The sequence below is a fragment of the Actinoplanes sp. NPDC051537 genome, assembly GCF_055586105.1.
Genome location: NZ_JBVJIU010000019.1, coordinates 1 through 57,671, shown reverse-complemented (window position 1 = coordinate 57,671; position 57,671 = coordinate 1). Strand labels below are relative to the sequence as shown.

Genomic DNA, 57,671 nt, shown 5'->3' with positions numbered 1-57,671 from the left:
CTGCCGGAACGCCTCGGCCTCGCGCAGCCACTGCGGGCGGCCGCCGACCACCTTGCGGCCGAGCCGGCGCAGCGCCTTCATCGTGTGCGGGCCGCACGAGCCGTCGGGGGTGAGACCGACCTCGCGCTGGAACTGGGCGACCGCGCGGGCCGTGCGCGGTCCGTAGATCGAGTCGGCGCGGCCCGTGTCGTACCCCATCTCGAGAAGACGCTCCTGCAGCGCCCGCACGTCCTCGCCGACCAGCGCGTCGGGCACCGAGTGATACAGGGTGCGCGCGCCGAGCCGCCAGCGGGCCGCGTCGAGCGCGCCCCACGTCTCGTCGCCGACCAGGCCGTCGACGCCGATGCCGCGGCTCTGCTGGAAGGCACGCACCGCGGTGTCGGTCGCCTCGTCGAAGACGTCCGACCCCGCCTCCGAGAGCAGATCCAGGCCGACCAGGATCGATCGGATCTCGGCAACGGCGGGGCCGTTGTCTCCACGTCGGATGGAACGCACGCAGGACTCCCTTGAATAAGGTCGAGGGAAAGGAAGAACGACTTCGGAGCGTACTCCCCGAGTGCCGCACCCACCGGACGGCGACGCCCCGCACCCGACGAGCGGATGCGGGGCGTGCGGAGGGTCTTACAGGGCGGACTCGATGAAGTTGACCAGGGCGCTCTTGGGCCGGGCACCGGTGACCGAGTTGACCGGCTCGCCGCCCTTGAAGATCGTCAGGGTGGGCACCGACATCACCCGATAGGCGCGGGTGGTCTCCGGGTTCTCGTCGATGTTGACGCTGACGATCTGCACCTTGTCGCCCATCTCGTTGGCGATCTCGCCGAGCAGCGGGTCGACCTTCTTGCAGGGCATGCACCACTCCGCCCAGAAGTCCACCAGCACCGGCTTGTCCGACTGCAGCACATCGGTCACGAACGTGGCATCGGTGACGGGCTTGCCTGCTCCCACTGGAACCTCCCGGGGTCCTTCTACAGCTCTACGAATGAGGCGATGAAACGCTCGGCGTCGAGCGCCGCGGCACAACCCGTGCCGGAGGCCGTGATGGCCTGACGATAGGTGTGGTCGACGAGGTCGCCGGCCGCGAAGACGCCCGGGATGTTGGTGCGGGTCGAGGGCGAGTCGACCTTCACGTAGCCCTCGTCGTCGAGCTCGATCTGGCCCTTGAACAGCTCGCTGCGCGGGTCGTGGCCGATCGCCACGAACACGCCGGTCACGTCCTGGACCTTGGTCTCGCCGGTCTTGACGTTCTTCAGCCGTACGCCGATGACCTTGCCGTCGTCGCCGAGGATCTCCTCGACGATCGAGTCCCACTCGACCCTGATCTTCGGGTTGTTCAGCGCGCGCAGCTGCATGACCTTGCTGGCCCGGAACGAGTCCCGCCGGTGCACGATCGTCACCGTCTCGGCGAACCGGGTGAGGAAGGTGGCCTCCTCCATCGCGGAGTCGCCACCGCCGACCACGACGATGTGCTGGTTGCGGAAGAAGAAGCCGTCACAGGTCGCACAGGACGAGACGCCGTGGCCGAGCAGCTCCTGCTCACCGGGCACGCCGATCGGGCGCCACGCGGAACCGGTGGCGAGGATCACGGCGCGAGCGAAGTACTCCTTGTCGCCGACCCAGACCGTCTTGAGGCCCTCGGTGCCGGCCTCGGTGGGCTTGTCGCCCAGCTCGACGCGGGTGACGTCGTCGGTGAGGAACTCGGCGCCGAACTTCTCGGCCTGGGCGCGCATGTTGTCCATGAGGTCGGGACCCATGATCCCGTCACGGTGACCGGGGAAGTTCTCCACCTCGGTGGTGGTCATCAGCGCGCCACCGGACTGGACGCCCTCGATCACGAGCGGCTTCAGGTTCGCCCGGGCCGCGTACAACGCCGCGGTGTATCCGGACGGTCCCGAACCGATGATGATCAGATTGCGGACCTCGTCCACTGCCGACTCCTGTCGTCGAACCCGCCGGGCAGATAACCCGGCGACACTGCACGCTTAAACGTCATGCTAGGCACACGCCATTCCCGCCCGTACGCGGCCGTGGTGTGCCTCACGGGGGTGTCGCTCAGCGTACCGGCACCTTCGCCAGGGTGTCCGCGCCGCCGCTCAGTGTCCCGCATGCGGGGCCGCTCGCCACCGCCCACGACTTGCCGTTCGACGTGAACCGCACCACGATCGCCGGCTTGCCGTTGTAGCGCGCGAAGTCGACGCTCTGCGCCTCGAGGTGCCCGCCGCCGTTCGCCGCCGCGATCATGTCGAGGCAGTCCTGCAGGGCGCTGCCGACGCGCAGCCGGGCGAGCGAGTCGTCGAACTTCTTCGTGCTCGACGCCATCGTGCTGGACGACGCCTCGCCGAGCGTCTTCTTCGAGTAGTTCAGCCCGCTCGACAGCAGCTCGGGCCCCTGCGGAACCTCGAGTTTCCGGGTGGGCGCCGGCGCCGCGCCGGACGAGCGCTCGGGCCCGGCGAGCGCGGGCGCCTTCGCGCTGTCGGCGGCGCCGCTGTCGGACTGCGCCTCGCCGCCGGCGCTGTAACTGGAAGCGCTGTCGGTGGACGCGCCGTCGCGGCCGGCGAGATAGTCGAGGCCGAATCCGACAAATGCCACGGCGCCGGCGGCGACGGCGATCGGGGTGACCCAGCGCAACTTACGCGAGCGTCGGGGCTGGTCTTCCTTTTCCCGTACGGCCGGAGCACCGTCATCCTCGGCGTCGGTGCTCCGGACGACGGCCAGTGGGGGCGGCGCCGCAGCGAGCGCCGCGTCCAGCCGGGCCGCCACGTCGTCGGGCATCGGCTCGGCCTCGAAGCGGCCCAGCTCGGCGGTCACGGCCGCCATGCCGCCGCTCAAGGTCTCATAGGCGGCGCGCCAGGCGGGATCGTCGGTGATCAGGGTGGTGACCACGGACTCGTCCGGCTTGCCGTCCAGGACGCCGCCGATGTAGTCGGCCAGCAGGTTGACGTCGACGCCGCGGAACTCGGACCCGGTCACTTCCCCTCCCTCCGATCGTTCGTGCCTGGTCCGGATGGGACGGTCTGGCCGGCCGCCTGGTTCCCGGCGGCGGGGTGAGGCGCGTCTCCCCCGCGCCGCAGGTGGCTCAGCGCCAGGGCCATCCGGGCCCGGCCGCGGGCGCAGCGGCTCTTGATCGTGCCTTCGGCGACGCCGAGCATCTCGGCCGCCTCGGCCACCGGGTAGCCCTGCACGTCGACCAGCACGATCGCGGCCCGCTGCTCGGCCGGCAGGTCGGCCAGCGCCTGCCGCACCAGCAGCGCGGTCTCGTGATCCTGAACCGGCGCGGCGGGCTCGGGCGCCGACGGCCGGTCGCCGTCGCGGCTGCCGTCCGGCAACGGGACGGTGGGGTGCGCCTGCCGGCGGCGGATGCGGTCGAGGCAGGCGTTCACCACGATGCGGTGCAGCCACGTGGTGACGGCCGCGTCGCCACGGAACCGGGACGCGTTGCGATGGGCCGACAGCAGTGCGTCCTGCACCGCGTCGGCCGCCTCCTCGCGGTCGCCGATGGTGCGCAGGGCGACCGCCCACAACCGGTCGCGATGGCGGCGGACCAGCACGGCGAAGGCCTGCGAGTCACCGTCGAGGTGGGCGCGCAGCAGGTCGGCATCGCTCGGAGCGGACCCGTCCGCGCCGGGCTGGGAAGTCACCCGAGCAATCTAACCGAGGCGCGCTCAGTAGCCGTAGACCGAGATCTCGTTGACGCTCACCTGATACCGGTCGCCGTCGTCGGCCTTCGGCAACTCGGTGACCCAGACCAGCACGTACTGGTACTGGGTGTTGGCGTCGAACACCGAGAAGATCCGGTTGGTGCCGTCGGCCTTCGAGTCGGCGTCGGGCTCGCCCAGCTTCTTGAACGACTCGACGATCTTCTGGTCGCCGGAGCCGCTGTTGCCCGGGTCGGTGTTGCCCGTACGGATCTCCATGCCCACGCCGGTCGAGGAGGTCTCGACCCGGACGTCGGCGAGGTTGCGCGGCTTGCCCAGGTTGATCAGAACGCCCATGCCCGGCTTCAGGTTGCCGAACTTCGCCGTGTTGAAGCGGTGGGTCTCCCACGCCGTGTCCGGATTGCCGTCCACGACGTTCTTCGCCTCGTCGGCGTCGGTGCGGTCACCCGGCGGCGGGTCGACGATGCGCACCATGTCGGGCGTCAGCTTGATCTTTTCGGGCGTCGGCGCCGGGGCCTGGGTGTCGCCGTCGGCCGGGTTGCCGTTGGCGTTCGCCTGGGTGGTCGAGCTCGTGTCGGGCTTGTCGGAGCCGGTGATCGCGCGGATGCCGAAGACCAGGCCGATGATCGCGATGACGACCAGCGCCGCGACCCCGACAATGATCTTCGAGTTGTTGCGCGGCGGCTCGGACGTGGCGTTGCCCTGGGTGAACCGCAACGGGCCGACGTCGTCGTAGTCGTCGTCGGCGGCCGCGTCGAGGCGGCCGAGCTCGGCGGCGAGCGCGTCGGCCTCGGGGGTCGCGACCCGGCGGTCGAGCAGGTCCATCGTGAGGTCGTCGAGGTAGGCCGGCACGCCGGCGCGGATCTGCCGCGGCGCGGCCGGGTTGCCCGAGGTGTCGCGGTTGGCGTCGGGCAGGGCCGACGGGCTCACCTCGTCGTGCGGCCAGCGCGCGGTGAGCGCGTAGTAAAGAAGGCCACCGACGGCGCGGATGTCCTTCTCGGTGGAGTCGGAGGAGTCGGCGCGCGCGTCGGCGAGCACGACCCGGCCGTCGTCGGCGATCAGCGTGGTGCCGGGGTGCACGTTGCCGTGGACCATGCCGGTGGCGTGCACGGCGGCCAGCGCGTCGGCGATGGAGTGAGCGATCGCGGTCGCGCGGGCCGGGTCGAGCGGACCCTCGGCCGACACCATCTCGCGCATCGACTCGCCGTCGACCCACTCACGGACGACATAGGACCGGGTGCCCTCGTCGATCGCGTCGTAGACGCCGACGAGGTTAGGGTGGATCACGCGGCTCGCGTCGACCGAGGCCTGCAGCATCTCGGCGGCTTCCGTGCCGCCCGGGTAGCGCAGCACCACCGCGACGGGGCGCCGCAGGATCACGTCGATACCGCGCCAGACCTGCCGCCCGGCGCTGTCGTCGTTGACGTGTTCCTCGAGCTGGTAACGCTCTGCCAGGACCTCGCCGACGGTGGGGGCACCGAAGGTCATGACCGGCCCGTCCGCATCGGCCGCGGTCTCGTGGCCTTCGCCGACCTGGGTCACCCGTCCTCCCTTGGTGCTCCGCGCACAGTTACCCGTGCTGGTGCAAATGGCGTGCTTGCTCAGCAGCAACGTGCGAAGAGCACATGCCGACACCGACCATACCCGCCCCCGACCACCGGGCGGCAGGTCGTCCCCCCGGCGCGGCACTCCGACATGCCCGTCCGAACGGACTTTTCTCCCGCCGGAACGGCGGAGAAATGCCTGATCAGGGGCGCTCGTATGGGAGTTTCGCTCCGGTCACGAGTCGTTTCGCCTCATCGCCCGACTTTGCGGCGGACCATCCCGATCACCTGGTTTACCTCCGGCACCTTGACCACCATGGCCGCGACCAGGAACGCGCCGAAGCCGAGCACACACTGCGCGGCCAGCAGGAGCGCGGAGAGCATGAAGCTGTCGTCGACGTGCGGGCCGACGACGAGGTGGCCGATCTCGGCGACGGCGAGCGCGGCCAGGCTGCAGATCGCGGCCTTCAGGAACAAGGTGACGATCTCGCGGCCGCCGAGCCGTCCGACGCGCTTGCGCAACAGCACGATCGAGATCAGGCAGCCGACGGTCCAGGAGACGCCCTGCGCGCCGGCGATGCCGAGCACGACGTGCTCGGTGGCCAGCACCCGGGACATCACCACGGCGGTGATCGCGCCGGCGCCGGTCGAGAAGATCGCGATGAGGGCCGGCGTGCGGGTGTCCTGCTGCGCGTAGAAGCCGCGCTGGAGGAGCTGGAGGACGGTGAACGGGGTCAGCGCGATGGCGAAGACCCGCAGCACCTCGGCCATCACGGCGGCGTCGGCGGAGGTGGCGTTGCCGTGCGCGAACAGCACGTAACAGATCTCGCTGGCCGCGCCGAACAGCAGCGCGACCGCGGGAAGCATCAGCGACAGGGACAGCCGCAGGCCCTCGCGCAGGTCGGCGGCCAGCCGGTCGAGGCGGCCCTCGGCGGCGCTCTGCGTCATGCGGGGCAGGATCGCGGTGATGATCGAGATGGCCACCACCGCGAACGGGAGCTGGAAGAACGCGTACGCGTTGGTCCAGGGGGTCAGTCCGACGCCGGTCTTGCTGCCGGTCTCCTCGGCGTAACGCGCGCCCGCCGCGTTGGCCAGGTTGGTGTAGACGATCAGGGCGAGCTGCTGGGCCACCACGTAGAGCAGCGTCCAGCTGGCCATCCCCCACATCTGGGTGAGCTCGGCCCGGCGGAAGTCGAACCGGGGCCGGAAGTTGAAGCCGAGCGCCCGCATCGAGGGAATCAGGCCGAGCGCCTGCGCGGCCACGCCGGCCGTCACGCCGATGCCGAGGAAGTTGATCTCGCTGGACGTGATCGACTCGGGGGTGAGATCGCCCTTACCGTGCGTCATCACCATGAAGGCGCCGAGGATGGCGATCACGACGATGTTGTTGAGGACCGGTGTCCACATCGGCGCGCCGAACCGGCCGCGCGAGTTCAGTGAGGCGCCGGCCACCGCCGCGAAGCCGTAGAAGAAGATCTGCGGCAGGAAGAACAGCAGGAACAGGACCGCGAGGTGGTGCTGCGCCTCGGTGAACTTGCTGCCGTACAGGTTGATCAGCACGGGCGCCGCGCTCATCGCGATCGCGGTGATGAAGCCGAGCATGATCAGCAGGATCGTGAACAGCCGCTGCTCGAACTCTTCGCCGTACTTCTCCGACCTGTTGCGGGCCCGGATCAGCAGCGGGACGTGGGCCGCCGTCAGCACGCCGCCGAGCAGGATGTCGTACACGATGTTGGGGATCGTGTTCGCGGTGTTGAAGGGGTCGGCCAGGGCGCCGGTGCCCAGCGCCGCGACGAGCAGCGCCGAGCGGAAGAAGCCGGTGACCCGGGACGCGAGCGTGCCGACCGCCATGATCGCGCTGGACCGCAGCAGGCCACCGCCCGGTTTCTGGGTCTCGGCCGGCACCTCCTGCGGCGGCAGCCCCTCCTCCTCGAGCAGGGGCACGCCCGGGATGGAGGCGGTGACCGGGCCGGCTACCGCACGCTCGTGGGCCGGCCGGCCGTACACGCCCGGGGGATTTTGCCGTGTTTGCTCGAAGCCGGCCGGGTCGCCGGTCGGAACGTCCTTCGCCGACGGCGGCAGGCCCCTCGAGTTGGCACTGTCATAAAGGCCGCCACTCACGCCGACTCTCCCGGGGATAGGAACACAGAGTCACCATAAAGGGGTACGTCACACATTGCGTCGCAGGAGGGTGCCCGGTTCCGCGCCGGCCAGGGTCTCCACCATCCAGTACGCCTCGACGGGGACCAGGGGCTCGCTCAGGGCGTCGAGCACCGTCGGATGATCGCAGCCGGCCTCGGTGAGCGCACCCAGCAGCGCGGGAATGGGTGCCAGGTCACCGCCCTCCAGGATCTGCCGGGCGAGCGGTCGGGTCTCGGCGTACCAGGACTCGCGGGGCAGGCGATCCAGGCGCGCGGCCGCCCGGCGTACGAGATCGGCCAGCTCCTCCCGCGGAAAGCGCGACTTGCTCCGGACGTCGGTGAACGGTGACGCCGGAGTGCTCAGCGCCGCGATCGCCGCCTCGTCGAGCACCTGCGGTGACGGCGCCGGCGGGGCGGGCCACCAGTCGTCGCTCGCGAAAAGCGGAAGCGGAACCTGCTCGGGGCCGTGCGGCTCGGCCGGCGGCACCTCGCGGCGCAGCGACCGGTACGCGGCCTCGCGCATCGCGGCGATCGCGGGCTCGTCGTCGTCGGGCATGGCCGGCGCGAACGGGGCCAGCAGCGCGACGACCAGGCCGGGATGGGGCAGCAACGGGTCCTCGAGGGCGATCACCCGGGCGCACAGGTCGAGCTCCCACCAGCGCAAGGCGGCCGGGTAGGGGCCCGCGGCGGGCGCCCAGCCGAGCGCGACCGGCTCGGACGAGGCGGGACCGCGCAGGCCGAGGGAGCGCTCGCCGGTCACCGGATTGAGGTCGAGCACGAGCGCATAGCCGCCGGTGACCGGGAACGTCACGCGCAGCTCACGGGGGTCGGGGTCGCCGGGGTCTTTGCTGGTCGCGCCGTCGCCCGTCCAGAACCGGGGGTCCTCGCTCAGGCGACGCAGCGCCTCGGAAACGGGCACGCGTCCATCCTGCACGCCGCCGGCCGCTCCTGCCACGACCGCCGCCGACCGCCCTGGTTATCCTGGTCATCCCATGTCTTTGTTGAATGACGCCCAGCAGAACGCGGTTGCCGAGCTGCTCCGCGTGTCCCCCGTCGCGGACGAGCTCGGGCGCCGGTTCGACCGGGCCGGCCACGAGTTGCACCTGGTCGGCGGGTCGGTGCGGGACGCGCTGCTCGGAAATCTCGGTGACGATCTCGACTTCTGCACCGACGCGACGCCGGAACAGACCCTCGCCGTCGTGCAGGGGTGGGCCGACGCCATCTGGGAGACCGGGCGGGAGTTCGGCACGATCGGCCTGCAGAAGAACGGCCTCCGGCTGGAGATCACGACATTTCGGGCGGAGGCCTACGACGGGGTCACCCGTAACCCGATCGTGCGGTACGGGACGTCGCTGCTCGAAGATCTGGAACGGCGCGACTTCACGATCAATGCGATGGCCGTGTCGTTGCCGGGGCACACCTTCACCGATCCCTTCGGTGGCCTGGCCGACCTGGGTGCGCGGGTGATCCGTACGCCCGCTGCTCCCGCTCTTTCGTTCGGCGATGATCCACTTCGGATGTTGCGCGCGGCCCGGTTCGCGGCCAAGCTGCAATTCACTGTGGACAAATCGGTCATCTCGGCCATGCACGACATGGCCCCCGATCTCGACCGCATTACCGCCGAGCGGGTCCGGGACGAGTTCACCAAGCTGATGTGCGCCGCCGATCCGATAACCGGGCTGCGGTTGCTCGTCGACACCGGGCTGGCCGACCGGTTCCTGCCGGAGATCTCCGGGCTGAAGCTCGAGATCGACGAGCACGCCCAGCACAAGGACGTGTACGAGCACACGCTGATCGTGGTGGCCAACGCGATGCGGCTCGAGGGGCCGGAGGGTCCCGACTTCGTGCTGCGGATGGCGGCGCTGATGCACGACGTCGGCAAGCCGGCCACCAAGGCGGTAGGCCGCGACGGGCGGGTCAGCTTCCACCACCACGAGATCGTCGGCGCGCGGCTGACCAAGCAGCGGATGAAGGCGCTGAAATACCCCAAGGACGTCACCTCCGAGGTGGTCGAGCTGGTCGCGCTGCACCTGCGCTTCTACGGGTACGGCCGCGGGGAGTGGACCGATTCGGCGGTGCGCCGCTACGTGACCGACGCCGGTCCCCTGCTCTCGCGCCTGCACAAGCTCACCCGCTCGGACGTGACGACGCGCAACAAGCGCAAGGCGGCCAACCTCGCGGCCGACTACAACGCGCTCGAAGACCGGATCACCCGGCTCCAGGCCGAGGAAGACCTGGCCCGGGTCCGTCCCGACCTCGACGGCAACGCGATCATGGAGCTGCTCGGGGTGCCGCCGGGCCCGATCGTCGGCCAGGCGTGGCGGTACCTGAAGGAGATGCGCCTCGACCGGGGGCCGCTCAGCCGGGACGAGGCCGAGGCCGAGCTCTACAAGTGGGCCCGCGACCAAGGGCACATCTCTTAGGTTGTCGTACCCCCGGGGCACAATCGGGGGCATGTTCGTGGTCGACTCGCCCATCGGTCCGCTCGGCGTCTCCGTCGAGGAAGACACCGTGGTCGGCGTGCGCTTCGGGGCGCGGCCCGGCCCGTCCGCGTCACATCCGGCGGCCGCCCAGCTGGCGGCCTACTTCGAGGGCGACCTCACCGACTTCACCGTGCCGATCGAGATGCGCGGCGGCTCCGAGTTCGAGCGAGCGGTCTGGCAGCAGATCGCCAAAATCCCTTACGGCGAGATGATCACGTACGGCGCGATCGCCACCGCCCTCGGCGACCCGTCCGCGGCCCGCGCCGTCGGCACCGCCTGCAACCACAACCCGATTCCCGTCATCGTCCCGTGCCACCGAGTGGTCGGCGCCGGCGGCAAGATGGTCGGCTTCGGCGGCGGTCTCGACCGCAAGCGCCGCTTGCTGGAGCTGGAGGCAAGGGTCGCCTTGGCCCGCGCCTGGGGTTGACCAGTGCCTATAGGCAAGCGTACACATGTCCTATGACTACGCAAGATTTCCGCCCCGAGGTCGAGGAGCGCTTGCGCCATCTCGACCCGGCGGTGCACCAGCCCGAGGCCGAGCCCATCGAAAACCTGATCGCGGCCTATTTGGCGGCGGCCCGCACCGACGAGACGCGCGACATCGCCCGCCAGGTGCTCGCCGATCACCGTGAGTTCTTCGATCAGATCGGCGACCGGTAAGCGACCACCGCTGGCCCGACGCGCCCGACCTGCTGCAACTCATGGGCTTCGCGACGGGACCTGGCGGCAGTGTCCGCGACGCCGGCATCCTCGTGGTCGCTGCCGCCCACTGGACCGGGCACCCGGGTACGCGACGTGGGCATCCTGACCGGCGAGATCCAGGACGGGCGGGTGGACGACGTCCCCGAGATCGCGAACGGATTGGTCCCTTCGTGCGGGCCGAATGAAGGCACGCAAAAGGCCGGACCGCCAAGCGGCCCGGCCTTTAACTGCGCTTGCGGGTCTCAGCTCTCGATCTCGCCGCGGATGAAGGCCTCGACGGCCTCCTTCGCGTCGTGGTCGTTGTACTGGACCGGCGGGGACTTCATGAAGTAGGACGACGCCGAGAGGATCGGGCCGCCGATGCCGCGGTCCTTGGCGATCTTCGCGGCGCGGACCGCGTCGATGATGACGCCGGCCGAGTTCGGGGAGTCCCACACCTCGAGCTTGAGCTCGGCGTTCAGCGGGGTGTCGCCGAACGAGCGGCCCTCGAGGCGGATGTAGGCCCACTTGCGGTCGTCGAGCCACGGCACGTGGTCGGACGGGCCGATGTGCACGTCGCTCTTGACCATCTCGTGCGGGATCTGGCTGGTGACCGACTGGGTCTTCGAGATCTTCTTCGAGACCAGGCGGTTGCGCTCCAGCATGTTCATGAAGTCCATGTTGCCGCCGAAGTTGAGCTGGTACGTGCGCAGCAGCTCGACGCCGCGGTCCTCGAACAGCTTCGCGAGCGCGCGGTGCACGATCGTGGCGCCGACCTGGCTCTTGATGTCGTCGCCGACGATCGGGAGGCCCGCATCGGCGAACTTCTGCGCCCACTCGGGGTTCGAGGCGATGAAGACCGGCAGCGCGTTGACGAAGGCACAGCCGGCGTCGATCGCGGCCTGGGCGTAGAACTTGTCGGCCTGCTCGGAACCCACCGGGAGGTAGGACACGACGACGTCGACCTGAGCGTCCCGCAGCGCCTGCACCACGTCGACGGCCTCGGCCGAGGACTCCTCGATGATCTCGCGGTAGTACGTGCCGAGACCGTCGAAGGTCGGTCCACGCTGGACGGTGACGCCGGTCGGCGCCACGTCGGTCAGCTTGATCGTGTTGTTCTCGCTGGCGACGATCGCTTCGGCGAGGTCCATGCCGACCTTCTTGGCGTCCACATCGAACGCCGCGACGAACTGCACGTCCGAGACGTGGTACTCGCCGAAGGTCACGTGCATGAGACCCGGAACGCGGTCGTTCGGGTCGGCGTCTTTGTAGTACTCCACGCCCTGCACGAGGGACGAGGCGCAGTTACCCACACCGACGATGGCGACGCGTACGGAGCCCATCGCGTTTGCCTCCTTGTTGTTCATCACGACCGGTCCGTGTGCGGACGCGGGGATTCGGGGGGTGCGTCCCCAGCCGGGTCGGCCGGGAAGTCGAGAGTCTTGCCGGAGCGCTCGTTGGTGATGAGCTCCTCCAGCCAGCGGACCTCGCGCTCACACGCGTCGAGGCCGTGTCGTTGCAGTTCCAGCGTGTAGGCGTCGAGCCGCTCGCCGGCTCGGGAGAGCACGTCGCGCAGGCCCTCGCGGCGCTCCTCGATCCGCCGGCGGCGGCCCTCGAGGATGCGCAACCGGGTGGCCCGGTCGGTGCGGGAGAAGAAGGCGAAGTGCACACCGAAACCGGCGTCGTCGTACGTCTCGGGTCCGGCCTGGGCGAGCAGGTCGGCGAACCGCTCCTTGCCCTCCGCAGTGATCTTGTAGACAACCCGGCCGCGTTTGCTGGTCATCGGGGGGATCATCGAGGGATCCGAGTCCGACTCGGTGATCCAACCGGCCGTCTGCAGCCGCTTGAGAGTCGGATAGAGGGTGCCGTAGCTGATGGCCGCGCGAATCGTGCCCAGCTTGGTGGCGAGCTCCTTGCGCAGCTCGTAACCGTGCATCGGCGTCTCCTGAAGGAGACCGAGGATCGCCAACTCCAACACTGGCCATCCCCTCCTCGTACCTCGATGTATCGAACCGATACATCGCAACCGTAGATCGCGTCGCAAGCAAGCGCAAGAAAAACCCGCCACCGCGACCACCGCGCCACGCTGAGTGATGACTGTCGCCGCGCGGGGAAGGACCGCGTACTCTCTTCGCCATGCGCACGCAGCGGCAGGTCGTCGACTACTCGCTACAGAAGCGGGCAGTGCTGCGTGACGTGCACAACGGCCGGGTCGGAACGCTCGAGGTCTGCGATGCGTCTCCGTACCTGAAAAACGCAGCTCGGTTCCACGGCGAGCCGACCGACGAACGCTGTCCGGTCTGCCGCCGCGACAATCTCACCCTCGTGCATTACATCTACGGCGATGAACTCAAGCAGTCCGCGGGGCAGGCCCGGAAGCTCGCCGAGCTTCCCGTCCTGGCGATGACTCTGCGTGAGTTCCAGGTGTTCGTCGTGGAGGTGTGCCGCTCCTGCGCGTGGAATCACCTGGCCGAGCAGTACGTGCTCGGCCGGGACGCGCTGAACGCCGACGAGCTTGATCAGGGCGAGGCACTAGCCTTGTCCGCCGCGGGCCGCCACCGCGAGCCAGGGTCGTCGTCACAACGCCGGGAGGGCCGCCGATGAGGTGGTCCCCTCTCGCTAACGTGTGCACGACCCCGACCGACTCGGGCATCCAGCGCCGCAATCGGTCATCGAAGACATCCGACAGGGCGGCTGCCGGTATGCAGCCCAAATCGTCCGCGCGTGGCGTCGTCGGCGGGGGCCCCTCCAGGGCTCTCTCGACGCGCTTCACCGTGACCGAGGTGTGACCGCATGAACTCGTACGGCGAATCGCAGTCTCCGCGTGCCCGGGCCAGCGTGCCCGGGTCCGGTGCCGCCGCGCCTGCCGACGACCAGTCCGCCGGTCGAAGTATCGGCGGAGCCCGTCCAGCACCCGACGCGTACCGCCGTGGGGCCGGTGGACGCGCCAGCGTAGGCGCCGCCTCGGTCGGCACGGCCGGCCGCGCGTCGGTCGGGACCGCCGCCCCCAAGGGCAGCGCCTCCGTCGGCGGCGTCACCGGTTCGGCCCGGGTCGGCGCGCGCGCGTCGGTCGGCGCCACGACCGGCTCGGCCTCCGTCGGCGGCCGGGCCTCGGTGGCCCGCGCCGCGGTCCGTCCCGGCCTCGACGCGCCCGAGACCCCCGGCGCCCCCGGCGCCGGTCCCGGCCGCAAGGGCAAGGACAAGTCGAAGGCGGCCAAGCGGCGCCGGCGCACCAACATCCTCACCGCCGCGGCCGCGGTCGTGGTCATCCTCCTGGGCGCCGGCGTCGTCGGCGGCACCTACTTCTTCGACGACGTCGCCCTGCCCCCGCCGGTCACCGAGGACCAGTCCAACGTCATCCTCGACTCCAAGGGCACGGTGCTCGCCAAGCTCGGCGAGGCGAACCGGACCGTGGTGCCGGAAGAGAAGATCAACAAGGTCGTCGAGCACGCCGTCGCCGCGGCCGAGGACAAGAACTTCTACACCCACCACGGCATCGACATGAAGGGCATCGTCCGGGCCGCGTGGAACAACTTCACCGGCGGGGCGACGCAGGGCGCGTCGACGATCACGCAGCAGTACGCGCGGCACGCCGCCGATCTGAAGGCGATCAGCATCAACCGCAAGCTTCGTGAGGCGGTCATCGCCCGCAAGCTGGAGTCGCAGTACAACAAAGACCAGATCATGGGCATGTACCTGAACTACGTCGACCTCGGTGAGGGCCGGTACGGCATCGAGGCCGCGGCGCAGGGCTACTTCGGCAAGTCGGTGACCACCCCGGCCGGTCAGAAGAACGCCATCACGCCGAGCGAGGCGGCGGTACTTGCTTCCATCATCAAACAGCCCTACCCGAACTCGGCCCACCGCGGCTACGACCCGAACTACAACCTCCCGGATGCGAAGCAGCGCTGGGAGTACACGATGAAGAACATGCTGGAGATGAACTGGATCACTCCGGCGGAGTACGCGGCGCGGAAGTACCCGGCGGTGCGGAAGCCGAGCGCGAGCTCCTGCAAGACCTGTGCGGCCAACAAGCCGGTCGGCATGATCTTCCGCCACGTGAAGGCCGAGCTGGCCCAGATGGGCATCTCGGACGCGGAGTTCGACAAGGGTGGCATGACGATCACCACCACGATCGACCCCGACGTGCAGAAGGCGGCCGAGGACGCGGGCTCCCGCAAGAGCGAGGACTCGCCGATGAACGGCCGGCCCGCGACCTATCAGGCGTCGGTCATCGGCATCGATCCCAACACCGGGCGCGTGCTCGGCTACTACGCCGGTGACGATCCCAACGGCACCGACTACGGCGGCTACCTCTCCGGCGACGGCACCAAGATCCTCGGTGGCCAGTCCCCCGGCTCGAGCTTCAAGATCTACACGCTCGCGGCCGGTCTCCAGGAGGACCTGTCCTTCAAGAGCATCTGGGACAGCACGCTGAAGCGCCCCAACGGCACTCCGATCAACAACGCGGGCGCCGACCCGGGCAAGATCTGCGCGAGCAAGATCAAGAACTGTGATCTCGAGACCGCGACGATCAAGTCGTACAACTTCCCGTTCTACTGGATCGCCGACAAGATCGGCCGCTCCAAGGTCATCCAGGCGGCCAAGCTCGCCGGCATCGACCACATGTGGACCGACGGCAACAAGCAGTTCCCGAACGGCAAGCTGGTCGACCTGACCAAGACCGACAAGTCGACGTGGGAGAAGTCCGGCTACTTCGACAACGAGGTGGCGTTCGGTCAGTACCGCGTGCTGCCGCTCGAGCACGCCGAGGGCGTCGCGACGATCGTCGCCGGCGGCGTGCACCACGCGGCGCACTTCGTCCGCCAGGTGAAGCGGGTCGACCCCGACACGGGCAAGGTCTCGTACCTGAACCCGGAGAAGGTCGGCGGCAACCGGGTGTTCCCGGCCGACCAGATGTCCAACCTCGACGGCGTCCTCCAGAAGATCGTCATCGCCGACAACCGCGACCTGCGCAACGGCCGCGAGAGCGTCGCGAAGTCGGGCACCTGGGAGTACGACGACGGCAAGGACGACCACACCGGTTCCGGCGACTGCTGGTTCGTCGGCGGCATCCCGCAGTTGGCGGCGACCGTCTGGGTCGGCGGCAAGGACAAGAAGGTCGAGCTGCACGACCCCAACAGCAGCAGCCGCTACAAGGACATGTTCGGCGCCGGCATCCCGTCGAAGATCTGGAAGCAGTTCATCGACACCGTCACCGCCAAGCTGGACATGAAGAAGGACGACTTCCCGCAGCGCCAGGACACCGGCAACCCGGAGGCCCTCGGCAACGGCGTGAAGCCCGTCGTCCCCGAGACGCCCGCCAACGACTGCGCGCTGACGCTGATCGGCCTCAGCTGCGACAACAACGGCGGCAACAACAACGGTGGGAACAACGGCGGCGGCAACAACGGCGGCGGCAACAACGGCGGCGGCAACAACGGCGGGAACGGTGGCAACACCGGTGGTGGCACCGGGATCATCCCGAACGGCGTCACCACAACACAGGGCGCAACCAATACCGGCGGCGGTTAGCGCCCGAGGCTGCTTCGATGGCCGGCGTGTGCCCTGCGGGGGCGCGCGCCGGCCATCGGCGTTTCATCAGGCTTTCTCACGTACGCCGGAGTTGAGTCCGACGTTTGCTGCCGGATGCGGCATGATGCGTTGTCATGAGCACGCATCCGTCCGAGGACGTCGATCGCCCCGAAGCACCGCCGACCGCTCAGGCGACCGGCGACGGTTTCGTGCGAGGCCTCTCCGAGGCGATCGGTGGGCCGCTGGGCAGTCACGCCGTGCGGCCGGACGCGAAGCCCGGGCGGTTCTGGACCGCGGCGCGGATCATCCTCGCGCTCACCTGCATCACGCTGGCGTTCTCCTGGGTGCAGAAGTCGCCCTGCCAGACCGGCGACTGGCAGAAGAACGTCCAGTACACGCGGTTCTGCTACACCGACGTGCTGGCGCTCTACTACGCCGAGGGCCTCAACGAGGGACAGGTCCCGTACAAGGATCACGCCGTGGAGTACCCGGTCGTCACCGGCTACTTCATGGGCGCGCTGGGACTGCCGGTCCACGCGTACGGGGTCAAGCACCCCGACATCAACCAGGGTCAGTGGTTCTACAACACCAACGCGCTGGTGCTCTCCGCGCTGGCGGTCATCACCGCGGCCGTGATTCTCGCGCTGCGACGACGAAGGCCCTGGGACGCGGCGATCTTCGCGCTCTCCCCGATCATCTTCTTCACGGCCACGGTGAACTGGGACTTCCTGGCGATCGGGCTGGCCGCGGTCGGCCTCTACCTCTGGGCCAAACGCCATCCACTCTGGGCCGGCGTGTTCCTCGGCCTGGGCGCGGCGGCGAAGCTCTGGCCGCTGTTCATCCTCGGCCCGCTGCTGGTGCTGGCGGTGCGCTCGAAGACGGTCGACAAGTGGTTCTGGGCGTTCCTCGGGACGGTCGGCTCGTGGGTCGTGGTCAACTTCCCGGTGTGGTTGCTCTACCACGACAGCTGGCTGCGCTTCTTCCAGCTCAACAGCGAGCGCCCGATCGACTGGGGCACGTTCTGGTACGTCGGCCGCTACCTGGACGGCAAGTGGCACAACGGCGCGACCGGTGATCAGGGCCCTTTCCAATGGCTCAGCAACCACATCCCGACGCTGAACATCATCACGTACGGTCTCTTCGGTCTCGCTTGTGTCGGCATCGCCGCGCTCGCGCTGCTCGCCCCGAAGCGCCCGCGCCTCGCCCAGCTCGCCTTCCTGGTGGTCGCGGCGTTCCTGATCTTCAGCAAGGTCTGGTCCCAGCAGTACGTCCTCTGGCTGCTCCCGCTGATCGTCCTGGCCCGCCCCCGCTGGGGCGCGATCGTCGCCTGGACGGTGGCCGAGTTCGGCTACTTCACCGCCTTCTACGCCGAGCTGCTCGGCGCGGGCGGCAAGCCGGTGATCCCCGAGGGCACGTTCGTCCTGGCCTCGACCCTGCGCATCATCACCGTGGCGGTCCTCTGCGGCCTGGTGATCCGCGAGATCTGGCGCCCCGAGCTCGACGTGGTCCGCCAGACCTACCAGGACGAGGACCCGGACGGCGGCTACCTCAACGGCCCCGACCAGCGCTTCGTAAGCCACTTCCGCCAGGTGTTCCGCGTCGACAAGACGGTGTCTCCGGCGGCCGACCCACCCTCGGCGCCGGAGCCGGCAAACACCTAAATCGCCTATCCCGTACGCGGAAGCGCGGCACCAGAGGCACAAACGGCGCGCAACGCCGCCGCGGACTCGGACCGTAGCCACTCACGCCCTAGACGCGCCGCCGGGCATAGCTGCCCACGAGGGCGCCCGCTACGCGGCCGCCTGGATCGGTCCGCCCCGAGTCCGGCGGCGCCCCTGGCTTGCGGTGGGCTCGCTGGCTTGCGGTGGGCTCGCTGCTGGCTTGCCGTGAGCTAGCTGGCGTGCGGTGGGCTCGCTGCTGGCTTGTTCGTGGGCTCGCTGGCGTGCGGTGAGCTCGCTGCTGGCTTGTTCGTGGGCTCGCTGGTTTGCGGTGGGCTCGCTGGCTTGTGCTGTGTGCCCGCCATGCGCGTGGAGGTAAGCAGAGCGGGACGACGTCCGGCCGATCGTCAGCGGGCCGGCTGTGCCACCAAAGTCGGGACCTCGCGTTGCTGGCCCGGGACGACCGGCTGGTTGCCCTCGCCCGGAATGGTGCCGCCGTCGGTGCCCGTGCCCGGTTGGATGCCCGCCCCCGGCTGCGTGCCCGTGCCGGGGAGCGTGCCCGTGCCCGGCTGTGTGCCCGTGCCGGGGAGGGTGCCGGTTCCGGGGTCGGTGCCCGTTCCCGGGAGGGTGCCGGGCTGGGTGGGCGTGACCCCGCCGCCGGGTTGGGTGGGCTGGCCGGGCTGGGTCGGCTGGGTCAGGCGGAACAGGACCGCGTCGTCCAGGTCTTCGCGTGAGATGCCCAGCGAGTCGACCGGGATGTCGCCCGCGCGCTCCCATGGGGTGCCGGCCACGTAGGCGCGCAGCAGCAGCACCGTGGTCACGCCCTGGGAGCGCAGGTATTCGATGCTCGTGCTGTCGGGGAACGTCTCGACGTTGCGCCGCATCGTGGCCTGGTGGGCCGCGGCGAAGCCGCCCGAGCCGTTCGCGATCTGCTGGAAGCGCGTGGTCGACCAGAGCATCACCATCTGGTCGGTGTTGTCGGCGGTCGGCAGCACCAGCATCGGGCCGGTCACCGTGCGCATCGCGCTGGGCTGGGGCGGCACCACCGGGTGGGCGGTCGCGTTCCAACCCTCGAGGAGCACCAGCACCAGGGGTACGAGCGTGGCCGACCGCAGCCATGGACCGGGCCACGGCGGGATGCGCAGCTCGGCCCAGTGATCGGCACGCCGCACGAACTCGGCGACCGCCCCGGCGGCCAGGATCGCCAGCAGCAACGTCACCCAGATCATGAGGCGGCCGGGGATGCGGGCGTTCAGCGAGGCGGGCAGGTGGCCGAAGAGCGGCAGGTACGTCCAGCGGCCGTCGAAGAAGTTGGCGCCCAGGGCCAGGATCGTCGTGGCGGCCAGCCCGGCGAGCAGGAACAGGCGCTGCCAGAGGGTCCAGATCGAGAAGGCCAGGCCGGCCAGCGCGAGCGCGTAGAGCACGAAGCCCGGCAGCAGCGACATCTCGGCCGGCCAGGGCAGTGACGAGCGCGGCACCTGGTGCGGGCCGCCCCAGAGCCGGGACTCGGCCGGGCCGATCAGCAGGCTGCGCAGCGGCGGCGAGAAGAACTTGATCTCGGCCGTGGCCGTGGCCGTGTTGCCGGTCTTGAGGTAGGGCAGGGCGACCACCGCGGCGGTCCCGGCCACGATCAGCGGGCCGACGATGTCGGTGACCATCAGGCGCCAGCCCAGCACCGGGCGCTCGGCCGGGCGGCGCCACCAGCGGATCGGCACCCGGACCAGCAGCACCAGCAGGATCAGCCCGAGCACGCCGAGGAACGGCAGGCCGAGCGAGAAGCCGAGGCTGACCTGCCAGGCCGCGACGATCCAGCCGGCGGCGGCCCACCCGGCGTGGCGTTTGCCGCGCCGGAAGCCACGCCGCATCGACCAGCCGTGCCCGTGCGCGATCATGGCCAGGGCCAGCGGGATGCCCCCGGCCGAGATGATGTCGAGGTGGCCCTCCTGGGCGAGCCGCCACGGCGCGTAGGCGAAGGCGACGGCGGCCACCGCGGCGCCGGTGCGGCCCGCGCCGAGCTGCCGGACCAGGGCGTAGGCGCCGATCAACAACAGCGCGTGGGCGAGCACGAAGAGAATGTTGTAGCGCAGGACGGCGGCGAGCGGGCCGGTGCCGATCATGCCGGCCGGCGCGTAACCGAGCAGGCTGTCGCCGTACGCGAAACTGTTCGGTTGTGGGAAGTAAGCGTTGGATTGCCACAGCTTGACCGGATCGGTGAGCAGAATGTGGCCGCTCCAGGCGATCTGCCAGGCCTGCCGTGCCGGGTCGGCGAGATCTTGCGGGAGCGTGTGCAGCGGATATTGCAGGGTCGGCCAGGTCATGCCGACGGCAAGAGCGATGGCGATGTACGTGACCAGGGCGTACTCGTGGATCAGACCCCGCCCGAAGGCCCGGCTCGCCCGGCGGATCCGCCCCGGGCCGCGTTCCTGGGTGGTGGCGAAGGCGGTCCACGGGTCGGGCGGCGCGTCGGCGGGCCGCGAGCTGGGCAGCGGCTCCTTGAGCTTGACGGTCGCCGCGTTCTCCTGTGGAGCATTTTCGACATCAGGCGCTGAACCGGACACATCGGACGCCTGTCCGACGGTCGACGCGGCCGCGGCGGGCGCTCCGACCATGGCGAGTTCCCGGGCCGGCGCCTTCTTCCTGATGCGGAAAAGCCGCCGCCACCCGGACGCGGGTGCGGCGGCCGCCGGCTCTTCGGCCAGGGCGGGCTGAATCATGGTCGGCGGGCTCGCCATCGCGGCGGCCCGCTGAACCTCGGTGGGCGGCGCCGAGGCGGCGGGTTGGACCCGGGTGGGCGGCTCCGAGGCGCCGGGCTGGACCTGGGTGGGCGGCGCCGAGGCGGCGGGCTGGACCCGGGTGGGCGGCTCCGAGACGCCGGGCTGAATCTGGGTGGGCGTGCTGGAGGCGGTGGGCTGGACCGGGGTGGGCGCGCTGGAGGAGGGCGCACCGGCCGAGGCCGAAGAGTCGGCGGCCTGGGGATCGGTCGAGGGCCGGACCACCGTGGCCGCGTCCTGACCAGGGGAGCTGCCCGCGCCGGGCGGGGCCGCACCGGCCGAGCCATCGCCGCCGTTGCCGGCCGTGGTCGGCGTACCTCCCGAGCCCGCGGAAGCCCCACCCGGCCCGCCCGCCTGCGCCGGGATCGCGGGACGCAAGGTCTCCGCATCCGGCGGCGGGGCCTGGGCCGTGGACTGCTTCGGCTGGTCGGTGGTCATGGTCCTCCCCAAGTACCGGCTGGCTCGGCCCGGCCCGTCAGCGGCCCGTCCCCTCCCGCAGGAGGGCGATGTCGGCGGTCTGGCCCTCGGCGCCGCCCGGTGTCTCGACGACGGCCGGCGCGCCGGCGGCCCGGATCGCGGCCACCACCAATTCCGGGTCGATCTTGCCACTACCGAGGTTGTCGTGCCGGTCCTGCCCGGAGTCGAAGCCGCCCTTCGAGTCGTTCGCATGAATCAGGTCGATCCGGCCGGTGATCGCCTTCACCCGGTCGACGATGCCGACCAGATCTTCGCCGCCCGCGAACGCGTGACAGGTGTCGAGGCAGAACCCGGCGCCGAAGCCACCCACCGCGTCCCACAACCGGGCAAGGTCGTCGAAACGGCGGGCGCAGGCGTTGTCACCACCGGCCGTGTTCTCGATCAGGATCGGCAGCGGCAGGCCACCGTCGGACTCCGCGTACTCGAAGGCCTTGCGCCAGTTCTCGAAGCCGGCCTCGAGATCGGCGTCCTTGCCGACGTGGCCGCCGTGCACGATCAGCCCTTTCGCCCCCAGCTCGGCCGCGGCCTTGGCATGGGCCATGAGCAGCTTGCGGCTCGGGATGCGGATGCGGTTGTTGGGCGACGCCACATTCACGATGTAGGGCGCGTGGATGTAGACGTCCACCTCGGACTCACGCAGGGCCGCGGCATCCTCACGCGGTTTGGGCGATTTGTAACCCTGCGGGTCGGTCAGGAAGAACTGCACGGCGTCGGCACCGCGTTCACGGGCTGCGTCGAGGGGATCGGCGGGATCGACATGGGCTCCGATGCGCATGGGACGAGCCTACGACGCGGGTACGACGGTTCTTCCGCGCGTCACCGCGTCACGCCGGGCCTCGTTAGCCCCAATCGAGGCCATTTACGCATGTGACGACCGGCATGCCGGACGTATGCCGATGCGCGCCTCGAACAAAACGATCACGTGGAAACGAAGACGGACACCGGCACGGCCGGTCCGAACTGGGAGATGGTGCATGTCGCGGCAGTTCCGATACCGGGTCACGGCGTTCGTGCTGGGCGGACTGATATTTGGGGCGCCGCTGCTCACGAACGGGACGGCCAGCGCCGAACAGGCGAACCTGCTGGACGAGGGCGGCCGTCAGGTGACGTTCGAGGGCGGGGGCATGCTCGGCCTCTCCTGCCGGTCGCACCCCGACATCGAGAGCATGGTGGTGCCGGCGGAGAGCACGATCCGGGTGGTCAACCGCACCGGATACAGCGCCCGCCTGATGCTGAGCGGCGAGAGCAAGGGCACGCTCGCCGACGACTCGGCGACCCAGGTCGTGTTCCGCCGGGGCACCACGTCGGTGCTGCTCAAGCCGAACTGCCCGCTCGGCGAGGACGCGGTGCCGGCGACGGTCACGGCATCCCCGTCGGCCGCGGCGGCGATGCCGGACCCGATTCCGGTGCCCTCGGGCGGCGACACGGCGACGGCCACGCCGTCGGGCTCGGCGGCCGGGCCGTCCGATTCCACGACGGTCTCGACGCTGTCCGGCGCGGCGCCGGTGACGCATTCCGCCCGGCTGACGCCGGCGGCGGGCCATGCGGGGGTGCGGGCTCCGGGGTCGACCTTGCGCACGGCGACGGTCACCCAGGCGGCGACCACGGCGGCGCAGGCGATGCCGCAAGGTGGCGGGGCCGGAAAGATCAAAGGCAGGAGCAGCGCCGGTACGCCGGGGAGCACCGTCCCCGCGTTCGCGGGCATGCCGCCTGGTGATCGCAAGGCGCTGATTCCCGGCGTACCTCCGCTGGATCTGTCCTCGGCCACGCAGGACGCCGCGCCGGCGGCAGCCACCCCGCCGCCCACCGAGATCGCCGCGGCCGAGCCGGTGGCCGCGATGACCCGGATGCCCGAGACCGCGCCGGTCGGGTTGCTGGCGCTGATCGCCGCGGTGTGCGTGATGGGCGTCGGCGCCGGAGCGATTCGGGCAATCGTGTCGCAACGTGCAAATCGTACAAAAGTGGCGTAAGCTGGTCGTCAACAAGCTCCGCGGGGCGGCCGCGTCCAACCTCATCGGTGTGGTCGTTCCTCCCCAGGTCCCACCCAGCGAAAGCGGAACGGACGCCCCGCGGCTCCCGAAAGAAAGAGGACCCCGTTCGACGACGGGGTCCTCTTTCTTCGTCCACAACCCGTCACGACCGGATTTGGGCAGGTCGACCCGCCTGGGTATGCTTGCTCGGTTCGCAGTGTGAGGGCCGTGGGCATTCCTACCCACGGCTTTTCGATGCGATCGACACAAGACCTCCTGCCACGGAGAGACCGTGGCCGCTAAGCCCACAGGAGGTGAGAACGTCTTGCGTCATTACGAACTCATGGTGATCCTCGATCCTTCGCTCGAGGAGCGCACCGTCGCCCCGTCGCTCGATCAGTACCTGAACGTGATCAGGACCGCGGGTGGCTCGGTGGAGAAGCTCGACGTCTGGGGCCGTCGCCGGCTCTCGTTCGAGATCAACAAGAAGGCCGAGGGCATCTACGCCGTCGTCGACCTTCAGGCGACCCCCGAGGCCGTCGCCGAGCTGGACCGTCAGCTGCGGCTCAACGAGTCCATCCTGCGTACCAAGGTCATCCGGCCCGAGACCCGCTGATCGCTCGTTTTTGTCAGGGGGTTCTGAGAACCTCCTACGAACGAGAACAGCGGCGAGGAGTAGATCATGGCAGGAGAAACCGTTATCACGGTCGTCGGTAACCTCACCGACGATCCCGAGTTGCGCTTCACCCCTTCGGGTGCGGCGGTTGCCAAGTTCCGCATCGCGTCCACGCCGCGCACTCTGGACCGGCAGTCGGGCGAGTGGAAAGACGGCGAGCCACTGTTCCTTGCGTGCAACATCTGGCGTGACGCCGCCGAGCACGTCGCCGAGTCGCTGCAGCGTGGCGCTCGGGTGATCGTGCAGGGCCGGCTGCGCCAGCGGTCTTACGAGACCCGCGAGGGAGAGAAGCGCACCGTCTACGAGCTCGAGGTCGACGAGATCGGCCCGTCGTTGCGGTATGCCACGGCCAAGGTGCAGCGGATGAGCCGCTCCGGTGGCGGTGGCGGTGGTGGCGGCGGTTTCGGCGCCTCCAACGGCGGCGCCAGTGGCGGCAGCGGTGGTGGCGGCAACCGGCAGCAGTCCGGCGGTGGCGGCGGAGGCAACTTCGACGACCCGTGGGCTACGGCCGCTCCGGCCTCCGGCGGCACCCGCTCCGGCGGTAGTGGCGGCGGAAACTCCTCGTTCGACGACGAGCCTCCCTTCTAGCCCGTTCGGGCTGCAACGAGTTCAGGAGTAAGAGCAATGGCTAAGGCTGCGGCACTGCGCAAGCCGAAGAAGAAGGTGAACCCGCTCGACAAGGACGGGATCACCTACATCGACTACAAGGACACCGCCCTGCTGCGGAAGTTCATCTCCGACCGGGGCAAGATCCGTGCCCGCCGGGTCACCGGGGTGACGTCTCAGCAGCAGCGGCAGATCGCCCGCGCGGTCAAGAACGCCCGCGAGATGGCGCTCCTGCCGTACACGGCGACGGCGCGCTGAGGGGGGTCTGCGACATGAAGATCATCCTCACCCAGGAAGTGTCCGGTCTCGGCACGCCCGGCGACGTCATCGAGGTCAAGAACGGCTACGGCCGTAACTACCTCCTGCCGCAGGGTTTCGCGATCCGGTGGACCCAGGGCGCCGAGAAGCAGGTCGCCGTCATCAAGCGGGCCCGCGAGGCTCGTGAGATCCGTGACCTGGGCCAGGCCAACGAGGTCAAGGGCCAGCTGGCCGGCCTCAAGGTCACGCTGTCGGCGCGTTCCGGCAACGGTGGCCGCCTGTTCGGCTCGATCACCCCGGCCGAGATCGTCGACGCGGTCAAGGCCGCCGGCGGTCCGTCGCTCGACCGGCGTCGCCTCGAGATGCCCGGCCACATCAAGACCACGGGCGCGTACAACGTCCAGGTCAAGCTCCACCCCGAGGTGACCGCGACGTTCCCGGTGAACGTGGTGGCCGCCAAGTAAGTGCGTTTCTGACGCGTCGAAACGGCGCGCTGGGCTTCGGCCTGGCGCGCCGTTTTGCTTTGCTTGCCCCGGGCTCGCCTTGCTCAGCCTCGCGTTGCCGGGCCTCGCCTCGCTTTGCTCAGCCCCGCGTTGCCGGGCCTCGCCTCGCTCAGCTGAGGCTGTTGCCGGTGATGGCCGAACTGAGCACAGTGGCCAGTCCGCCGCCCACCACGGCCGCGGCCAGGCCGATGCTGATGGCCTTCCACGAGCTGCTGAACTTTCGCAGGCCCAGGGCGACGATCACGCTGAGCACGAGCGAGATGAGGAACTGCGGCGCCGCCTTGGCGAGGGTGTCGAGCGCGTGGGACTGGGAGCCGGTGTTGACCACGAGCATGTACACGACAAAAAGGACAATGGGCACCCCGTACCAGATGACGGTGTAGCCGACCGCGGCGAGAGGACCGCTGGCGTCCTGATCATCCTCCTCGTCGTCCGGATCGAGCAGGTCGCTCCTCCGGCTCGTCGGGAAGCCGCCGGTGACCGGTCGGCGCTCGTAGGAGCCGGTCGCGCCCTGCTGGAATCCGCCCCCGGTGCGCTGCGGGCGCACCATCGGCTCGCGCTGCTCGCGGGGAACGGGCGAGATCAGCGACGTGGAGGTCATCGATAGGTTCGACGCTCGCGGGACCGATGCGGCCCCGCTGGGCCGAAAGGGCACGTAATCCGAGGTGCCAAATCGTCGGGACTCGCCCTCGGCGAGACCGCCGTTGTCGGAAAGATCTCGGCGCCAGTCGTCGCCGCGGCCGTCACGATAGGAGGCCGAGCCCTGGCCGTCGCCCTCGGGCTGTTCGGCGAACTCGAGCCGCCAGTCGGCGGGCAGGCGCGCTTCGGCCGGCGCGGCGCCGCCGGACCAGGGCGCCGCCCCGGTGCCACGCGCCGGCCGGCCCGGGCCCGCGTCGAGCTCGCGGCGCCAGCCATCGGCGTTCGGCACATCGCCGTAACCGAGTTCCGGGGCGGAGCGGCGCCGGCCGGTCGGGTCCGCGGGCTCGTCGGCGCGACGGCGGCCACCACCGCGGTAGTCGGCCGGTCCGTCGCTGTAGGGCATCCCGCTGCGCGGCGCGGGGCCGCCGCCGTAGGGCACGCCGCTCCGCTGCCCCGGGCCGTCGCCGTATGGCACGCCGCTGCGCTGGGCCGGGCCGTCGCCGCGTCGTCCGCCGCCGGGACCATCACCGTAGGGATCGCCGCCGCGTCGCGGGCCGCCCGGGGCGTTGCCGTAGGGGTCGTCGCCGCCGGGGCCGTCACCGTAGGGATCGCCGCCGCGTCGCGGGGCGCCCGGGCCATCGCCGTAGCCGCCGCCGTCGCGGTAGTCGGTCTGCTCGTCGGGGCGGGCGGGACCGCTCGGGAGCGCGCGACGGGCCGATCCGTAGGCGGGACCGGCCGGGGCGCCGCCGTAGCCCTCCGCGCCGCCGTAGCCCTCCGCGCCGCCGTAGCTCTCCGCGCCGCCATAGGCCGAACCGTTGGCCGAGCCGCCGTAGCCCTCCGCGCCGCCATAGGCAGCGCCATTGGCCGAGCCGCCGTAGGACGGGCCACCGGGGCCGTAGGTCGGTCCGCTCGTGGGCGCGGCGCCGAAGGCGGTCTCGTCGGCACGGGCGCGGCCGCTGGGCAGCTCGCGGCGGCCGGAGCCATACGTGGGACCGCCCGGCTGGCCGCCGTACGCCGGTGGCGCGGTCTCGTCGGGGCGGGCGCGGCCGCTGGGCAGCTCGCGGCGCGGAGTGCCGAACGGGGTGCCGCTGCGGGGCGCGCTCGGGTAGGAATCGTCGGCGCCGTACGGGGTGGCGCTCCGCGGTGAGGCGGGCATCGCGCTGCGGGGCGACGCCGGCATTGCGCTGCGCGGTGACGCGGGCATCGCGCTGCGGGGCGACGCCGGCATCGCGCTGCGGGGCGAGGCGGGCATCGCGCTGCGCGGGGCGCCGGGCGGGGTGCGCCAGTCGTCCTCGGGCTCGGGGCTGGCCGCCGGCTCGGGCTTGGCCGGGCCGGCCGGAAGCTCGCGGCGCGTGCCGGGGGTGTGGTTCGCCGATTCGCGGCGGGCCGCCTCCTCGCGCCAGGCCTGCACGCGCGGGTCGTCGTCGGAGCGGCTCCACTGGCCGGTGTCGGGGTCGCGCACCCAGCTGCTGGTGTCGGGCTCGGCCGCCCAGGAGCCGGTGTGCTCGCGCCAGTCGTCGTCGACGTCGTTGTAGCGGGCCTTGCCCCGTCCGGACTGGCGGGGAGGCTCCTCGGGCCGGGCCCGACGGCCGCCACCGGGCGCGCTGCGGGCGCCGGACTCCACGCCGCCGCGGCCGTCCTCGGCGAAGCGCTCGGGCTCGGGGCCGCGGGTCGGCTCCTCCTCGGCGCGGCTGCGCCGGCGGCCGGCGCCCGGCTGGTCGGTGGGATAGGCCGGTGCCGCGCCACGGCCGAAGCCGGTCGTCGGCGCCGAGGCCGGCGGCTCCGCGCCACGGCCTGGGCCGCGCGGTTCGCCACCACGGTCGAAGCCTGGTCCGCGCTGTTCACCATCGCGGCCGAAGCCGGGGCCGGGCTGCTCGGCACCGCGGCCGAAACCGGGGGCGGCCTGCTCCCCGCCGCGGCCGAAACCGGGGGCGGCCTGCTCCCCGCCGCGGCCGAAACCGGGGGCGGGTTGCGAGGCACCGCGGTCGAAGCCCGGGCCGGGCTGCTCGGCACCGCGGTCGAAGCCCGGGCCGGGTTGCGCAGCACCGCGGTCGAAGCCGGGGCCGGGTTGCGCAGCACCGCGGCCGAAACCGGGGGCGGCTTGCTCCACGCCGCGACCAAACCCGGTGGTCGGCGATGCGGCCGGCGGCTCGGCGATGCGGCCATAGCCGGTGGTCGGCGATGCGGCCGGCGGTTCGGCGATGCGGCCGTAACCGGTGGCCGGCGGCTCGGCGACGCCCGCGCCGCGGCCGAAACCGGAAGCGGGCTGCGGGTCGGTGTAGCCCGTGCCCCGGCCGAAGCCGGATGCCGACGACGGCGAATCGGGGTAAGCGGGTGCCGCGCCACGGCCGAACCCGGTGGTCGGCGCGACGGGAGGTGGCTCGAAGGGCGGCGTCGTGCCGCGGCCGAAGCCGGAGGACGGCGGCGTCTCCTGGTAAGGCGGCGGCTCGGTGCCGTACGCCGGGCCGCGGCCGAACGCGCCGGACCCGCGTGGGGTCTCGGCCGCCGGCGCCTCGTCGGCGTAGCGGCCGCGGCGCGGGGTGGCCGGCGGCTCGGCGGCGTGACCGCCGGGGCGGGTGTCGTAGCTCAGCGGCATCGCGGCCGACGCGCTGCGGGCGATGCCCTCGTCGTGGCGGGAACGCCGGGACGACTCGTCGTAGCCGCCGGACGGGAGCGCCCGGCGGCCCGTGGAGCCGTCGTGGCGGCCGGAGCCGGGGTCACCGCCCGCCGCCCACGTGGGCGTGGCCGGGGCGGCCGGATCGGCGAACAGCGGGATGTTGCCGGTGTCGGTGTGGCCGGCCCAGTGGTCCGGGTCGGAGCGCGTGGCCCAGCCCGTGCCCCCCTCGGGAGCCCGGCGGCGGCCGACCGAGGGTGAACTGCCGGCCTGATCCGCGTTCTGCCGCCACGCCGCCCGGTCGTCCTCGCGCACCAGGTGGCGACCGTCGTCGCGGGGAGTCTGCCAGCTCGGCGTCTCGGCCGGATCGTCCATGCGCAGCCAGCTCGACATGGACGCGGAGTCTTTGGTGGAGCTGCCGGCGGAACCGCCGGCGGAACTGCCGCCAGAACTGCCGGCGGAACCGGGCTCGCTCCAGGTCGCGGTGCCCTCGATGGCGTCGCGCTGCCAGGCCGGGCTCTCGCTCGCGCCCCACGCGGGCCGATCGGGGTCGACCAGCTGCTGCCAGGACGGCGAGCTCTCGGCCGGCGGACGCTGCGACGGCTGCTGCCAGCTCGGCGTGGACTGCTGCTGCTGTTGCTGCTCCCAGGCCGTCGCGGGCGCGGTGAACTGCTGCCACGCGGGCCGCGCCTCGTCGGACGGCGAATCGGACGAGGACCAGGCCGTGCTCGAGATGGCCGGCTGCGCGGTCGGCGACTCGACGGGCGGGTTGTACGAGTCGTTGCCGCCGGTCTGCCAGGCCTCGGTCGTGGAGCGCCAGCCGTGCGAGCCGGTCGTCGAGCGCCACTCGGTGGTCTGCCGCCAGCGCGCGCCCGTGGCCCGCCACTCGGCCGTCTCGGAGCGCCAGCCCACGCCGTCGGCCGGGAACGTCGGGCGGCCGGTCGCGGCCGCGTCGGACCAGCGGCTGGCCGGCTCGACCGCCTGGGAGTCGGACTCGGACTGCTGCGCCCACTGATCGGCGCGGCGCTGCCAGGCCAGAGCCTCGGGGCTGGGCTCCATGCTGCCGGTGTCCGTCAGCGACGCCCATTTCGGCTCAGGCTCGGTCAAATCGGTGCGCTCCGGACCCTGGGGAGGATACGGCTGTGCCGCGCGCCGGTCGCGCGGCATGCGGGCGCCGTAGTCCCATTCCCGTTGGTCCACCGTGAAAGCGTGACGTGCAAGCGACCGAACCGCAACGCCTCCGGGCGATGGCTTGCTCACGCGCGGCAGCTTTTTCTTCCTCCACACCTGTTGACGACGTTATTCCTGCTGGACAAGGCCGACGAGATTTCGTTCCCAAGAGTTGTGCACAGGCTGTGCACAGGGCCACCCACAGGCTGGGGCTAGATGTCCACAAGTTGTCCCGAGACTCATCCACCGGCGCGCTTGGGCTGGTGGCAGGGCTGTTCGTAGAGTGGGGCCCTCACTCGCGCGTACGAGATCGCGTACGGGGTCCAAAGAATTTTTGGATCTTGGTTGGGATCAGCCGAAAGTGTCATACCCGGGCTGTTGGATCACGAGATAGACGTACGGCGAGCGGAGGGGGGTCCCGGTGTCGATCACCGATGACGCGCGGCCGGAGTCGCGGCCGCCGGCCCAGCCATCGGCCGGGGGGCCGCCACGCGGGGACGGTTCGAGCAGTGGCGGTGGCAGTGGCAGTGGTGGTGGGGGTGGTGGCGGCTACGACCGCACCCCGCCGCAGGACGTGGCGGCCGAGCAGGGTGTTCTCGGCGGCATGCTGCTGTCCAAGGACGCGATCGCCGACGTGGTCGAGATCCTCAAGCCGCACGATTTCTATCGCCCGGTGCACGCCACGATCTTCGACATCATCCTTGACCTGTACGGGCGGGGAGAGCCGGCCGATGCGCTGACGGTTTCCGCGGCGCTGGCCGACACCGGCGACCTCCAGCGGATCGGCGGCGTGCCCTACCTGCACACCCTGATCGAGAGCGTGCCGACGGCGGCCAACGCCTCTTACTACGCGCGCATCGTCTCCGAGCGGGCCATCCTGCGCCGGGTGGTCGAGGCCGGCACCAAGATCGTGCAGCTCGGCTACGGCGCCGGCGGCAACGGCGGGCGCGACGTCGACGACATCGTCGACCTGGCCCAGCAGGCGATCTACGACGTCACCGAGAAGCGGGTGAGCGAAGACTTCGCGGCCCTCGGCGACATGCTGCAGCCGACGCTCGACGAGATCGAGGCGGTCGGTGCCCAGGGCGGCATGATGTCCGGCGTGCCGACCGGCTTCTCCGACCTGGACCGTCTGCTCAACGGCCTGCACGCCGGTCAGCTGATCATCGTGGCCGGGCGACCCGGTCTCGGTAAGTCGACCGCGAGCATGGACTTCGCCCGTAACGCGGCGATCCGCCACAACTGCGCCAGCGCCATCTTCTCGCTGGAAATGAGCAAGATCGAGATGGTCATGCGTCTGCTCTCGGCCGAGGCGCGGGTGCCGCTGCACGTCCTGCGCTCGGGCCAGCTCACCGACGACGACTGGAGCAAGCTGGCTCGCCGGATGGGCGAGATCAGCGAGGCGCCGATCTTCGTCGACGACACCCCGAGCATGAACCTCATGGAGATCCGGGCGAAGGCGCGCCGGCTCAAACAGCGGCACAACCTCAAGCTGCTGGTGGTCGACTACCTCCAGCTGATGACCTCGCCGAAGCGCACCGAGAGCCGTCAGCAGGAGGTCGCGGACCTGTCCCGTGGCCTCAAGCTGCTGGCCAAAGAGATCGAGTGCCCGGTGATCGCCGTTTCGCAGCTGAACCGTGGTCCCGAGCAACGAACCGACAAGCGCCCGCAGCTGTCCGACCTGCGCGAGTCGGGCTCGATCGAGCAGGACGCCGACGTGGTCATCCTGCTGCACCGCGACGACTACTACGACAAGGAGTCACCGCGCGCGGGCGAGGCCGACTTCATCGTGGCCAAGCACCGAAACGGCCCGACCGACACCGTGACGGTGGCGGCCCAGCTGCACCTGTCCCGCTTCGTCGACATGGCGATCGTCTGACCGGCGGGGGCGTCAGGGCGCTGTCGTCGTCCACTGGCCGGGGCCGTGGTACGGCAGTGGCGCCGGCTGAGCCTGGGCGTCGACCACCAGGGCGTCCATCGAGATGATGTTGGCGTGGTCGGGGGCGCCGCGGTGGCCGTACAGGGGAATCTCCGCGCTCAGGCGGCCTATCTGCGGGTCGAGGAAGAGGATCGCGCCGCCGTGGTTGATCGCGGCCCAGGCGTGGCAGCCGCCGCCCTCGAGGTCGGTGAGCACGAAGGCGAACGCGCCGTGGCCCGAGTTGTGCAGGTGATTGGCCAGGTTGCGCAGGGCGGCGTCGACGGCGGGCCGCGCCGATTCGGGGTCGGCGGCGCCCAGGAACGGGCACAGGTTCTGGAACGTGGTTCCGGTTTCGCGCTCGATACGCCGCGGGCCGTCCCGTTCGCCACCGGTCGGGCGGCCGGGCTCGCCATGGGCGTACGCGTCGAAGGTCCGTGGCGCCGACACCCGAGGCCGGCCGAGCAGGTAGGTGTCATAGAGAGCGAGCACGACGTCGGTGCAGTTCAGCGCCCGAGTCGGGTCGGTGGCCGGCCCGTCGGCGTTGATCAGCCGGAACCATTCACCGGCGCGCGGATCGGCCAGGCGTGCCGCGCGGCCGTCGCCGTCGCGCGGAACCGCGTTCTCAAGAGCCTGCTGGTGTACGCCGAGGGCCGCCCCCAGACCGCCATAGTCACCCGCGGCGGCCGGGGGTGGCGGGGCGGCGGCGCGAATGGTCGCGGAGGCCTCGACCTCGGCCAGGACCGCTCGAAGATCGGCCACATGACGCCGAAATTGCTCGCCCAGCTCCGCCGACCCGACAAGCATTTCGTGATCGGCCAGCCGCCCGAGATCACCAATCTTCGCGCGAATCTCCTCGGCGATTGAACCGAGATAAGCGGAATATTCGTCCCGACGGTCATCGGGTAAATATCCGAAATGTGGGGGCGGAGGCGGGTCGTCATTTATCGGCCCCGAGATCTCGATGAGCACGGTCGCCTCGCCCGGAATCGCGACCGTCTCCGTCCCCGCATCGCGACGAGCCGGACGATCCAATTCGGACCGTGGGATACGGCGAGTGCTTTCCGCCGTCCCATAGGACCTGCGCAAGATCCCGGCAGCGGTGATCCCGGCGGACTCGGCGGGCGCCGCCGCCAACTCACTGTCCGCCGGCGTCGTCGGCGGAAACAGCCGGCGCGTCGTCTCGTGCGAGGAAGTGCGCCGAGAACCCGTAGCCAACGACAGCGCCAGCCCCGCAAAGATCTGTCGCAGCGACAGCCGGGTAGCCGCGATCGAGACCTCCACGGCCGGCCCGGTCAGCGCCGTGGTCAGCGACAACCCGAGCAGATCAAGCAGGAACCGGCCGATCTCCGTCCAGGCCTCCAGCTTGGCGGCCTCGAGCTCGCGCGCGCACTCGGCCACCGACGTGCCCAGCTCCGACGCGATCGGCGCCAGGGCGTTGAGCGGCGCCGACGGATCGCCGGCCAGCAACTGCCAGGCATCCTCGAAACCCGTCATCCGGGCGGCCGCGACCAGGTCCCGCGGCCCGGTCAGCGCCTCGGCCAGGGCAAACCACCGATCCGCCAGATCCCACGTCGCGGTCTCGTCACCGGACGGCCAGGCCGGCGAGTCCTTGGACCACGACGGATCGACGACGCGGGAGAGGGCCCGCACCGCCCACACCGGCACCTCGAACGGGCAGAGCGCCAGCGGACCCGGAAGCGGACTAGGCCAGACCGTCACGGCCGACGCTCTCCATGAAGTGCGCGAGCTGCTCCCACGCGGCCAGGACCTGCGCCTCGACCGGCCGATACCGGCCCTCGAACGCCCGCCCCGCCTCGTCGTCGCCCCACGGCCGGGACGCCGAGGCCGCCGCGAGGGAGGCGCCGGGCCCGTCGCGCAACTCCCCGAGCGTACGGGCAGCTCTCTCCCAAGATCCGGTCACAACAGTGAGCCGAGGTCGTTGTCGCGCAGGAAGCGCAGCGTCCCCGAATCGGCCGGCAGATAGCCGGCCATCAGCTGCTCGATCTGGCCGTCGGTCTGCGACGCCGCCTCCTGCGCGGTCGCCACGATCGTGCGGGCCAGCGCCTGCGGATCTCGGCACGCGGCCGGATCGAGGCTCAGATCGACGAGCCGGCCACGCGGATCGACCGTCGCGCGCACCGCCCCATCGGGTGACGCGGCGCTGACCCGCAGCGCCGCCATACGTTTCTGAAGATCGTCCAGATCGGACCGCAATCGGGCGTACTGCCCGTAGACCTCGCCCAACCGGTCGCGTAATGCCTGGTTGGCATCGCGATCCGCCGTCTCTGCCACGGTTGAGGCTCCCTGTTCGCCGCCATCGAACTCCGTGACAATACCCAGCTTCGCAACGTTGCGTGGTCCGGTAACTTCATTCCGCGCATAAGGAGGGAAATTCACGATGGTCAGTCGGGCGGAGGCCGAGCAGATCGCCTCCCGCTGGGCGCGGGGCGAGACCGAGCAGCGGGGGTACGCGTGTGAGCCCGCGCTCGTGGAGTTCGACCTGGGCTGGGTGGTCTGGATGCGGCCGGCGCCGTCGGTCCTGCCGCTGCCCGGCGACGGCGCCCGGACGGTCATCGATCGCGAGACGGGCACGCTGTCGACCTGGCCGGCGATCCCGCACGAGGAGATCGCCGCGCGCTACCGGGAGCAGCGTCCGCGGCCCTCGACGACGGTCGATCCGGCGGTGTCCTTGCGGCGTGCAACGCGGCGCCGACCGGCCCCGACCACGGCGGCCGAGCTGATCGTGGGCGGCCGCGTGTTCCGGGCCCAGGGCGCGAAAGGCGATCAAGACCTCAACCATCATCCGCGCGTACGGGATGGCTTGGCCGCGATTCCACCAGGCGCCCGGGTCCGCGGCGTCGAGCGTCACGCCGAGCTGATCGCCGTCTCGGATGCGCTGTCCGAGGTCGGGCATCCGGGTTCGGCGTTGACGGCTTTCCTGGTACGCGAGCCGGCCGACCCCCAGGCGGGCGAGGTGTGCCGCCCTTGCGAGTCGTGTTTGACGGTGCTCGTGGAGCTGGGCGTGCTCCCGCGCGAGCAGTTGGCCGACACCGTGGAGTGGCGGCACGGCTCCGACCGCATCCGGGGCCGTTTCCCGCCCGAGGTCTCCCGCACCCTGGCCGGCGGCGGTTGGCTGGGCGTCGAGCTGCCCGCCGGCCCGACGATCGCCGAGGCCGAGCGGCTCAGCGGCCGCACCGCGTTCCCAGCCGCCCGCCGAGCCCTGGCCGAGTTCGCGGGCGTGCGCTGCGCCCGCCGCGGCCCGGGCCGCCGCCGCGCGATCCGCCTGCTGACCTTCGACCCACTACCCGGCGCCCGCCAGCCCGCCGCGCTGGCCGAGTTCGCCGCCCTGATCGACGCCCCCGTCTTCCCGTTGGCAACCGAAGGCGGGGATGCGCTGGTCGTCCTGGATGACCGAGGCCGAGTCTTCATCCTCGACCAGGCCGGAGAGTGGTTCATCGGCGCGACCGTGGACGAGGCCGTTACTGCCCTGCTGACCGGGGACGGCCCAGCCGACCGCCTACGCGATGACGGGTCGTGGACGTAGCCCGGGCCCAGACCCCGACGCCCCTCGCCTCCGGGCCTCGGCAGCTTCATCAGGTCTCACTGCCTCGCCCGGCATGCGACGCCCCCCGCCGGCTTGCCTCCACGACGTAGGCCACCCTGATTGGGCCGCCGCACAAAGCGCTCGGGATGGCCCGCCACGCCCGCCCAGACCGCGGCTCCCGCCCGTTCGGCCCGGCTCGCGCCGCCCGCTGAGCCCGCGTGGCCCGCTGAGCCCGCGTGGCCCGCTGAGCCCGTGCCGCTCGCGTCGCCCGCCAAGCTCGCGTCGCCCGCCAAGCCCGCGTCGCCCGCCAAGCCCGCGTCGCCCGATGAGCCCGCGTCACCCGCCAAGGCCGCATCGCCCCCAAGCCCGCGTCGCCCGCCCGACCCCGATTGAAGCGCGAGGCCGACCCCACCCGAAGGCGGCGTCGGCCTCAGCAACGCGACCAGTCCAAACGATCAGTCGAAGAGATCGTGCAGGAAGCTCTTGTGACGCTTGCGCTGGTAGTGACCGTGGTGCCCCGGAGCCCGGTAGTGGCCGTGCGTCCGGTAGTGGCCGTGGTGGCCATACGCCGGAGCGGCCGCCGGGTAACCGTGCGCCACCGGCGCGCCGTAGCCCGGGGCGGGCGGCGCCGCGTAACCGCCGTGTGCGGGCGGGGGCGGCGGCGGGGCATATGCGCCCGGCGGCGGCGCCTGGGGCGCGGCGGCGGGGCGGGACGGGGCCGGCCGGCTGTTGTAGCTTGCCTCGGCCTCGAAGAGTTTCTCGAGCTCACCGCGGTCGAGGAAGATGCCGCGGCACTCGGTGCACTGATCGACCGTGACGCCGCTGCGCTCGTAGACTCGCATCTCGCCATGACACTTCGGACAGGTCATCTGCATCTCACAGACGGTACAAGGCGGTGTCACTCCGACGGGCCTCGTCAGGCTGTGTGGTTGCTGAATGCTCGCCGGGAAAGGTCGGACACCGGGGCCAGCGCCGGCGCCCAGACCAGCAGCGCTACAGGGTAGAGCAGGTAGCCGAAGCGGCTCGTCGGCAGCAGCAGAATCGCCGCGAGCAGGCCCCAGGCACAGATCAGGGCCGCCGTCGTTGCCGTGTGCGGCGGGCGGCGTACCAGAAAGATTGCGATGGTGACCGCGACCGCCACGAGCAGCCCAGCCGCCAGGAATCGGCCGCCCGGCAGGTGTTGCGCGATCAGATAGCCCGGGAACGGCGACTGCGCCGGGCTCTTGACCAGGCCGTGGCCGAGCGGAAATCGCAGCACGTTCTCGACGAAGCCGTCCGAGTCCACGAGAAACGGCGGCAGCAGCACCAGCACCGGCAGTCCGATCGCCCCCGGCAGGAACGCCCGCCCCCGCCCCCGGCCGATCGCCAGCGCCGCGAGCACTGCCACCACCGGGAAGGCGAAGAGCTTCCCGGCCGCCGCCGCACCCACCGCGACGCCCGCCCAGCCGTACCGGTCCCTCGCCGTCAGCGCCAACGCCAGCAGGCACAGCGCCAGCACCGGCAGATCGTCACCGCCGGTAGCCAGCGTCAGCGCGCAGATCGGAAAGACCGCCACCGACTGGATCGCCCGCACCACCGAGGACGACGAACCGGCCAACAGCCGCACCCCCACGACCAGCGCGCCCACCGTCACCACCGCGAACCAGACGCGCGAGTCCGTCCACCAGTGCTCCCCGAACGCGGCCCGCGGCAGCCCGAAGATCGCCATCCCCGGCTGATACGGGCTGTAGGCCATGAGTCGCTCGTCCACCGGCAGCGCCGCGATCGCGTCCCGCCCCAGGTAGGGCGTCCCGTGGTGCAGCAGCCGTTCGCCCATCCGCTCGACGACCAGCACTTCCTCCTGCGCGCGGTCGGTCCGCCCGCCCGCGCGCTGCACCGCCTCGACCACCAGCGGAAGCAAGGCCGCGGCCATCCCGACGGTCCAGGCGAGCGCGGCCCTCGCGCCATCGCCGATCAGGTTCCCCATGCGCCCGTACGGTGTGAAGCGCCGCACCGCCACCTGCAGCAGCACCACCGCCGTCCCCACCGCATAGGCCCACGCCGCGATGGCCCCCCAGCCCCGATGCGGCAGCAGCGTCGAGGCGAGCGCCGTGATCAGCGCAAAGCCCGCCGCCAGCGCGTAGAGCACGAGATCGGTAGTAAGCCCGCCGCCCGCCCGGTCAACACGTTCAAGCAGCCAAACGGCGCGATTGGTCACGCGCGCCAGTGTGGCAGAGCGGTACGCGCCCGGAGCGGCTCAGGTGCGGGGCTCGGAGACGGGTTCGCACCCTCGTCATCGGCCCGCACCCTCGTCATCGGCCCGCACCCTCGTCATCGGCCCGCTCCCCGCTATCGGGTCCACGCCCGCTATCGAGTCCCCACCCCCGTTAGTGGGTGGGGCGAATGTAGGGGTGGGGTACGACATTTCTGGGTCGGTCGTCCACAGGCTGCGGCGCCGCTCAGGTGCGGAGCATGTCGGCAGCGGCGCCGAGCAGGTCGGCAGCGGTGCGGAGCCGGTCGGCGGCGGTGCGGATCAGGCCTGCGGGTGGGGCGTTCCGGAGCCGGTGCGGCCTGAGCCCGTGGAGGGGCGGCGGCGCGGCAGGCGGACGACCGAGCCGGCGTCGTGCAAGGCCGCGGCCAAGGCGCCGGGGCGGCCGCCGGAACCGCGCTGGAGGGTGCCGATCATGCGGGCCGAGGACATCGGGCGGGCGAACAGGTGGCCCTGGCCGGCTACGCAGCCCAGCTCCCACAGGGCGTGCCGCTGGGGTTCGCTCTCCACGCCCTCGGCCACCACGGTCAGGTGCAGGCTGCGGGCCAGGTCGACGGTCGAGCGGATCACGGCGGCGGCCTCCGACGAGGTCTCCACGGCGGTGACGAACTCGCGGTCGATCTTCAGCTGGCTGATCGGGATGTGCGACAGCACCGAGAGCGGCGAAACGCCGGTGCCGAAGTCGTCCAGGGCCAGGCCCACGCCGGCCTCGCGCAGCTCGGTCAGGGCGCGGCCGACGGTGTCGAGCTGGCTGATCGTCAGGGTCTCGGCCAGCTCCAGCACCAGGCGGTCGGCGGGCACGGCGTGGCGCTCGAGGCGGGACAGCACCGAGGCCGGGAAGCGCGGGTCGAGGAGGCTGCGCGGGGACACGTTGACGGCGACCGGCACGTCGAAGCCCGCCTCGCGCCAGACCCCGGAGGCGGCCAGCGCCTGGTCGAGCACGGCGTCGGCGAACGCGGGGAGCTGGCCCGAGCGCTCCACCGTCTCGAGGAACTGCATCGGCGTGAGGTAGCCGTGCTCGGGGTGCTGCCAGCGGGCGAGCGCCTCGGCCGAGATCAGCTCGCCGGTGCCGAGGTCGACGATCGGCTGGAAGTCGACCACGAACTCGCGCTCGGCGACCGCGCGCTGCAGCTCGCCGCCGAGCATCAGGCGGCTGACGTCGGCCGTGTCCTGCGAGTGGGCGTACGTCGCGGTGGTCTGTCCGGCCCGCTTCGCCTGGTACATGGCCACGTCGGCGCGACGCATGAGCTCGTTGATGCCGCCGCTGCCGGGCGCCAGCGCGATGCCGCCCGCGGCCTCGACCGTGATCTGCATGCCCTCGACCTCGAGGGTCGCCTCGAGCGCGCTCAGCATCTGCTCGGCGCGGTGCGTGGCCAGCGCCGGCGTGGCCAGGTCGACGAGCAGGACCGCGAACTCGTCACCGCCGAGCCGGGCGACCAGGTCGCCGGGGGCCGCGGCGTCGCCGAGCCGGCGGGCCACCTCGCGCAGCACCGCGTCACCGGCCGCGTGCCCGAGCGTGTCGTTGACCTCTTTGAAGTGGTTGAGGTCGATGAGCAGCAGGGCGACGATGCCGTCGTCGGCGAGACCGGAGAAGTGCACGTCGGCGCGCTCGTACAGCTCGCGGCGGTTCGCCAGCCCGGTCAGCGGGTCGTGCGCCGCCTCGTACGCGTTCTGCTCATTGAGCCGTTGCAGTTCCATGTAGGCCGCCGCGTTGCGGATGGCCGTGCACAGGGCGGAGGCGAACGTCTTGAGCTTGTAGCGCTCGAACTCGGTGAGCCGGATCTTCCCGTGGAAGTCGAGCACCAGCGCGCCGGCCCGGTAACTGCGGTCCCGGGTCTCGAGGTCGGTGGTGATTGCCGAGTCGCCACCGAACTTCCGAGGCCCGGGACCGTCGTAGGTGACGCCCTCTGCCCGGGCGCGCACCACACGATCGACGCCGGTGGCGGTCAGGTCGATCTCGACCTCGTCCGCGGAGAACAGACGTGCGCCCTGCTCGGCCGCCAGGTAGAGAACCCGGTTCAGGTCGACCGAGCTGAGCTCGTCGGTGGTGTCGGCCAGCCGCCGCCAGGACTCGCGCTCCTCGGCCGTCCGCAGCCGGCGCGAGTGCCACAGGTGCAGGCAGGCCACGACCAGCGGCACGAAGCCGAGCCAGAGCAGGCTCGCCCCGCTGACCAGAACCGCGACGATGTAGACGATCGTGATGAGCTTGGCCGCGTTGTCGACCAGGTCGGAGACGAGGTCGCGGAAGAAGACCTTCCGGATCGTCGAGTGCGACGCCACCGCGATGACCGGCAGGAACAGGAGCTGGTCGACGACGTTGAGCGCCAGGTAGGCGAGGGCGACGGCGCCGATGCTCACCTGCGGGTTCACGAGGTCGGGGTGGGCGCCGGAGAGGACCAGCACGGCCCCGGCGGCACTCGAGCTGAGCACCCATTTGCCGACCGCGAAGAGCGTCTTCTGTGGTGCGACCCGCGCCAGGATCTTGGCGAGGGTGATGCCGGCCGTGGCGCTGAGCAGGACCCACGGCATCGGCGCGACGACGAGCCCGACGATCAGCGGGATCTCGCTCCAGTTGGTGGCGTTGTGGCTCGACTGCACGCGAACGTAAATCTTGACCCGGTCGCCGATCGCCGTGCCGAGGAACACGAGGAAGAGCACCAGCGGGTGGGGGGCCACCAACTGGGCGTCGACCGCGTACCAAACGTTGAGGCAGGCGGCGGCGAACGCAAGAACGACGACGAGACCGATGAGCAGCCGGAGCCGCCGATCGGTCGCGTCGTCGTTGGAGCTTCGCTTAGCAGACACGGGGATCTTTCCTGTCGCCGAGCTCAACGGGAGCTGTTCCCGGGCTCAAGCGTATGCAACGGACGCCGGGCGGCGCACCGCCCTACTCCCAGTCGCGGACCCGCATTGTTTTCTCCTCGCGTAAGAGTCCGGCCCCAGACCGAGCTCTAATTGATCTCTGTTCGTCGCGACGAGCGAAACGTTATGCAACGATGCGGGCGCTGGTAACCCTTTTGTGTCGGTATGCGCAGAAAGCGATAATCGAGGGAGCGGTCGTTACTCCCTGTTCGAGAAAGGAAACTCTGTGCAATCTCGAATGTCGATTTGAAGCGCAGTGTCTACATAGCGCAGGGTGCTGTTTCTATTACCCTGCGGATTGACAAAAGGACTATCTAATCCGTAACGTCGGCAGGCTCTTGAGCAGCGCATAGATCATGAACATTGCACGTCATTCAATGGTGAAGCGCATGTCCCGAGCGGGCTATGCGGCTCGTTCGGCGAGGTTTCTATAAACTCCCGGTATGCCCGAGGAATCACCGCTTAGTCACGTCGACGAGACGGGTGCAGCCCGCATGGTCGACGTTTCTGCCAAGGAAGTCAGTGCTCGCCGGGCGGTCGCCGCCGGTCGCGTGGTCACCACGCCCGGGGTGATCGAACTGCTGCGCGGGGAGGGCGTTCCGAAGGGCGACGCGCTCGCCGTGGCGCGGCTCGCCGGCATCATGGGCGCCAAGCGAACGCCCGATCTGATCCCGCTCTGCCACCCCATTGGCCTGCACGGAGTCGTTGTCGATCTCGAGCTGACCGGCACCACCGTCGAGATCACCGCGACCACCAGGACGGCCGACCGCACGGGGGTGGAGATGGAGGCGCTGACCGCGGTCGCGACCGCGGGCCTCGCGATGATCGACATGATCAAGGCGGTGGACCCGGCGGCAAGCATCGAAGCCGTTCGTGTCCTGCGTAAGGAGGGCGGGAAGACCGGCGAATGGGTCCGCCCGGAGGACCGTCCATGAGGGCCCGGGTGATCGTCGCGAGCAACCGCGCGGCGGCCGGCGTCTACCCCGACACGAGCGGCCCGCGCCTGGTCACGGGCCTGCGCGAGCTCGGTTGTGAGGTCGGCGAGCCGGTCGTGGTGCCGGATGGCGAACCGGTCGCGGAGGCCCTGCGGGCGGCGGTCGCGGACGGCGTCGACGTGGTGCTGACCAGCGGCGGGACGGGCATCACCCCGACCGATCGCACCCCCGAGGCGACCCGCGGCGTGCTCGACTATGAGGTGCCGGGCATCGCCGAGGCGATCCGGGCCTACAGCCGGGACAAGGTCCCCGCGGCGGCCCTCTCCCGGGGGCTGGCCGGGGTCGCCGGCCGTACGCTGATCGTGAACCTGCCGGGGTCCTCGGGTGGCGCCAAGGACGGGCTCGCGGTGCTCGGGCCCCTGCTCAGGCACGCGATCGACCAGCTCAACGGCGGTGACCACACCCAGGCGTAGCCCAGAAGTACTACGCACGAGGGACTAGACGGATAGTGCAAAACCCGACTACGGCGATCTTCCACATAGTGGGACCGAACCTAGCCGGGCACCTATCCGAGGCGGATCCGGGCGCGCTGGATAGGCTCGACCGGTGAGCGCTGACACCTCGGTCGACTGGGAACAGGCCCGCGTCCTCGCGTACGAGGCGGGCCGCCGAGCCGCGGGACCGGCCGAACTGGTCTCGCTGCCCGACGCCGACGGCCGCACCCTCGCCGAGCCGCTGCGCGCGCTCACCGACCTGCCCGCGTTCCCGACCTCGAGCATCGACGGCTGGGCCGTGCGCGGTCCGCAGCCCTGGCGCGTGACCGGCCGCGTGCTGGCCGGCGGCATCGCGGCCCCGCTCGACGAGGACGGCGCCTGCGTCGAGATCGCGACCGGCGCCATGGTGCCGGCCGGCGCCGAGGCCCTGATCCGCATCGAGGACTCGACGCGCGACGCCGACGGGGGGGTCCGCGGCACGCCCCGCCCGGCGCCCGAGTGGCGGCTCCCGGGCGAGGAGGCCCACAAGGACGAGGAGCTTCTCCCGGCCGGCACGTCGATCGACCCGGCCGTGATCGGTGTCGCCGCGACCTGCGGGTACGAGACGCTGAGCGTGCGCCCGCAGCCCCGGGCCGGGCTGCTGGTCTTCGGCGACGAGCTGCTGACCGCGGGCACGCCGGGCGCCGGCCGGGTGCGCGACTCGCTCGGTCCGCAGGTGCCGGGCTGGCTGCGCCGCTGCGGGGCCACAGTGGATCGTTCCGCGGTCGCCGGCCCGGTCCACGACACGCTCGAGGCCCATCTCGCGGCCGTTCGCGGCGCGCTGGCCGGGGCCGACCTGGTCTGCACGACCGGCGGCACGATGCACGGCCCGGTCGATCACCTGCACCCGACGCTGGCCGAGCTCGGCGCCGAGTACGTGGTGAACACCGTCGCCGTCCGCCCCGGCTTCCCGATGCTGCTCGCCCGCATCCCCGCCCCCGACGGCCGCCCGCGCTTCCTGGCCGGCCTCCCCGGCAACCCGCAGTCCGCCGTGATCGCCCTGATCACGCTGGTCGCCCCGCTGCTGGCCGGCCTCCAGGGCCGCCCGGCGCCGACGCTGACCCGGGTCGAGACGACGGCCGACGTGCCCGGGCGCGGCGCACACACGCATCTCGCGCTGGCTCGCCTCGACCACGGTGGACGGTCGGCGACGCCGGTCGGTCACGTCGGCTCGGCGATGCTGCGCGGCCTGTCGAACGCCCACGGCTTCGTGGTGGTCCGGCCGGACACGAAGGCCACCGCCGGCGACCTGGTCCCGTTCCTCCCGCTGCCGTTGCTGGCGGGGGAGCGCCCATGACCGTGCGAACCGAGGAGCGGCCATGACCGTGCGAACCGGGGAGCGGCCGTGACCGTGCGAATCGAGGAGCGGCCATGACCGGGGAGATCGTGCTGGTCGAGGTGCGGGACGTTCCGCTCGATCTCGCGGCGCATGAGAAGGCGGTCGCCGACGTGCGGGCCGGGGCCGTCGTGTCCTTCCAGGGTGTGGTGCGCGACCACGACGACGGCCGAGGGGTGACCCTGCTCGAATACGAGGGACATCCCACGGCCGAGGCGGTCCTGCGCGAGGTGGCCGCCGAGATCGCGGCCGATCCGGCGGTCTATGCGGTGGCCGTGTCGCATCGGGTCGGCACGCTCGCCATCGGCGATGTCGCGCTGGTCGCCGCCGTCAGCACCGCGCATCGGGCGGCCGCCTTCGCGGCCTGCGCCCGGCTGGTCGACGAGGCCAAGGCGCGCCTGCCGATCTGGAAGCGCCAGGTCTTCACCGACGGCACCGAGGAATGGGTCAACTGCCCCTAGGGCCGGGGATGGCCGGGGCGCGTCGGATCGCCGGTGCGGGACGGCGCGCGGCGACCGCCGGTGCGACACCGGGGCGCCACGGCAGGGCGTTCAGCAGCAGGATCATGGCGAAGGCGTAGCCGTTCCAGCCCGTCGTCCACCGTGGACCGATCAGGATCAGCAGGTAGACCAGCGCCGCGGCGCACGCGTGGCCGGCCCCGGGGAAGCGGTGCCGGCGTGGGCGCCGGGCGGTCACTCGCAGGCGGGCGGCGGCGTCGACCAGGATCAGCACCGCGGGCAGCAGCCAGATCAGCGAATGCACGCCGCTGACCGGGCCGATCGCGGCGCCGGTCAGGCCGGCGAGGGTGAAGGCCGCGATCTCGTCGCCGTCGGCGTGCGCCGAGCGGGCCCGGATCATGCCGACCGCCAGCAGCAGGCCGGAGAACGACAGCCAGATCAGCACCGGCGCGCCGGACGAGTCGTAGAGGCGGGCCAGCACGCCGGCCAGCGACTGGTTGAGCGGATCGTCGAGCGGGCGCTGGACGCCGAACGACGGCGGCATGCCGAGAAGCGTGGCGCCGCCGAGCACGGTCAGCGCGGTGGCCGCCGCGGTCAGGGCGGCCCGCCACTGCCGGCTGACCACGAGATAGAAGAGGAAGACGACGGGGCTGATCGCCAGCGCCGTCGCCACGCCGATGCCGGCCCCGGCCCAGGCGCCGGTCGCCCAGGCGCGCCGGAGCAGCGCGATCACCGGTCGGGCGCCGGGCGGGCGGGAGGCGGGCGGCCCGGGCCACCACGCGGCCCGGCTGCGGGCCCAGGCCGAGCGGCGCAGCGCCACCACGTCGGCGGTCACCAGGCCGAACAGAATCAGGTCGAGGCCGCCGAGCCCGAGCGCGGCCCGCACCGGCTCGGCCACCAGGGCGAGCACGGCCGCGGCGGCGACGGCCACGGCCCGGGGCCGGCCGTAGCGGCGGGCGACCGGGCCGACCAGCGCGACCAGGGCGAGCACCAGGAAGGCCACGCCGGCGAACGCGATCACGTACCTCTAACGCCGAGATCGCCCCAAGGTCACCCGACCTGCGAGATCACCCCGGCAGCTTGCGCGCGGCGGCCGCCGACATCGCCGCGATCTTGGCCTCGCGCTTCGCGGTGCGGACCGCGCGCTTCATCGAGCGCTGCGAGCGGTCGACGGCGTGCTGCATCGAGCGCTGCGAGCGGTCCACCGCGTGCTTCATCTCGCGCTGCGAGCGGTCGACCGCGTTGCCGGTGCGATAACGCAGGCTGGGGCGCCCCTCGGTGTCGGCCGCCGCGAGCAGCAGGCCGCCGAGCAGACCGAGGTTCTTGAGGAACTGCGTCTGATGCGCCGCGCGCTCCTGTTTGTCGGAGCTCCAGAACGGGTGCCCGGCGAACGTGGTCGGCACCAGCCCGGCGGCGAGCGCGGCGGCGGCCGGCCGGGTGAAGTGGCCGGACGCGAGCGCGAGCCCGGCCACCACGTCGGTCGCGGCCTTGGCCCGCACGAGGGTTCGCGCGTCGGTCGGGATGCGCGGGTCGATCTTCTCGAGGAGGGGCCCGACGCGGTCGGTGACCCGGCGCGCCGTGTCGACCTTGGCATCCGGGCGGATCAGGATTTTGACGCCGCTGACCACGAAAATCGAGGCGAGCATGGCGCGGGCCGCGGTGCGTACGGGCTTCATGAATTTGGTTATACCCGCCCGCCGGGCTCTACACCGGCTGGGTACGCAGGTATCGGCCGAAATGCGGCACGGTGAAGGCGACCGTGCCCCGTTCGCCCGAATAGATGAGGCCCTTCTTGATGAGGGCGTCGCGGGCGGGGGAGAGGCTGGCCGGCTTCCGGCCGAGCGCCGTGGCGATCTCGGAGGTGGGCACGGCCGCGTCCATGTCGTTGTCCGGCTCGCCGGAGAGCACGGCCATCGCCCGCATGTACTCGCGCTCGGCCGGGGTGGCGCGCTCGAAGCGGGAGCCGAAGAAGCCCACCGCCAGCTCGGCCTCGGCCTCGGGCGCGGCCACCCGCACGTCGGCGTCGGTGACCGGTGACTGCGGGGCGTGATCCCAGGTGGCTTTCCCGTACGCCTGGACGAAGTACGGATATCCGCCCGACTTCTCGTAGAGCAGGTCGAGCGCCTTCGCCTCGTACTCCACCTCTTCGCGCGCGGCCGGGGCGCAGAGCGCGAGATCGGCCGCCACCCGGTCGAGCCGGTCGATGCGCTGGTAGCGGAAGAGGCGCTCGGAGTAGGACTTCGCGGCGGAGAGGACGGCCGGGAGGTGGGGCAGGCCGGCGCCGACCACGATCAGCGGCGCGCCGAGCTGGGAGAGCTCGTGGCAGGCCGCGCACAGCGCCGAGACGTCGGCCGGCCCCAGGTCTTGCATCTCGTCGATGAACAGGGCGATGCCGGTGCCGACGTCGGTGGCGAGCGACGCCGCGTCGGTGAACAGCTCGACCAGGTCGATCTCGATGTCGCCGGAGTCGGCCCGGCCGTGGGCGGGCGGCACGTCGATGCCGGGGGACCAGCGGTCGCGGATCTTGCCGTTGGGGTCGTTGGCCCGCAGCGCGAACGCCTTGAGCACGGCGAGCACGTCGTCGACCCGGTCGGGATCGCGGTGGTGCGGCGCCAGCTCGCGGATCGCCATGTGCAGCGCGGCCGAGACCGGGCGGCGCAGTGACTGGTCGGGGCGGGCCTCGATCTTGCCGGTGCCCCAGAGCCGGCCGATGGCGGCCGAGCGCAGCGTGTTGAGCAGGACGGTCTTGCCGACCCCGCGCAGCCCGGTCAGGACGAGGCTGCGCTCGGGGCGGCCGCGCGCGACCCGCTCGAGCACCACGTCGAAGGCGTCGAGCTCGCGGCCGCGACCGGCCAGCTCGGGCGGGCGCTGACCAGCGCCGGGAGCGTACGGGTTCCGCACCGGATCCACGGATAGCACCGTATCGGGTCGTCTAGCGGAAAAGCTAGAGAGCGCTATCAAAAGGTCGTCGTGTCTTGTCTACCCGAATCTACGCCCAGAGCTAGAAACCGCTAGAGCGACTTATGCTCCTTCAGGCAGAGCACGAAGTCGAGGTCGTCGAGCGGGCTGTCGTAGAAGTACCACTTCGTGTAGCCCGGGACCTTGGCGCACTTGGACTCCGCGTCCTTCTCGCCCGTGGTCTTGCCGTCGATGCGCTTGAGCACCTCGAACGTCCCCGAGGTGCACGCGTTCACCCGCATCTCGGGCTTCGCGTCGGAGCCGTCGTTGACCACGCAGTCGCCCTGCTTCACGTTGAACCGGGCGTCCTCGCTGCCGACCGGCGCCGGGCCGGGGTTGGTCGCCGCGTCGGACGGACTGGCGGCCGTGCTCGGCTTGTTGTTCCGCTCGTTGAGCAGCCACGCCGTCGTACCCAGCCCGACGCAGATCAGCACGCCCAGCGTGACCACCAGCGCGATGATCGGCGTGTTCCGCTTCTCGCGCGGCGGCGCCGACGGCTGACCCCACATCGAGGCCCCGCTGATCGGCGCGGACTGATAGGCCACCGGCTGCTGCGGGATCGACGGCGGGTGGCCACCCCACGACGGATCGGGCGAAACCGCGGCACCCTGATCTCCCCACGGGTCGGCGGGCTCGGCGTACGGCTCGTCCGAGCGCCCGTGCGACCACGGCGGGCCGGAGTGCGGGCCGTTCTGCGACATGGGGAACTTCCTCCGGATGCGGTCAACGCTGCCTGCCACCGTAGCGTGCGGGGGTCACGCAAACCCGTACGGAATCGCCGCTGGTGTCGGCAACCTGACCCCCGGCCCGCGTGGGAGGGCCGATACGGTCCACGGTCGTGTCGCCACTCCTCGTGATCTTCTCGGCCGGCTTCGGCGCGGCCACCGCCGCCTTTCTCCCCCGGCTCGCCCATCGCCTCGCCGTCGGCCGGGCCGACGCGCCTCGGCCGGCCTGCGCGGTTTGCGCACGGCCGTTTCCCCAGGGCATTCAAGGGTGGGTACGGGTGGGAGCCGCGTGCTGCTTCGGTGGGTACGCGTGGACGACGGTCGCCGGCGCGACAGTGGCCGCCCTGCTGGCCGTCGTGATCGGACCGTCGCCGCTGCTGCCGCCCCTGCTGCTGGCGGCCGTCCCGGGCGTGCTGCTCGCGGTGATCGACCTGCGCTGCCTGCGACTGCCGGACCGGCTCGTCGCGACGGTCGGGATCGTCGGCGGCGTGCCGCTCGCGGTGCTGCGCCCCGACCGGATCGCGGCGTCCCTGCTGGCGGCGGTCGCGGTGCTCATCGCGTACGCAATCCTGTGGTTCTCGGGAGGTCTTGGGCTCGGCGACGTGAAGCTCGCCGCCGTGCTCACCATGATCCTGGGGTTCGCCGGTTGGCCGGCGGTGGTGATCGGCGTGCTCGCCCCGCCGTTGATCAACGGGCCGGTGGCGCTGTTCGTGCTGGTCACCGGCCGGCGACGGGTCCTGCCGTTCGGTCCCGCCCTGTTGGTGGGTGCGCTGATCGCGCTTACAGCAGCCTGAGCTGGCGGTCCCTCGGGCGGGCCGGAACCGTGTCGCCCAGCCGCTCGAACAGGCCCGAGTCGATCGCGTCGAGGAACGGGGTCGGGCTCTGCTCGCGCTCGCTGCCGTGCCGGAACCGCCGCGCCGCGTGGCTCAGGTAGAGGCGGTCCTGCGCGCGGGTGAGGCCGACGAAGAAGAGGCGGCGCTCCTCGGCGACCTCGTCGTCGGTCGGCGTGGCGCCCGGCCAGCGCAGCGGCAGCAGGCCGTCCTCGCAGCCGACCAGGAAGACCACCGGGAACTCGAGGCCCTTCGCGGCGTGCAGGGTGAGCAGGTTGACCGCCTCGGCCCGCGGGTCGAGCGAGTCCACCTCGGCGCCCGTCGCGATCTCCTCGATGAGGCGCGGCAGGTCGTCGCCGATCCGGTGGGCCAGCGGCATCAGCAGGTCGGCTGCCGCCCAGATGTCCTCGGGGGCGAGCTGCTCGGCGTCCAGGGTCGGCGCCGCGAACCGTTGGGCCAGCACCTGCGCGGTCAGCTTCACCCGCGCCGCGAGCGAGCCGCCGAGACCGCCCGCGTGCCGCAGCTCGCGAGCGATGACCTGCACGCCGGCCCGGTCGCGCAGCCGGTTGTGCGACCGCTTCTGCACCGGGACGCCGGCCCGCGAAAGCGCTTCGACGATCGGGCCGGACTGCGCGTCGGTGCGGTAGAGCACGGCGATGTCCGAGAAGGACAGATTGCCGGCGGCGGTCGCGCGGGAGTCGACCCGGCCCGAGTCGAGCGAGCGGTGGCTCAGGCCGCCGACCAGCTCGTCGATCGTGCGGACCACGAAGTCGGCCTCGTCCGCGACACTGGCGGCGGAGTATCGGCCCACCAGCGGCGACTCGGGGTCGAGCCGGGCCGGGTCCAGCCGCCGGCCGCTGACCAGGCTGGACGGCGCGATCGCCTGCACGGCGGCGGCCAGGATCGGGGCGCTCGACCGGTAGTTGCGGGTGAGCCGGACCAGCCGGGCGTCGACGAAGTCCTCGTTGAAGCGCAGGAAGTACTTCACGTCGGCGCCGCGGAACGAGTAGATCGCCTGGTCCGGGTCGCCGATCGCGCACAGGTTGCCGTCCGGCGGGCTGAGCAGGCGCAGCAGCTCGTACTGCGTCTCGTCGACGTCCTGGTACTCGTCCACGAAGATCCACGGCCACTGCTTGCGGTACTTCTGGACCAGGGCCGGCTCGTCCCGGAGAATCTCGACCGGCATCTTGATCAGGTCGTCGAGGTCCACCAGGTCCTGCTGGCGGAGCAGTTTCTCGTACGCGAGATCGTCGTCACCGGCCTGCTCGCGGGCCTCGGCCCGTTCCCGGTCGTCGGCGATCCGCCAGTGGGCGCCGAGGCCGGCCGCCTTGGCGTTGTCCCGCAGGATCGCGAGGCCGACCGAGTGGAAGGTGCCGACCGTGATGTCCTCGGCCCCGTCGCCGAGCAGGGCGTCGAGGCGCTCGCGGAGCTCGGCGGCGGCCCGGCGGGTGAAGGTGATCGCCAGGCAACGGTGCGGGAACACGTTCAGCTCGGCGCAGAGATAAGCAATGCGATGCGTGAGCGTACGGGTTTTGCCCGTGCCCGGGCCGGCGACGATCAGCAGGGGACCGCCGGGGGCGCTCGCCGCGACCCGCTGCATGGCGTCGAGGCGGTCGAGCAGGCCGGTGCCCACCTCTTCCATTCCGGCCAGCATCGGCTCGAACGGCTCGTGCGGGCTCGCCGGCGTCGCCAGCACGGGCGGGGGCGGCGCCGTCTCTTTGACGGGCTTGGCCGGCTTCTTGGGCGCTGCCGCTCGCTCGGGCCTGCGCTGCTGCGGGACGTCGAACAGCGGAAGGTCGAACAGGGCCTCCGCCTGCGGCTCCTTGCTCCGGAGCTCGCCCGGCTCGAAGAGGGTGATCACCCCGTACTCGCCGTCGTAGCCCGGCACCCGGCGCACGTCGCCGCGCCGCAGCCGGCCGATCGCCTCCTCGAGGTCGCCCCCGCCGGCCTGGCCGATCTCGTCGAGCGGAACACTGCGCAGGATGTCGAGCTCGGCGCCGAGGGTGGCGACCAAGTGGTTGAGCTGGGCCTCGACGGTCTTCGACTTGGGACCGACCCCGTTGATCTCGCCGAGGATCTCGTGCAGCTGGATCAGGTGCTCGACGTGGTCGTCCCGGTGGAAGCCGAGCGGCCGGTCGGCCAGATCCTCGACGCGGCTGAGCACGCCCACGGTCAGCGGCTTGCCGCACTCGGGGCAGCGGCCGCCGGCCTCGCGGGTGCGCTGCGGCTCCCAGTTGACGCCGCAGGCCCGGTGGCCGTCGGCGTGGTACTTGCCCTCTTCCGGGAAGAACTCGAGGGTGCCCCGGATGGTGTCGCCGGCCTTGACCGCCGCGTAGTCCGGCTCGCCGGCGAACAGGGTCGCCTCGCGGGCCAGCGCGGCCGGCGAGTGGGCGTCCGAGTTCGAGACCAGGCGGTAACGGTCCAGGCTGGACACCCGCCAGTTCATCTCCGGGTCGGAGGAGAGGCCGGTCTCCACGGCGGTGACGTGGTCGGCCAGGTCGGCGTAGCAGTCGGCGATCGCGTCGAAGCCCGACTTCGAGCCCAGGGCGGAGAACCACGGGGTCCAGATGTGCGCCGGCACGAGATAGCCGCCGGCCTCGAGGGTGATCTCCAGCAGGTCACGGGAGTCGAGGCCGAGGATCGGGCGGCCGTCGGCGGTGAGGTTGCCGATGCGGCCGAGCGCGGTGTTGAACCGGCCCGCGGCCTCGAAATCGGGCATGTAGATGAGGTGGTGCACTTTGCGCGTACGGTCATCGCGCTTGTAGATCGTGGAAATCTCGACGCTGAGCATGAACTTCGCCGCGCGCGTGCCCTGCAGTGAGCCCGGAAGACGCTTGGTGACCTCGTCCTCGTCGGCGAAGCGGTAAAGCCCGCCGCCGTCCGCGGTCAGGCTCTCGCGCAGGTGGTCGAACCACGCCGGATGGGTGAAGTCGCCGGTGCCGAGCAGCGCGATGCCCTTGCGCCGGGCCCACCAGGCCAGGTTGGGCAGCGTCAGGTCGCGGCTGCAGGCGCGCGAGAACCGGGAGTGGATGTGCAGATCCGCGACGTATGTGTCCGCGGCGACCGAGGACCCTGCGTTGTCCGAGGGCACGCGCTGCATCCTGTCACGCCCTCCGCTTCGGTAACCAATCGCCACGCGCTAACAAACTTACGGATCTTGATGCTTGGTCTTGCGTCATACCGCCCGCAACTCGACAACGGTGACCTGCGGGGGAGCGCCGACCCGGACCGGAGGTCCCCAGAACCCGGCGCCGTTGGTCACGAAGACCGGCACGCCGTCCACGTCGCCGTAGCCGGACACCACCGGTTGATCAAGCTTGACCAGCAGGTTGAAGGGTGCCATCTGCCCGCCGTGCGTGTGCCCGGAAACCTGGAGATCGACCCCGAACGGGGCCGCCTGGTGCGCCGCCGCCGGCTGGTGCGCCATCAGCACGACCGGCCGCGTGGTATCCCGATCGCCGAGCGCCTTGCCGAAATCGGGCGGGTCGCCCACGGCGGTGCCACCGAGATCGTTGACCCCCGCCAGGTCGAGGCCGGCGAGCTCCACCCGCTCGTTGCGCATCGGTCGTACGCCCAGGCTCGCCACCTCCTCGATCCACGGCTCGTACCCCGAGTAGTACTCGTGGTTCCCGGTCACGAAATACGCCCCATACCGCGACTGGATGTCGGCGAGCGGCGTCGCGAACCGTCCCAGCTCCGCAACGCTGCCGTCAACGAGATCCCCGACGACGCACACGATGTCCGCCTTCACCGAATTGATCAGGTCAACGATGCGCCCGACGTGCCGGGTCCCGGTCAGCGGCCCGAGGTGGATGTCGGACACCACGACCAGTCGGGTGCCATCCATGGCCCGGGGAAGTTTGGCCATGGGCATCGCCCACCGGTTGATCTGCGGCGGCCCGAGGGCGGTCTTGACTCCGTAAGCGGTGATGCCCGCCGCCGTGAGCCCCGCGAAGATCGCCGCTCCGCGCGCGAGGAGCAGGCGGCGCTCGAGGCCTTGCTTTTCGCCGTCGCCTTCTGCCGTGCTGTCGCCGTCGGTCCTGTCGTGGCCGTCGCTCGTGGTGCCGCTCGCTCCCGCCGGCACCGGCTCTCTTTTCTCCGCTCGCCGCTGGGCGCGCCACCAGAGCAGCACCCCGGCCCGCGGAATCTCCAGCGGCAGCAGCACCACGAGCAGGTAGAACATCAGCGCGAGCCAGAGATAGCCCGGCCAGCCCAGCCACTCCACGTGCCCGGTCCGGGTCGCGATCAGCGTCACCGGCAGCAATACGGCCAGCACGACGGCCGCGATGGCCCCGATGCGCCGCGCCCGCTTGCCCCGCATCGTGTCCCGCACGAGGCGCTTCCAGAGATAGAAGTGAACAAGCCCGATGACGACGAAGACCAGCCCGACGAAGACCAGCAAAACCCCTCCTCAGCACTCCGCCCACCGGCGGCGTGGCCTCAAGTTTCCAGGCCGTCCCTGAGAGCCCGCCCCCGACCCGCCCACCCGCGCGTCCTTTGCTCTGCTTACAAATACGCGCGGGCATTGGCCGACCGGGTCAATTCGGACAGGTGAGCAGCCATGGCAGCGGGCTGCTGCGCACAGACCTCGGGCGATGGGCCCTGGGTGTGCGGCAGTCGTGGGGTGTGCGGCCGTCGACACCGTGCCGCAGCTAAGGGCCGTGTGGCAGCTGTAGGCGGTGCGTCAGCTGTAGGGGGCGTCAGCTGTAGGGGGGCGTCAGCCGACGTGGCCGCGCGGCGGATGTAGGCGGTGCCTCAGCTGTAGGCGGGGCGGTCAGCCGACGTGGCCGCGCGGCGGATGTAGGCGGTGCGTCAGCTGTAGGCGGGGCGTCAGCCAACGTGGCCGGGCGGCAGCAATAGGCGGTGCGTCAGCTGCACGCGGTGCGTCAGTCAACGAGGCCGCGCGGCCCCCCGAGCTTGCGCCCTCGAGCTTGCGCCCCCGAGCGTGCGCCCCCCGAGCTTGCGCCCCCCGAGCATGCACCCCCCGAGACGCGCGCCATCCAAACCGCGCCTGCCGCCCAGCCTCAGCCGCCCGCGAAGGGTGGCAACACATCGACCGTCACTCCCGCCGGGAGCGCCGCCCCACGATCGTGACAAGCCAACCCATCGACCAGGAAGCTGGCCGCCTTCAGCACCAACCCCAGCCGCTCCCCATGCCGATCCGTCAGCACCTGCGCGAGCTCCGCGATCGACCCGGCCTCGACCGGCTCCGACGACACGCCACCCGCCGCCGCCCGTGCCCCCGCGAAATAGCGGACGGTCAGCATGCTGGCACTCCGATCACCGTCGGCCGCATCGATCAGCCGCCGATCGCGGACATCGGGCGGGCGGGCTGCAGGAAGCTCGGATCGTCGATCCCGTGCCCCGCCCGCTTGCCCCGCATCGCCACTCGCCACGCCTCGGCGATCTCCGCGTCGGAAGCTCCCGAACGCAGCAACCGGCGAAGATCGCTCTCCTCGGTGGCGAACAGGCAATTCCGGATCTGCCCGTCGGCGGTCAGCCGAGTGCGGTCACAGTCACCGCAGAACGGCCTGGTCACGCTGGCGATGACGCCAACCCGGGCGGGCTCTCCGGCGGCGTCGACGTGGCCCGGGACCAGCCAGGTCTCGGCCGGCGACGTTCCACGTGAAACCGAATCGGGCCGCAGATCGAAGGGCGCCAACGCGGTCAGGATCTCGTCGGCGGTGACCATGGTGTGACGGTCCCACCGGTGCTGCGCGTCCAGGGGCATCTGCTCGATGAAGCGCAGCTGATAGCCGTACGCAAGCGCGAATTTGACCAGCTCCGGCGCCTCGTCCTCGTTGATCCCGCGCATCAGCACGGTGTTGATCTTTACGGGCGTCAGGCCGGCCGTGGCTGCGGCCTCCAGCCCGCGCAGGACGTCGGACAGCCGGTCTCGCCTGGTCAGCGCGACGAACCGCTCCGGATCGAGGGTGTCGAGCGAGACGTTGATCCGGTCGAGCCCGGCCTCCCGCAGCGGCACCGCCAGCCGCTCGAGCCCGATCCCGTTCGTGGTCAGCATCAGTCTCGGCCGCGGAGCGAGCTGCGCGGCGGCCGCGATGATGCCGACCAGCCCGCGCCGCAGAAGCGGCTCGCCTCCCGTGAACCGCACCTCGGTGATCCCGAGCAGCGACACCCCGATGCGGACGAGCCGCACCACCTCGTCGTCGGTGAGCTGCTGCTCACGCGGCAACCAGGCCAGCCCCTCCTCGGGCATGCAGTAGGTGCAGCGCAGGTTGCATCGATCGGTCAATGACACGCGCAGGTCGGTGGCCACCCGGCCGAAGCGGTCGACGAGCCCGGCCGGGAGCGCCCCCGGGCCTGATCTCGTCTCGTCTTCCACGCTCCGAATCTAGCCGCTCCGACCGCCCGACGCCGAAGCCGATTTCGATCTGTGGATAACCCGGAAAACCGGTTGAGGGCCGAGGGCGGGGCTGGGATGGTCGCCCCCATGCGGGGATTTGAGGATCTTGTGGCCGAGGGCGCCGCGGTGCCGGTCGAGGGCTGGGACTTCTCCTGGTTCGAGGGGCGAGCCACCGAGGAGCGGCCGTCCTGGGGTTACGCACGCCTGATGGGCGAGCGGATGGCCCACGCCGGGCGGGCGCTCGACCTGCAGACCGGCGGTGGAGAGGTGCTCGCCACGATGCCGAAACCGCCGGCGACGCTGGTCGCCACCGAGGGCTGGCCGCCGAACGCGGCGCTCGCGCGCGAGCGGCTGGCTCCCCTCGGCGGGGTCGTCGTGGAGCTGGCCGAGGACGCCGATCTACCGTTCCCCGGCGAGTCGTTCGACTTGGTCACCAGCCGTCATCCGGTCGCCGTGAACTGGGCCGAGGTGGCCCGCGTGCTCGCGCCCGGCGGCACCTATCTCTCCCAGCACGTCGGCGCCGGGTCGCTCCGGGAGCTGATCGACTTCATGATGGGCCCGCAGGTCGTCGGGGACGCGCGCGATCCGGAGCGGGCCCGGTCCGAGGCCACCGCCGCCGGCCTCACCGTGCTCGATCTGCGCTCCGAGGCCCTGCGCATCGAGTTCTTCGACGTGGCGGCCGTGATCGTCTTCCTGCGGAAGGTCATCTGGACCGTCCCGAGTTTCACGCTCGACGCCTACCTCGACCGGCTCCGCGCGCTCCACGAGCAGATCGAGCGTGCGGGCCCGTTCGTCGCCCACTCGCAGCGCTTCCTGATCGAGGCGAGAAAGTAGAGGCGAGAAAGTAATCGAGGCGCAAAAGGTCAGGAAATAGCCGACCGTGCCATCTGCGCGGCCGCGACCACCGACTGGCGATAGGAACCGCCGAAGGCCGCCGCATGCACGAGTAATAGGTGCAGCTGATGCAGCGGCACGCGCGCCTGCCACCCGTCCGCGAGCGGATAGGCCTCCTGGTAGGCGCCGAGGATCCGATCGAGGTGCGGCGCCCCGCCGAACAGCGCCAACTCCGCCAGGTCGGTCTCGCGATGCCCACCCTGCGCGGCCGGATCGATCAGATAGGCCCTGCCGCCCGCGGACCACAGGATGTTGCCGGGCCACAGATCACCGTGGGTCCGGCTGGGCGGCTCGCCGTCGTCCCACCGGTCCAACGCGCCCAGAACCTCCTCCAGGAGGGCGACATCTTGGGCGGTCAACGCACTCTGATCGACCGAGGTTCGCACGTACGGCCGGAGCCTGCGCTCGGCGAACCACCGGCCCCACGGACCGGGCTGTGGGGTGTTGTCCAGCGGAAGTGGACCGATGAAGCCCGTCCAGTCGGCGCCGAACGAGGCCGCTCCGGCGCGATGCAACGCGGCAAGATCGCGGCCCAGGCGCTCGGCGGCCGCGGGCGTCGGCGAACCGTGGTCGATCCACTCGGTGGCGATCATCGAGGGGAGCGCGACGAACACCTCGGGCACGGGAGCGTCGGCGTCGGCCAGCCACCTCAGCCCGTACGCCTCCGCCTCGAAAAAGCCTCGCGGAGGCTCGCCGGCCGGCCAAGTCTTCGCGAACAGGGACGTCCCGTCGTCGAGCGTGAGCCGCGCGGCGTTGGACACGCTGCCGCCGCCCACCGGCGTCTCACGAATCCGCTGGTGGGTCAGAAATGTCGGGAGATGCTCGGGGTGCGCGCGTAAGTACGCCTGGTCCACGGGCCTATCTTCCACTTCGGCTTACGGACGCCCGAAATCGGAGTCAAAATGTCGGCATGAGCCCTGTCACAGTGCGTTCGTACCGTCCGGGTGACCACGCCGCGGGTCGTCGACTGTGGTCCGAGCTGACCAACCAGCACAATCAGATGTACGGCTCGGTTCCCGACGACGGTGGCGAAGGTTTCGAGGAGTACCTCACCCGGCTCGATCTCGGCGGCCTGTGGGTGGCCGACCACGCCGACGACGGGGTGATCGGGCTGGTCGGGCTGACCATCCGCGGCCGGGCAGGCGTGGTCGAGCCGATCGTCGTGACGATCTCGCACCGGCACAAGGGTGTGGGCCGCAAGCTGCTGCGGCACGTGGCGACCGAGGCCCGCAAGCGGAACATGACGGCCCTGACGATCTCGCCGGAGTCGCGCAACGTCGACGCCATCCGCAGCCTGCACGCGGCCGGCTACGACGTGGTGTCGTCGATCGAGCTGACCCTCGACCTCGATCGCAACCCGCACGAGTGGCAGGACGAGGGGCTCGAACTGCACGACATGCAGTTCCGCTCTTAGCCCCCTTTCTCCCCGTCCCTGTGGATAACGAGCGCGTCGTCCACAGGCCGGCACTTTGGCACTCGCGCCCGGTGCCCGCCGGGCCAGCATTCCGGCATGACCCCGGACTGCATGATCACCGTGAAGAACTCCGCCGAGGCCGTCGCCGTCACGCCTTACGCGCTCGGGTTCCATCCCACCGACAGCCTCGTCGTCCTCGGGCTGTTCGGCCGCCTGGTCGACTTCGTGGTGCGCTACGACTTTCCCCCGCCCGATCTGCTCCCGCCTGACCTGCTCCCGCCTGACCTGCTCCCGCCCGATCTGCTCCCGCCCGGTCTTCCGCCGCCCGATCTGCCGCCGGTGCTCGAGGAGGCGGCCGAGCTCGTGGCGCGCCAGGGCTCCGAGCGGGTGTTCGTCCTCGGCTACGGGCCGCCCGGGCCGGTGAGTCCCGCGGTGATCGAGTTGTCCCGGGCGCTGGCCGCCGCGGGTGTGAAGGTGGTCGACTCGCTCCGGGTGCACGGCGGGCGCTGGTGGTCATATGTGTCGCCCGGTCCCGCCGACGGCACCCCGTGCTCGCCCGGACTGGCGGCGCCGGCCGTCTTCAACGGCTTCGTCGCACTGCCCGACCGCAAGGCCCTGATCGCCAAGCTCGCCCCCGTCGAGGGCGAGGCCCGGCGCGCTGCCGAGGCGGCCGCCATCCGAGCGCGGGCGCGACGAGCCGAGTTGCCGGACGAGGAGCTGAGCCGAGCCGGCCATGAAGCGATCCGAGAGGCCGAGCTGATTGCGCGCGCGGGCCGTCCGCTGGCCGCCGACGCTTACGCCTGGCTGAACGTGCTGCTGACCGAGCAGCCGGTGCTGGAGCACGGAATAGACCGCACGAGCCCCGACGGCTGGCGAGCCCGCTTGTGGACCGAGTCCGTGCGCCGAGCCGCCCCCACCGAGGTGGCGGGCCCGGCAACGCTGCTCGGTTTCGCCGCGTGGCGCTCGGGCGACGGCGCCTTGGCCCGGGTCGCGGTCGATCGAGCGTTGCGCGAGGCGCCGAACAGCCGCTACGCAGGCATCCTCGACCGCCTGCTCGGCGCGGGCATCCGCCCCTACGCGCTGGTCTCCGTGAAACCGTTGCCCCGCCGCCGCCGACGGCGAAGGCCCGCGCAGGGCCGCTCGATCCCCTGAGCCCGGCCCGCGGGGATCACCGGGCTCGGGGGGGGGGGGGGGGGGGGGGGGGGGGGGGGGGGGGGGGGGGGGGGGGGGGGGGGGGGGGGGGGGGGGGGGGGGGGGGGGGGGGGGGAGAGGA

General features: G+C 71.3%; 49 protein-coding genes (1 of these 49 running past the window's edge). 21 read left to right on the top strand and 28 right to left on the bottom strand.

Annotated elements, in window-relative coordinates; all coding sequences use genetic code 11:
- The 8 genes from ACZ6TB_RS37850 to ACZ6TB_RS37815 form a co-directional block, all read right to left on the bottom strand.
- Window positions 1-495 carry the start of an N-acetylmuramoyl-L-alanine amidase gene (locus ACZ6TB_RS37850; RefSeq protein ID WP_465563063.1) on the bottom strand. Its footprint begins 657 nt before the window's first position, so 495 of the gene's 1,152 nt are visible here — the first part of the coding sequence; it begins with the start codon at window positions 493-495; the stop codon falls past the left edge of the window.
- Window positions 496-621: 126 nt separating this feature from the next.
- The gene (gene trxA, locus ACZ6TB_RS37845; RefSeq protein WP_433299496.1) at window positions 622-945 is read right to left on the bottom strand and encodes a thioredoxin; all 324 of its coding nucleotides are present in this window, start codon (window positions 943-945) and stop codon (window positions 622-624) included.
- Between the two features lie 20 nt (window positions 946-965).
- Window positions 966-1,925, bottom strand: a complete 960-nt coding sequence (gene trxB / locus ACZ6TB_RS37840) for a thioredoxin-disulfide reductase (protein WP_465563060.1) — start codon at window positions 1,923-1,925, stop codon at window positions 966-968.
- A 124-nt stretch (window positions 1,926-2,049) separates the two neighbouring features.
- On the bottom strand, window positions 2,050-2,967 hold the full coding sequence (locus tag ACZ6TB_RS37835; protein ID WP_465563057.1) for a hypothetical protein: 918 nt from the start codon (window positions 2,965-2,967) through the stop codon (window positions 2,050-2,052).
- A complete protein-coding gene (sigM, locus tag ACZ6TB_RS37830) occupies window positions 2,964-3,635 on the bottom strand; it encodes an RNA polymerase sigma factor SigM (protein WP_465563055.1) in 672 nt (223 codons plus the stop codon). The genes ACZ6TB_RS37835 and sigM overlap by 4 nt, the downstream gene beginning before the upstream one ends.
- 24 nt (window positions 3,636-3,659) lie before the next feature.
- Window positions 3,660-5,195: a protein kinase family protein gene (locus tag ACZ6TB_RS37825; protein ID WP_465563052.1), complete on the bottom strand. Its 1,536-nt coding sequence runs from the start codon at window positions 5,193-5,195 to the stop codon at window positions 3,660-3,662.
- 254 nt (window positions 5,196-5,449) lie between these two features.
- Window positions 5,450-7,318, bottom strand: a complete 1,869-nt coding sequence (gene murJ / locus ACZ6TB_RS37820) for a murein biosynthesis integral membrane protein MurJ (RefSeq protein ID WP_465563050.1) — start codon at window positions 7,316-7,318, stop codon at window positions 5,450-5,452.
- A gap of 48 nt (window positions 7,319-7,366) precedes the next feature.
- Window positions 7,367-8,257 (bottom strand): hypothetical protein, encoded by an 891-nt coding sequence (locus ACZ6TB_RS37815; RefSeq protein WP_465563048.1) that lies wholly within the window; start codon window positions 8,255-8,257, stop codon window positions 7,367-7,369.
- Window positions 8,258-8,330: 73 nt separating this feature from the next.
- On the opposite strand from ACZ6TB_RS37815, the gene ACZ6TB_RS37810 reads away from it, so the two are divergent.
- From ACZ6TB_RS37810 to ACZ6TB_RS37800, 3 genes are read left to right on the top strand one after another with little or no spacing between them, the layout of a single operon-like run.
- Window positions 8,331-9,761: a CCA tRNA nucleotidyltransferase gene (locus tag ACZ6TB_RS37810; protein WP_465563045.1), complete on the top strand. Its 1,431-nt coding sequence runs from the start codon at window positions 8,331-8,333 to the stop codon at window positions 9,759-9,761.
- 31 nt (window positions 9,762-9,792) lie between these two features.
- On the top strand, window positions 9,793-10,248 hold the full coding sequence (locus ACZ6TB_RS37805; protein ID WP_465563042.1) for a methylated-DNA--[protein]-cysteine S-methyltransferase: 456 nt from the start codon (window positions 9,793-9,795) through the stop codon (window positions 10,246-10,248).
- 32 nt (window positions 10,249-10,280) lie between these two features.
- On the top strand, window positions 10,281-10,481 hold the full coding sequence (locus ACZ6TB_RS37800) for a hypothetical protein (protein ID WP_465563039.1): 201 nt from the start codon (window positions 10,281-10,283) through the stop codon (window positions 10,479-10,481).
- 284 nt (window positions 10,482-10,765) lie between these two features.
- Here the strand turns inward: ACZ6TB_RS37800 and ACZ6TB_RS37795 are convergent, their stop codons facing one another.
- On the bottom strand, window positions 10,766-11,845 hold the full coding sequence (locus ACZ6TB_RS37795) for an inositol-3-phosphate synthase (RefSeq protein WP_465563362.1): 1,080 nt from the start codon (window positions 11,843-11,845) through the stop codon (window positions 10,766-10,768).
- 23 nt (window positions 11,846-11,868) lie between these two features.
- Window positions 11,869-12,480: a PadR family transcriptional regulator gene (locus ACZ6TB_RS37790; RefSeq protein WP_465563036.1), complete on the bottom strand. Its 612-nt coding sequence runs from the start codon at window positions 12,478-12,480 to the stop codon at window positions 11,869-11,871.
- A 158-nt stretch (window positions 12,481-12,638) separates the two neighbouring features.
- Here ACZ6TB_RS37790 and ACZ6TB_RS37785 point away from each other — a divergent pair, with 158 nt between their 5' ends.
- The 3 genes from ACZ6TB_RS37785 (at window position 12,639) to ACZ6TB_RS37775 (ending at window position 17,698) form a co-directional block, all read left to right on the top strand.
- Complete coding sequence (locus ACZ6TB_RS37785) at window positions 12,639-13,106, top strand: DUF5318 domain-containing protein (protein ID WP_465563033.1); 468 nt, start codon at window positions 12,639-12,641, stop codon at window positions 13,104-13,106.
- A 189-nt stretch (window positions 13,107-13,295) separates the two neighbouring features.
- Window positions 13,296-16,037, top strand: coding sequence for a transglycosylase domain-containing protein (locus ACZ6TB_RS37780; RefSeq protein WP_465563031.1), 2,742 nt, complete (start codon window positions 13,296-13,298; stop codon window positions 16,035-16,037).
- Between the two features lie 134 nt (window positions 16,038-16,171).
- On the top strand, window positions 16,172-17,698 hold the full coding sequence (locus tag ACZ6TB_RS37775) for a glycosyltransferase family 87 protein (RefSeq protein WP_465563028.1): 1,527 nt from the start codon (window positions 16,172-16,174) through the stop codon (window positions 17,696-17,698).
- Window positions 17,699-18,102: 404 nt separating this feature from the next.
- On the opposite strand, the gene ACZ6TB_RS37770 is transcribed toward ACZ6TB_RS37775, so the two are convergent.
- The gene (locus ACZ6TB_RS37770; protein WP_465563025.1) at window positions 18,103-20,904 is read right to left on the bottom strand and encodes a hypothetical protein; all 2,802 of its coding nucleotides are present in this window, start codon (window positions 20,902-20,904) and stop codon (window positions 18,103-18,105) included.
- 37 nt (window positions 20,905-20,941) lie between these two features.
- On the bottom strand, window positions 20,942-21,718 hold the full coding sequence (locus ACZ6TB_RS37765; protein WP_465563023.1) for a deoxyribonuclease IV: 777 nt from the start codon (window positions 21,716-21,718) through the stop codon (window positions 20,942-20,944).
- A gap of 199 nt (window positions 21,719-21,917) precedes the next feature.
- On the opposite strand from ACZ6TB_RS37765, the gene ACZ6TB_RS37760 reads away from it, so the two are divergent.
- From ACZ6TB_RS37760 to rplI, 5 genes are all read left to right on the top strand, one after another.
- Window positions 21,918-22,913 (top strand): hypothetical protein, encoded by a 996-nt coding sequence (locus ACZ6TB_RS37760; protein WP_465563020.1) that lies wholly within the window; start codon window positions 21,918-21,920, stop codon window positions 22,911-22,913.
- 325 nt (window positions 22,914-23,238) lie between these two features.
- Window positions 23,239-23,529: a 30S ribosomal protein S6 gene (rpsF, locus tag ACZ6TB_RS37755; protein WP_014448192.1), complete on the top strand. Its 291-nt coding sequence runs from the start codon at window positions 23,239-23,241 to the stop codon at window positions 23,527-23,529.
- A gap of 66 nt (window positions 23,530-23,595) precedes the next feature.
- Window positions 23,596-24,177 (top strand): single-stranded DNA-binding protein, encoded by a 582-nt coding sequence (locus ACZ6TB_RS37750; protein WP_465563015.1) that lies wholly within the window; start codon window positions 23,596-23,598, stop codon window positions 24,175-24,177.
- A 36-nt stretch (window positions 24,178-24,213) separates the two neighbouring features.
- Window positions 24,214-24,453 (top strand): 30S ribosomal protein S18, encoded by a 240-nt coding sequence (gene rpsR / locus ACZ6TB_RS37745; RefSeq protein ID WP_007073789.1) that lies wholly within the window; start codon window positions 24,214-24,216, stop codon window positions 24,451-24,453.
- 14 nt (window positions 24,454-24,467) lie between these two features.
- Window positions 24,468-24,917, top strand: a complete 450-nt coding sequence (rplI, locus tag ACZ6TB_RS37740; RefSeq protein WP_465563012.1) for a 50S ribosomal protein L9 — start codon at window positions 24,468-24,470, stop codon at window positions 24,915-24,917.
- Between the two features lie 148 nt (window positions 24,918-25,065).
- On the opposite strand, the gene ACZ6TB_RS37735 is transcribed toward rplI, so the two are convergent.
- A complete protein-coding gene (locus tag ACZ6TB_RS37735; protein ID WP_465563009.1) occupies window positions 25,066-29,409 on the bottom strand; it encodes a hypothetical protein in 4,344 nt (1,447 codons plus the stop codon).
- A gap of 391 nt (window positions 29,410-29,800) precedes the next feature.
- On the opposite strand from ACZ6TB_RS37735, the gene dnaB reads away from it, so the two are divergent.
- The gene (gene dnaB / locus ACZ6TB_RS37730; protein WP_465563007.1) at window positions 29,801-31,258 is read left to right on the top strand and encodes a replicative DNA helicase; all 1,458 of its coding nucleotides are present in this window, start codon (window positions 29,801-29,803) and stop codon (window positions 31,256-31,258) included.
- A 12-nt stretch (window positions 31,259-31,270) separates the two neighbouring features.
- Here the strand turns inward: dnaB and ACZ6TB_RS37725 are convergent, their stop codons facing one another.
- From ACZ6TB_RS37725 to ACZ6TB_RS37715, 3 genes are read right to left on the bottom strand one after another with little or no spacing between them, the layout of a single operon-like run.
- On the bottom strand, window positions 31,271-32,947 hold the full coding sequence (locus ACZ6TB_RS37725; RefSeq protein ID WP_465563359.1) for a toxin glutamine deamidase domain-containing protein: 1,677 nt from the start codon (window positions 32,945-32,947) through the stop codon (window positions 31,271-31,273).
- A gap of 52 nt (window positions 32,948-32,999) precedes the next feature.
- The gene (locus ACZ6TB_RS37720) at window positions 33,000-33,176 is read right to left on the bottom strand and encodes a hypothetical protein (RefSeq protein WP_465563004.1); all 177 of its coding nucleotides are present in this window, start codon (window positions 33,174-33,176) and stop codon (window positions 33,000-33,002) included.
- Between the two features lie 38 nt (window positions 33,177-33,214).
- Entirely contained in the window at window positions 33,215-33,589 is a 375-nt protein-coding gene (locus ACZ6TB_RS37715) for a YbaB/EbfC family nucleoid-associated protein (RefSeq protein ID WP_465563001.1), read from the bottom strand.
- Window positions 33,590-33,695: 106 nt separating this feature from the next.
- Here ACZ6TB_RS37715 and ACZ6TB_RS37710 point away from each other — a divergent pair, with 106 nt between their 5' ends.
- On the top strand, window positions 33,696-34,841 hold the full coding sequence (locus tag ACZ6TB_RS37710; RefSeq protein WP_465562999.1) for an SUKH-3 domain-containing protein: 1,146 nt from the start codon (window positions 33,696-33,698) through the stop codon (window positions 34,839-34,841).
- A 455-nt stretch (window positions 34,842-35,296) separates the two neighbouring features.
- Here the strand turns inward: ACZ6TB_RS37710 and ACZ6TB_RS37705 are convergent, their stop codons facing one another.
- From ACZ6TB_RS37705 to ACZ6TB_RS37695, 3 genes are all read right to left on the bottom strand, one after another.
- Complete coding sequence (locus tag ACZ6TB_RS37705; RefSeq protein WP_465562996.1) at window positions 35,297-35,716, bottom strand: TFIIB-type zinc ribbon-containing protein; 420 nt, start codon at window positions 35,714-35,716, stop codon at window positions 35,297-35,299.
- Window positions 35,717-35,757: 41 nt separating this feature from the next.
- Window positions 35,758-37,038 (bottom strand): glycosyltransferase 87 family protein, encoded by a 1,281-nt coding sequence (locus tag ACZ6TB_RS37700; protein ID WP_465562993.1) that lies wholly within the window; start codon window positions 37,036-37,038, stop codon window positions 35,758-35,760.
- Window positions 37,039-37,353: 315 nt separating this feature from the next.
- Window positions 37,354-39,894: a putative bifunctional diguanylate cyclase/phosphodiesterase gene (locus tag ACZ6TB_RS37695; RefSeq protein WP_465562990.1), complete on the bottom strand. Its 2,541-nt coding sequence runs from the start codon at window positions 39,892-39,894 to the stop codon at window positions 37,354-37,356.
- 500 nt (window positions 39,895-40,394) lie between these two features.
- On the opposite strand from ACZ6TB_RS37695, the gene moaC reads away from it, so the two are divergent.
- The 4 genes from moaC to ACZ6TB_RS37675 all read left to right on the top strand — a co-directional run bounded on the left by moaC (window position 40,395) and on the right by ACZ6TB_RS37675 (window position 43,216).
- On the top strand, window positions 40,395-40,886 hold the full coding sequence (gene moaC, locus ACZ6TB_RS37690) for a cyclic pyranopterin monophosphate synthase MoaC (protein ID WP_465562986.1): 492 nt from the start codon (window positions 40,395-40,397) through the stop codon (window positions 40,884-40,886).
- Complete coding sequence (locus ACZ6TB_RS37685) at window positions 40,859-41,359, top strand: MogA/MoaB family molybdenum cofactor biosynthesis protein (protein ID WP_465562981.1); 501 nt, start codon at window positions 40,859-40,861, stop codon at window positions 41,357-41,359. The genes moaC and ACZ6TB_RS37685 overlap by 28 nt, the downstream gene beginning before the upstream one ends.
- 133 nt (window positions 41,360-41,492) lie before the next feature.
- Window positions 41,493-42,716 carry a molybdopterin molybdotransferase MoeA gene (locus tag ACZ6TB_RS37680; RefSeq protein ID WP_465562978.1) on the top strand — a complete coding sequence of 408 codons (1,224 nt, stop codon included), beginning with the start codon at window positions 41,493-41,495 and terminating at the stop codon, window positions 42,714-42,716.
- Window positions 42,717-42,790: 74 nt separating this feature from the next.
- Complete coding sequence (locus tag ACZ6TB_RS37675) at window positions 42,791-43,216, top strand: molybdenum cofactor biosynthesis protein MoaE (protein ID WP_465562976.1); 426 nt, start codon at window positions 42,791-42,793, stop codon at window positions 43,214-43,216.
- On the opposite strand, the gene ACZ6TB_RS37670 is transcribed toward ACZ6TB_RS37675, so the two are convergent.
- From ACZ6TB_RS37670 to ACZ6TB_RS37655, 4 genes are all read right to left on the bottom strand, one after another.
- Window positions 43,203-44,234 carry a glycosyltransferase 87 family protein gene (locus ACZ6TB_RS37670; RefSeq protein ID WP_465562974.1) on the bottom strand — a complete coding sequence of 344 codons (1,032 nt, stop codon included), beginning with the start codon at window positions 44,232-44,234 and terminating at the stop codon, window positions 43,203-43,205. The genes ACZ6TB_RS37675 and ACZ6TB_RS37670 overlap by 14 nt on opposite strands.
- A gap of 46 nt (window positions 44,235-44,280) precedes the next feature.
- Window positions 44,281-44,889 (bottom strand): DoxX family protein, encoded by a 609-nt coding sequence (locus ACZ6TB_RS37665; protein WP_465562971.1) that lies wholly within the window; start codon window positions 44,887-44,889, stop codon window positions 44,281-44,283.
- 28 nt (window positions 44,890-44,917) lie between these two features.
- The gene (locus ACZ6TB_RS37660) at window positions 44,918-46,123 is read right to left on the bottom strand and encodes an AAA family ATPase (RefSeq protein WP_465562968.1); all 1,206 of its coding nucleotides are present in this window, start codon (window positions 46,121-46,123) and stop codon (window positions 44,918-44,920) included.
- 101 nt (window positions 46,124-46,224) lie between these two features.
- A complete protein-coding gene (locus ACZ6TB_RS37655; RefSeq protein ID WP_465562966.1) occupies window positions 46,225-46,872 on the bottom strand; it encodes an LppU/SCO3897 family protein in 648 nt (215 codons plus the stop codon).
- Between the two features lie 137 nt (window positions 46,873-47,009).
- On the opposite strand from ACZ6TB_RS37655, the gene ACZ6TB_RS37650 reads away from it, so the two are divergent.
- Window positions 47,010-47,690 carry a prepilin peptidase gene (locus ACZ6TB_RS37650; RefSeq protein ID WP_465562963.1) on the top strand — a complete coding sequence of 227 codons (681 nt, stop codon included), beginning with the start codon at window positions 47,010-47,012 and terminating at the stop codon, window positions 47,688-47,690.
- On the opposite strand, the gene ACZ6TB_RS37645 is transcribed toward ACZ6TB_RS37650, so the two are convergent.
- The 4 genes from ACZ6TB_RS37645 to moaA form a co-directional block, all read right to left on the bottom strand.
- Window positions 47,677-50,817 carry a UvrD-helicase domain-containing protein gene (locus tag ACZ6TB_RS37645; protein WP_465562960.1) on the bottom strand — a complete coding sequence of 1,047 codons (3,141 nt, stop codon included), beginning with the start codon at window positions 50,815-50,817 and terminating at the stop codon, window positions 47,677-47,679. The two genes, ACZ6TB_RS37650 and ACZ6TB_RS37645, sit on opposite strands and share 14 nt — an antisense overlap.
- 84 nt (window positions 50,818-50,901) lie before the next feature.
- Complete coding sequence (locus tag ACZ6TB_RS37640) at window positions 50,902-52,128, bottom strand: metallophosphoesterase (RefSeq protein ID WP_465562957.1); 1,227 nt, start codon at window positions 52,126-52,128, stop codon at window positions 50,902-50,904.
- A 622-nt stretch (window positions 52,129-52,750) separates the two neighbouring features.
- Complete coding sequence (locus ACZ6TB_RS37635) at window positions 52,751-52,993, bottom strand: MoaD/ThiS family protein (RefSeq protein ID WP_465562951.1); 243 nt, start codon at window positions 52,991-52,993, stop codon at window positions 52,751-52,753.
- Between the two features lie 32 nt (window positions 52,994-53,025).
- Window positions 53,026-54,069, bottom strand: a complete 1,044-nt coding sequence (moaA, locus tag ACZ6TB_RS37630; protein ID WP_465562948.1) for a GTP 3',8-cyclase MoaA — start codon at window positions 54,067-54,069, stop codon at window positions 53,026-53,028.
- Between the two features lie 108 nt (window positions 54,070-54,177).
- Here moaA and ACZ6TB_RS37625 point away from each other — a divergent pair, with 108 nt between their 5' ends.
- Window positions 54,178-54,924, top strand: a complete 747-nt coding sequence (locus ACZ6TB_RS37625; RefSeq protein ID WP_465562946.1) for a class I SAM-dependent methyltransferase — start codon at window positions 54,178-54,180, stop codon at window positions 54,922-54,924.
- Window positions 54,925-54,953: 29 nt separating this feature from the next.
- On the opposite strand, the gene ACZ6TB_RS37620 is transcribed toward ACZ6TB_RS37625, so the two are convergent.
- Entirely contained in the window at window positions 54,954-55,838 is an 885-nt protein-coding gene (locus ACZ6TB_RS37620; RefSeq protein ID WP_465562943.1) for a fructosamine kinase family protein, read from the bottom strand.
- Window positions 55,839-55,894: 56 nt separating this feature from the next.
- Between ACZ6TB_RS37620 and ACZ6TB_RS37615 the strand changes: the two genes are divergently transcribed.
- Window positions 55,895-56,398, top strand: coding sequence for a GNAT family N-acetyltransferase (locus ACZ6TB_RS37615; protein ID WP_465562941.1), 504 nt, complete (start codon window positions 55,895-55,897; stop codon window positions 56,396-56,398).
- A 96-nt stretch (window positions 56,399-56,494) separates the two neighbouring features.
- A complete protein-coding gene (locus ACZ6TB_RS37610; protein ID WP_465562938.1) occupies window positions 56,495-57,550 on the top strand; it encodes a DUF4192 domain-containing protein in 1,056 nt (351 codons plus the stop codon).
- The last annotated feature ends 121 nt before the right edge of the window (window positions 57,551-57,671 follow it).

Excerpts from the sequence above, each read along its gene's own strand:
- ACZ6TB_RS37810 (WP_465563045.1), top strand. The coding sequence starts at position 8,331 with ATGTCTTTGTTGAATGACGCCCAGCAGAACGCGGTTGCCGAGCTGCTC.
- ACZ6TB_RS37805 (WP_465563042.1), top strand. The coding sequence starts at position 9,793 with ATGTTCGTGGTCGACTCGCCCATCGGTCCGCTCGGCGTCTCCGTCGAG.
- ACZ6TB_RS37800 (WP_465563039.1), top strand. The coding sequence starts at position 10,281 with ATGACTACGCAAGATTTCCGCCCCGAGGTCGAGGAGCGCTTGCGCCAT.
- ACZ6TB_RS37795 (WP_465563362.1), bottom strand. The coding sequence starts at position 11,845 with ATGGGCTCCGTACGCGTCGCCATCGTCGGTGTGGGTAACTGCGCCTCG.
- ACZ6TB_RS37785 (WP_465563033.1), top strand. The coding sequence starts at position 12,639 with ATGCGCACGCAGCGGCAGGTCGTCGACTACTCGCTACAGAAGCGGGCA.
- ACZ6TB_RS37780 (WP_465563031.1), top strand. The coding sequence starts at position 13,296 with ATGAACTCGTACGGCGAATCGCAGTCTCCGCGTGCCCGGGCCAGCGTG.
- ACZ6TB_RS37775 (WP_465563028.1), top strand. The coding sequence starts at position 16,172 with ATGAGCACGCATCCGTCCGAGGACGTCGATCGCCCCGAAGCACCGCCG.
- ACZ6TB_RS37770 (WP_465563025.1), bottom strand. The coding sequence starts at position 20,904 with ATGACCACCGACCAGCCGAAGCAGTCCACGGCCCAGGCCCCGCCGCCG.
- ACZ6TB_RS37765 (WP_465563023.1), bottom strand. The coding sequence starts at position 21,718 with ATGCGCATCGGAGCCCATGTCGATCCCGCCGATCCCCTCGACGCAGCC.
- ACZ6TB_RS37760 (WP_465563020.1), top strand. The coding sequence starts at position 21,918 with ATGTCGCGGCAGTTCCGATACCGGGTCACGGCGTTCGTGCTGGGCGGA.
- ACZ6TB_RS37750 (WP_465563015.1), top strand. The coding sequence starts at position 23,596 with ATGGCAGGAGAAACCGTTATCACGGTCGTCGGTAACCTCACCGACGAT.
- rpsR (WP_007073789.1), top strand. The coding sequence starts at position 24,214 with ATGGCTAAGGCTGCGGCACTGCGCAAGCCGAAGAAGAAGGTGAACCCG.
- rplI (WP_465563012.1), top strand. The coding sequence starts at position 24,468 with ATGAAGATCATCCTCACCCAGGAAGTGTCCGGTCTCGGCACGCCCGGC.
- ACZ6TB_RS37710 (WP_465562999.1), top strand. The coding sequence starts at position 33,696 with ATGGTCAGTCGGGCGGAGGCCGAGCAGATCGCCTCCCGCTGGGCGCGG.
- ACZ6TB_RS37705 (WP_465562996.1), bottom strand. The coding sequence starts at position 35,716 with ATGCAGATGACCTGTCCGAAGTGTCATGGCGAGATGCGAGTCTACGAG.
- moaC (WP_465562986.1), top strand. The coding sequence starts at position 40,395 with ATGCCCGAGGAATCACCGCTTAGTCACGTCGACGAGACGGGTGCAGCC.
- ACZ6TB_RS37685 (WP_465562981.1), top strand. The coding sequence starts at position 40,859 with ATGGGTCCGCCCGGAGGACCGTCCATGAGGGCCCGGGTGATCGTCGCG.
- ACZ6TB_RS37675 (WP_465562976.1), top strand. The coding sequence starts at position 42,791 with ATGACCGGGGAGATCGTGCTGGTCGAGGTGCGGGACGTTCCGCTCGAT.
- ACZ6TB_RS37665 (WP_465562971.1), bottom strand. The coding sequence starts at position 44,889 with ATGAAGCCCGTACGCACCGCGGCCCGCGCCATGCTCGCCTCGATTTTC.
- ACZ6TB_RS37655 (WP_465562966.1), bottom strand. The coding sequence starts at position 46,872 with ATGTCGCAGAACGGCCCGCACTCCGGCCCGCCGTGGTCGCACGGGCGC.
- ACZ6TB_RS37635 (WP_465562951.1), bottom strand. The coding sequence starts at position 52,993 with ATGCTGACCGTCCGCTATTTCGCGGGGGCACGGGCGGCGGCGGGTGGC.
- ACZ6TB_RS37625 (WP_465562946.1), top strand. The coding sequence starts at position 54,178 with ATGCGGGGATTTGAGGATCTTGTGGCCGAGGGCGCCGCGGTGCCGGTC.
- ACZ6TB_RS37615 (WP_465562941.1), top strand. The coding sequence starts at position 55,895 with ATGAGCCCTGTCACAGTGCGTTCGTACCGTCCGGGTGACCACGCCGCG.
- ACZ6TB_RS37610 (WP_465562938.1), top strand. The coding sequence starts at position 56,495 with ATGACCCCGGACTGCATGATCACCGTGAAGAACTCCGCCGAGGCCGTC.